Annotated in this window: 45 protein-coding genes and 2 pseudogenes (2 of these 47 cut by a window edge); 17 read left to right on the top strand and 30 right to left on the bottom strand. The window is 72.5% G+C overall.

What is annotated here, in order from left to right; translation table 11 throughout:
* The 3 genes from gltX to IE109_RS16960 all read right to left on the bottom strand — a co-directional run.
* Window positions 1-469: the start of a glutamate--tRNA ligase gene (gltX, locus tag IE109_RS16950; RefSeq protein ID WP_189551723.1), read on the bottom strand. The gene continues 1,004 nt to the left of window position 1, outside the view; only the first 469 of its 1,473 coding nucleotides appear in the window; the start codon lies at window positions 467-469; the stop codon falls past the left edge of the window.
* Complete coding sequence (locus IE109_RS16955) at window positions 462-1,250, bottom strand: fumarylacetoacetate hydrolase family protein (RefSeq protein WP_189551724.1); 789 nt, start codon at window positions 1,248-1,250, stop codon at window positions 462-464. The genes gltX and IE109_RS16955 overlap by 8 nt, the downstream gene beginning before the upstream one ends.
* Before the next feature lie 77 nt (window positions 1,251-1,327).
* Window positions 1,328-1,513 (bottom strand): hypothetical protein, encoded by a 186-nt coding sequence (locus tag IE109_RS16960; protein WP_189551725.1) that lies wholly within the window; start codon window positions 1,511-1,513, stop codon window positions 1,328-1,330.
* 588 nt (window positions 1,514-2,101) lie between these two features.
* Between IE109_RS16960 and IE109_RS16965 the strand changes: the two genes are divergently transcribed.
* The 8 genes from IE109_RS16965 to IE109_RS17000 all read left to right on the top strand — a co-directional run bounded on the left by IE109_RS16965 (window position 2,102) and on the right by IE109_RS17000 (window position 12,541).
* Window positions 2,102-5,815, top strand: coding sequence for a sensor histidine kinase (locus IE109_RS16965; protein WP_189551726.1), 3,714 nt, complete (start codon window positions 2,102-2,104; stop codon window positions 5,813-5,815).
* A gap of 9 nt (window positions 5,816-5,824) precedes the next feature.
* Entirely contained in the window at window positions 5,825-6,238 is a 414-nt protein-coding gene (locus IE109_RS16970; RefSeq protein ID WP_189551727.1) for a roadblock/LC7 domain-containing protein, read from the top strand.
* 121 nt (window positions 6,239-6,359) lie between these two features.
* Window positions 6,360-6,767: a DUF742 domain-containing protein gene (locus tag IE109_RS16975; RefSeq protein WP_189551728.1), complete on the top strand. Its 408-nt coding sequence runs from the start codon at window positions 6,360-6,362 to the stop codon at window positions 6,765-6,767.
* Window positions 6,748-7,335 carry a GTP-binding protein gene (locus IE109_RS16980; RefSeq protein WP_189551729.1) on the top strand — a complete coding sequence of 196 codons (588 nt, stop codon included), beginning with the start codon at window positions 6,748-6,750 and terminating at the stop codon, window positions 7,333-7,335. The genes IE109_RS16975 and IE109_RS16980 overlap by 20 nt, the downstream gene beginning before the upstream one ends.
* A gap of 341 nt (window positions 7,336-7,676) precedes the next feature.
* A complete protein-coding gene (locus tag IE109_RS16985; RefSeq protein WP_189551730.1) occupies window positions 7,677-10,880 on the top strand; it encodes a sensor histidine kinase in 3,204 nt (1,067 codons plus the stop codon).
* A gap of 10 nt (window positions 10,881-10,890) precedes the next feature.
* On the top strand, window positions 10,891-11,304 hold the full coding sequence (locus IE109_RS16990) for a roadblock/LC7 domain-containing protein (RefSeq protein ID WP_006127847.1): 414 nt from the start codon (window positions 10,891-10,893) through the stop codon (window positions 11,302-11,304).
* A gap of 96 nt (window positions 11,305-11,400) precedes the next feature.
* On the top strand, window positions 11,401-11,979 hold the full coding sequence (locus IE109_RS16995; RefSeq protein WP_189551731.1) for a DUF742 domain-containing protein: 579 nt from the start codon (window positions 11,401-11,403) through the stop codon (window positions 11,977-11,979).
* On the top strand, window positions 11,960-12,541 hold the full coding sequence (locus IE109_RS17000) for a GTP-binding protein (RefSeq protein ID WP_069978110.1): 582 nt from the start codon (window positions 11,960-11,962) through the stop codon (window positions 12,539-12,541). The genes IE109_RS16995 and IE109_RS17000 overlap by 20 nt, the downstream gene beginning before the upstream one ends.
* A 191-nt stretch (window positions 12,542-12,732) precedes the next feature.
* On the opposite strand, the gene IE109_RS17005 is transcribed toward IE109_RS17000, so the two are convergent.
* The 4 genes and pseudogenes from IE109_RS17005 to IE109_RS17020 form a co-directional block, all read right to left on the bottom strand.
* Window positions 12,733-12,930, bottom strand: coding sequence for an acyl-CoA carboxylase subunit epsilon (locus IE109_RS17005; RefSeq protein WP_189551732.1), 198 nt, complete (start codon window positions 12,928-12,930; stop codon window positions 12,733-12,735).
* A gap of 12 nt (window positions 12,931-12,942) precedes the next feature.
* Window positions 12,943-14,526, bottom strand: coding sequence for an acyl-CoA carboxylase subunit beta (locus IE109_RS17010; RefSeq protein WP_189551733.1), 1,584 nt, complete (start codon window positions 14,524-14,526; stop codon window positions 12,943-12,945).
* A 153-nt stretch (window positions 14,527-14,679) separates the two neighbouring features.
* A complete protein-coding gene (locus IE109_RS17015; RefSeq protein ID WP_189551734.1) occupies window positions 14,680-17,028 on the bottom strand; it encodes a polysaccharide lyase 8 family protein in 2,349 nt (782 codons plus the stop codon).
* A gap of 50 nt (window positions 17,029-17,078) precedes the next feature.
* Window positions 17,079-17,888 (bottom strand): annotated as a pseudogene (locus IE109_RS17020) (polysaccharide lyase family 8 super-sandwich domain-containing protein); the annotation flags it as partial.
* A 768-nt stretch (window positions 17,889-18,656) separates the two neighbouring features.
* On the opposite strand from IE109_RS17020, the gene IE109_RS17025 reads away from it, so the two are divergent.
* Window positions 18,657-19,913 carry a glycoside hydrolase family 64 protein gene (locus IE109_RS17025; protein ID WP_189551736.1) on the top strand — a complete coding sequence of 419 codons (1,257 nt, stop codon included), beginning with the start codon at window positions 18,657-18,659 and terminating at the stop codon, window positions 19,911-19,913.
* Window positions 19,914-20,170: 257 nt separating this feature from the next.
* Here IE109_RS17025 and IE109_RS17030 read toward each other — a convergent pair whose 3' ends face one another.
* The gene (locus IE109_RS17030) at window positions 20,171-20,680 is read right to left on the bottom strand and encodes a hypothetical protein (RefSeq protein ID WP_189551737.1); all 510 of its coding nucleotides are present in this window, start codon (window positions 20,678-20,680) and stop codon (window positions 20,171-20,173) included.
* A 192-nt stretch (window positions 20,681-20,872) separates the two neighbouring features.
* On the opposite strand from IE109_RS17030, the gene IE109_RS17035 reads away from it, so the two are divergent.
* Window positions 20,873-21,481, top strand: a complete 609-nt coding sequence (locus IE109_RS17035; RefSeq protein ID WP_189551738.1) for a YceI family protein — start codon at window positions 20,873-20,875, stop codon at window positions 21,479-21,481.
* Between the two features lie 354 nt (window positions 21,482-21,835).
* Here the strand turns inward: IE109_RS17035 and IE109_RS17040 are convergent, their stop codons facing one another.
* The 3 genes from IE109_RS17040 to IE109_RS17050 all read right to left on the bottom strand — a co-directional run bounded on the left by IE109_RS17040 (window position 21,836) and on the right by IE109_RS17050 (window position 25,617).
* Window positions 21,836-22,666: a D-alanyl-D-alanine carboxypeptidase family protein gene (locus tag IE109_RS17040; protein WP_189551899.1), complete on the bottom strand. Its 831-nt coding sequence runs from the start codon at window positions 22,664-22,666 to the stop codon at window positions 21,836-21,838.
* Between the two features lie 217 nt (window positions 22,667-22,883).
* Complete coding sequence (locus IE109_RS17045) at window positions 22,884-24,110, bottom strand: acyltransferase family protein (protein ID WP_229891145.1); 1,227 nt, start codon at window positions 24,108-24,110, stop codon at window positions 22,884-22,886.
* 157 nt (window positions 24,111-24,267) lie between these two features.
* Window positions 24,268-25,617, bottom strand: coding sequence for a hypothetical protein (locus IE109_RS17050; RefSeq protein ID WP_189551739.1), 1,350 nt, complete (start codon window positions 25,615-25,617; stop codon window positions 24,268-24,270).
* A gap of 83 nt (window positions 25,618-25,700) precedes the next feature.
* Here IE109_RS17050 and IE109_RS17055 point away from each other — a divergent pair, with 83 nt between their 5' ends.
* The 3 genes from IE109_RS17055 to IE109_RS17065 are packed head-to-tail and all read left to right on the top strand — an operon-like array spanning window position 25,701 to window position 28,122.
* On the top strand, window positions 25,701-26,507 hold the full coding sequence (locus IE109_RS17055; RefSeq protein WP_189551740.1) for an alpha/beta fold hydrolase: 807 nt from the start codon (window positions 25,701-25,703) through the stop codon (window positions 26,505-26,507).
* On the top strand, window positions 26,504-27,793 hold the full coding sequence (locus IE109_RS17060; protein ID WP_189551741.1) for a SpoIIE family protein phosphatase: 1,290 nt from the start codon (window positions 26,504-26,506) through the stop codon (window positions 27,791-27,793). Before IE109_RS17055 ends, IE109_RS17060 begins: the two co-directional genes overlap by 4 nt.
* Window positions 27,787-28,122, top strand: a complete 336-nt coding sequence (locus IE109_RS17065) for an STAS domain-containing protein (RefSeq protein WP_189551742.1) — start codon at window positions 27,787-27,789, stop codon at window positions 28,120-28,122. The genes IE109_RS17060 and IE109_RS17065 overlap by 7 nt, the downstream gene beginning before the upstream one ends.
* Window positions 28,123-28,264: 142 nt before the next feature.
* Here the strand turns inward: IE109_RS17065 and cimA are convergent, their stop codons facing one another.
* From cimA to ureA, 5 genes are all read right to left on the bottom strand, one after another.
* Window positions 28,265-29,908 (bottom strand): citramalate synthase, encoded by a 1,644-nt coding sequence (gene cimA / locus IE109_RS17070; protein ID WP_189551743.1) that lies wholly within the window; start codon window positions 29,906-29,908, stop codon window positions 28,265-28,267.
* Window positions 29,909-30,187: 279 nt separating this feature from the next.
* A complete protein-coding gene (locus IE109_RS17075; RefSeq protein ID WP_268251477.1) occupies window positions 30,188-30,772 on the bottom strand; it encodes a TetR/AcrR family transcriptional regulator in 585 nt (194 codons plus the stop codon).
* A gap of 130 nt (window positions 30,773-30,902) precedes the next feature.
* The gene (locus tag IE109_RS17080; protein WP_229891149.1) at window positions 30,903-31,916 is read right to left on the bottom strand and encodes an agmatine deiminase family protein; all 1,014 of its coding nucleotides are present in this window, start codon (window positions 31,914-31,916) and stop codon (window positions 30,903-30,905) included.
* Window positions 31,917-31,927: 11 nt separating this feature from the next.
* Window positions 31,928-33,649, bottom strand: coding sequence for an urease subunit alpha (locus tag IE109_RS17085; protein WP_189551744.1), 1,722 nt, complete (start codon window positions 33,647-33,649; stop codon window positions 31,928-31,930).
* On the bottom strand, window positions 33,646-34,350 hold the full coding sequence (ureA, locus tag IE109_RS17090) for an urease subunit gamma (RefSeq protein ID WP_189551745.1): 705 nt from the start codon (window positions 34,348-34,350) through the stop codon (window positions 33,646-33,648). Before ureA ends, IE109_RS17085 begins: the two co-directional genes overlap by 4 nt.
* Before the next feature lie 139 nt (window positions 34,351-34,489).
* Between ureA and IE109_RS17095 the strand changes: the two genes are divergently transcribed.
* A complete protein-coding gene (locus IE109_RS17095; RefSeq protein ID WP_189551746.1) occupies window positions 34,490-35,920 on the top strand; it encodes a cytosine permease in 1,431 nt (476 codons plus the stop codon).
* Between the two features lie 112 nt (window positions 35,921-36,032).
* Here IE109_RS17095 and IE109_RS17100 read toward each other — a convergent pair whose 3' ends face one another.
* The 7 genes from IE109_RS17100 to IE109_RS17130 form a co-directional block, all read right to left on the bottom strand.
* Window positions 36,033-37,124: a branched-chain amino acid aminotransferase gene (locus IE109_RS17100; RefSeq protein ID WP_189551747.1), complete on the bottom strand. Its 1,092-nt coding sequence runs from the start codon at window positions 37,122-37,124 to the stop codon at window positions 36,033-36,035.
* 239 nt (window positions 37,125-37,363) lie between these two features.
* Entirely contained in the window at window positions 37,364-38,419 is a 1,056-nt protein-coding gene (locus IE109_RS17105; protein ID WP_189551748.1) for a 3-isopropylmalate dehydrogenase, read from the bottom strand.
* Between the two features lie 72 nt (window positions 38,420-38,491).
* On the bottom strand, window positions 38,492-38,635 hold the full coding sequence (locus tag IE109_RS17110; protein WP_189551749.1) for a hypothetical protein: 144 nt from the start codon (window positions 38,633-38,635) through the stop codon (window positions 38,492-38,494).
* Between the two features lie 238 nt (window positions 38,636-38,873).
* Complete coding sequence (locus tag IE109_RS17115; RefSeq protein WP_189551750.1) at window positions 38,874-39,419, bottom strand: GNAT family N-acetyltransferase; 546 nt, start codon at window positions 39,417-39,419, stop codon at window positions 38,874-38,876.
* Window positions 39,420-39,556: 137 nt separating this feature from the next.
* Entirely contained in the window at window positions 39,557-39,949 is a 393-nt protein-coding gene (locus IE109_RS17120) for a hypothetical protein (protein WP_189551751.1), read from the bottom strand.
* A 127-nt stretch (window positions 39,950-40,076) separates the two neighbouring features.
* Window positions 40,077-41,708: an L-glutamate gamma-semialdehyde dehydrogenase gene (gene pruA, locus IE109_RS17125; protein WP_189551752.1), complete on the bottom strand. Its 1,632-nt coding sequence runs from the start codon at window positions 41,706-41,708 to the stop codon at window positions 40,077-40,079.
* Window positions 41,709-41,724: 16 nt separating this feature from the next.
* On the bottom strand, window positions 41,725-42,651 hold the full coding sequence (locus IE109_RS17130; protein WP_189551753.1) for a proline dehydrogenase family protein: 927 nt from the start codon (window positions 42,649-42,651) through the stop codon (window positions 41,725-41,727).
* 173 nt (window positions 42,652-42,824) lie between these two features.
* On the opposite strand from IE109_RS17130, the gene IE109_RS17135 reads away from it, so the two are divergent.
* The gene (locus tag IE109_RS17135; protein ID WP_189551754.1) at window positions 42,825-44,219 is read left to right on the top strand and encodes a PucR family transcriptional regulator; all 1,395 of its coding nucleotides are present in this window, start codon (window positions 42,825-42,827) and stop codon (window positions 44,217-44,219) included.
* Between the two features lie 197 nt (window positions 44,220-44,416).
* Here IE109_RS17135 and serA read toward each other — a convergent pair whose 3' ends face one another.
* The 6 genes and pseudogenes from serA to IE109_RS17165 all read right to left on the bottom strand — a co-directional run bounded on the left by serA (window position 44,417) and on the right by IE109_RS17165 (window position 54,987).
* Window positions 44,417-46,018 carry a phosphoglycerate dehydrogenase gene (gene serA / locus IE109_RS17140; protein WP_189551755.1) on the bottom strand — a complete coding sequence of 534 codons (1,602 nt, stop codon included), beginning with the start codon at window positions 46,016-46,018 and terminating at the stop codon, window positions 44,417-44,419.
* A 237-nt stretch (window positions 46,019-46,255) separates the two neighbouring features.
* Window positions 46,256-47,257, bottom strand: a complete 1,002-nt coding sequence (gene ilvC, locus IE109_RS17145) for a ketol-acid reductoisomerase (protein ID WP_189551756.1) — start codon at window positions 47,255-47,257, stop codon at window positions 46,256-46,258.
* Between the two features lie 75 nt (window positions 47,258-47,332).
* Window positions 47,333-47,857 (bottom strand): acetolactate synthase small subunit, encoded by a 525-nt coding sequence (gene ilvN / locus IE109_RS17150; protein WP_019889675.1) that lies wholly within the window; start codon window positions 47,855-47,857, stop codon window positions 47,333-47,335.
* Between the two features lie 20 nt (window positions 47,858-47,877).
* The gene (locus IE109_RS17155; RefSeq protein WP_189551757.1) at window positions 47,878-49,737 is read right to left on the bottom strand and encodes an acetolactate synthase large subunit; all 1,860 of its coding nucleotides are present in this window, start codon (window positions 49,735-49,737) and stop codon (window positions 47,878-47,880) included.
* Between the two features lie 1,002 nt (window positions 49,738-50,739).
* A pseudogene (locus IE109_RS17160) lies at window positions 50,740-53,553 on the bottom strand (putative bifunctional diguanylate cyclase/phosphodiesterase); the annotation flags it as partial.
* 483 nt (window positions 53,554-54,036) lie between these two features.
* A complete protein-coding gene (locus IE109_RS17165; protein ID WP_189551758.1) occupies window positions 54,037-54,987 on the bottom strand; it encodes a 2-hydroxyacid dehydrogenase in 951 nt (316 codons plus the stop codon).
* A 47-nt stretch (window positions 54,988-55,034) separates the two neighbouring features.
* Between IE109_RS17165 and IE109_RS17170 the strand changes: the two genes are divergently transcribed.
* Both IE109_RS17170 and IE109_RS17175 read left to right on the top strand, forming a co-directional pair.
* The gene (locus tag IE109_RS17170) at window positions 55,035-56,057 is read left to right on the top strand and encodes an aldo/keto reductase (protein ID WP_189551759.1); all 1,023 of its coding nucleotides are present in this window, start codon (window positions 55,035-55,037) and stop codon (window positions 56,055-56,057) included.
* A 59-nt stretch (window positions 56,058-56,116) separates the two neighbouring features.
* Window positions 56,117-57,292 carry a PQQ-dependent sugar dehydrogenase gene (locus tag IE109_RS17175; protein ID WP_189551760.1) on the top strand — a complete coding sequence of 392 codons (1,176 nt, stop codon included), beginning with the start codon at window positions 56,117-56,119 and terminating at the stop codon, window positions 57,290-57,292.
* Between the two features lie 94 nt (window positions 57,293-57,386).
* Here IE109_RS17175 and IE109_RS17180 read toward each other — a convergent pair whose 3' ends face one another.
* A protein-coding gene (locus tag IE109_RS17180) for a helix-turn-helix transcriptional regulator (protein ID WP_229891151.1) crosses the window boundary here: on the bottom strand, window positions 57,387-57,671 show its end. 2,808 nt of this gene lie beyond the right edge of the window; 285 of the gene's 3,093 nt are visible here — the last part of the coding sequence; the start codon falls outside the window, past its right edge; it ends in the stop codon at window positions 57,387-57,389.

The raw sequence follows: 57,671 nt of genomic DNA on the forward strand, positions 1-57,671 counted from the left end.
AGCGGACGATCGACTCGCGGCCCTCCGCCTCGTACGCCGCCCGCTGCTCGTCGGTCAGGTCGCGGCACGTGCCGTCGTAGCCGGACGGGCGGCCGGCGGCGCGGGCCGCCTCACGGCGCTCGTCGAGCTCGGTGGCGGTGCAGTAGCAGCGGTACGCGTAGCCACCGGCGAGCAGCCGGTCGGCGATGTCCTTGTAGATGTCCATGCGCTGCGACTGGCGGTACGGGGCGTGCGGGCCGCCGACCTCGGGGCCCTCGTCCCAGTCGAGGCCGAGCCAGCGCAGCGAGTCGAGGAGCTGCTGGTAGGACTCCTCCGAGTCGCGGGCCGCGTCGGTGTCCTCGATGCGGAAGACCATGGTGCCCTGGTTGTGCCGGGCGTAGGCCCAGTTGAACAGGGCGGTGCGGACCAGGCCCACGTGGGGGTTGCCGGTCGGCGAGGGACAGAAACGTACGCGGATCGCGTTAGCCACGCTTGATCACCTTGTTGGTGAGAGTGCCGATGCCTTCGATGGTGACGGCGACCTCGTCGCCGACGTTGAGCGGTCCGACTCCGGCCGGGGTGCCCGTGAGGATGACGTCGCCCGGGAGCAGCGTCATGGCCTCGGTGATGTGGACGACGAGGTCCTCCACGGAGCGGATCATGTCGCTCGTGCGGCCCAGCTGCCGCTGTTCCCCGTTGACGGTGCACTGGATCGTGACGTCGGCGGGGTCGAGGTCGGTCTCCACCCAGGGGCCCAGGGGGCAGGCGGTGTCGAAGCCCTTGGCCCGGGCCCACTGCTTCTCGCGCTTCTGGACGTCGCGGGCGGTGACGTCGTTGGCGCAGGTGTAGCCGAGGATGACGTCCTTGACGCGCTCGCGCGGGACCTCGCGGCACATGCGGCCGATCACGACGGCGAGCTCGGCCTCGTGGTGCAGCTCCTGGGAGAAGGAGGGGTACTCGATGGCGTCGCCGGAGCCGATCACCGAGGTGGTGGGCTTGAAGAACGCGACGGGGACGTCCGGGACCTCGTTGCCGAGCTCCGCGGCGTGCTCCGCGTAGTTGCGGCCGATGCCCACGACCTTGTTGGGCAGGACGGGCGGCAGCAGCCGGACCTTGCTCAGCGGGACCTTGGTCCCGCTGAGTTCGAAGTCGGCGTACGGAATACCCTTGATGATGTCGAGGACGAGAGCGCCCTCCTCGCCGGGGGCGCTGCCGCCCTCGACCGCGCCGAAGGCGACGTTGCCGTCGATGGAGAACCTGGCGATGCGCACGGGATGCCGTGCCCCTTACTTCCGCTGGCTGGAGTCTGACGCTCCAGGCTAACGCGGGAGGCGCACGCCGTCGGCCGTCACGACCGCGCGGCCGGGACGGGGGCGTCCATCAGGGTCGTGCGGCGCGGGTTGGCGGTGCTGGCGGGGAGGTCGGCCGAGTGCTCCGGGCGCGCTCCCTGGTCCAGCTCCCCGGCGTCAGCCAGGTGCATCAGGGTGGTGCGGCGCGGGTTGGCGATGCTGCGCATGGTCATCGTCGTCTTCATCGGTGCTGTCCGACCTCGGGGTGCGGGCGCCGCCGGGGCGCCTGGTTGACGGTTTTTCCTTCTTTGTAAAGCGTCAGGCTAAACATGGGATTCCCCGCGATTGACGGTAGAAGGCAACGATCTATATGTGAGTTTGCTCACGGAGCAGGGGGTGTTTCCGACATAACGGGCGGTCGGAACGGGCTCTGGAATCGGACATTGCGTACCTGAATGCAGCATTCCGCTGCTGATCATCGCGACTGGGACACCCCCCACCCCCGAGGGCCTCACCAGCGACTCGTACGCGAACGCCCCATTCCTCCCCGATCGGTTTCTACGGCCGGTGACCCGCCACTCACAAGCGGTGACCCCTTTCCGGGTGCGATCCGTCGGCCTTGTTGGAGATCCGGCACTGTGCTGGAATTCCACGCACCGCCGCGGATTCCAGACCGGCGCGCTGGGGCGCAACACAGCGCCGAGCGGCGGTGAGGAAGGGGGATCTGCGCCGGTCACTCACGACCACCACTGGAGCGCGCTCGCGCTCCACGACGCCGACACCGTCCTGTCCGTTCGCGCGGGGGGACGCCTGGTCCAGAGGTTGCGACGCTAGTGCAGGGACGTTTCAAGAGGGATGGCAACGGGTCTCCCCAGGCCCGCCAGGGCCGAGGGGAAGCTGCGGCGGAGCAGGAGCCGCGCGGCGGGACCGACCGCGGCTCCTCGCCCCAGCACACCCAGACGCCGGGACCGGCCGCGGCCGGCGACGGTGGTGACCGTGCGGGACAGCCGGGGGCCGGACAGGGCGGCGACGCCACGTCGACGGCGGCCGGCCGGTCCAGGACGGGCAAGGGCGCCAAGGGCACGAAGGCCGCCAGGACCGCGAAGGGCGCGAAGACCGTCCCGTCGGACAGGAGCCCCGTCGACGCCGGCCCGCGAATAGCCCTGCGCAACTGGCGCATCAGCACGCGACTGGTCTCGCTGCTCGCCCTCCCCGTGGTCGCCGCGACCACCCTGGGCGGCATCCGTATCAACGAGTCCATGAACGACATGGAGCAGCTGGATCACATGCAGCTGCTCACCAAGCTGACGCAGGAGGCGACCAACCTCGCCCAGGCGCTCCAGGAGGAGCGCGACCTGACGGCGGGCCCGCTGTCCAACGGCGTACCGGCCACCGACCTCAAGGTCACCGAGCCGCAGAAGAAGGCGGACCGGGCGCGTGACGCGTTCCTCCACGCCACCAACGACATCGGCGACACCCAGGGCGACGAGGCCCTGCAGAGCATCCACGCGAACGTCACGCAGATCGCCGGCGAGGTCGTGCGGCTCGGCAACATCCGCAGCGGCGCGTTCCGGGACGGCTCGCAGGACTTCCAGACGGTCGAGCGCTACAACCGTCTGATCAACTCGCTGCTCAGCCTCTCCCAGGACATGGCCCAGGCGACCAGCAACCCCGAGATGATCAAGCGGACCCGCGCGCTCGCCGCGTTCTCGGCCGCCAAGGAGTACGCCTCCATCCAGCGTGCGATCATCGCCGCCGCTCTCCCCAAGACCAGCCAGGAAAAGCGGGAGATGGACCCCAACGACCGCGAGTACGGCGCGGCCGCGCGGGAGAACGAGCGGGCGGCGAGGGACTCCTTCGAGCTGATCTACAGCTCCCTGGGCGGTGACCCGACGGAGCTGCTGGCGCCGCTCGGCCCGAACAACCCCGCCATCGCCCAGGCCGACGCGTACGCGGACCTCGTGCTCCGCAACGACGACGGGCTCAAGCAGCAGGACCCGCGCGGCTACCTGGACTGGACCGACGCCTACGCGCCCAAGATGCAGGTCATGGACACCATCGAGGCGTCCCTGCTGGGCGACATGGACAGCACCGCCCGTGAGCTGCGCCAGGAGGAGCAGCGCGACGCGATCATCAACGGTGCGCTGATCCTGCTGGTGCTCGGTGTCTCCCTGGTCGGCGCCTTCGTGGTGGCCCGCTCCATGATCCGGTCGCTGCGGCGGCTCCAGGACACGGCGACCAAGGTCGCCCAGGAGCGGCTGCCCGAGCTGGTCAAGCAGCTGTCCGAGGCCGACCCGCAGGACGTCGACACGTCCGTGGAGTCGGTGGGTGTGCACTCCCGGGACGAGATCGGCCAGGTGGCCGCGGCCTTCGACGACGTGCACCGCGAGGCGGTCCGCCTCGCCGCCGAGCAGGCGCTGCTGCGGGGCAACGTCAACGCGATGTTCACCAACCTCTCGCGCCGCTCCCAGGGCCTCATCCAGCGCCAGCTGTCGCTGATCTCCGAGCTCGAGTCCCGCGAGGCCGACCCGGACCAGCTGTCCTCCCTGTTCAAGCTGGACCACCTCGCCACGCGTATGCGCCGTAACGGTGAGAACCTGCTCGTCCTCGCCGGTGAGGAGCCGGGGCGCCGGTGGACCCGGCCCGTCCCGCTGGTCGACGTGCTCCGTGCCGCCGCCTCCGAGGTGGAGCAGTACGAGCGCATCGAGCTGGCCTCCGTGCCGGCGACCGAGGTCGCGGGCCGTGTCGTCAACGACCTCGTGCACCTGCTGGCCGAGCTGCTGGAGAACGCCACGTCGTTCTCCTCGCCGCAGACCAAGGTGCGCGTCACCGGTCACGCGCTGCCCGACGGGCGGGTGCTCGTCGAGGTCCACGACACCGGTATCGGTCTGTCGCCCGAGGACCTCGCCGCGATCAACGAGCGGCTCGCCTCGCCGCCCACCGTGGACGTGTCGGTCTCCCGGCGCATGGGTCTGTTCGTGGTCGGCCGCCTGTCCCTGCGGCACGGCATCCGCATCCAGCTGCGCCCCTCCGACTCGGGCGGTACGACCGCGCTGGTCATGCTCCCGGTGGACGTCGCCCAGGGCGGCAAGAAGCTGCCCGGCAAGCCCGGTCAGGGCGGTCCGGGCGCCATGCCGCAGGGCCCGTCCGGCTCCGGTGGCCGGCTGACCGGCGGCCCCGGCGCGGCCGGTGGCGGCCGTCCCGGTCTCGGCGGCGGTCCCGGTCTCGGCGGCGGTCCCGGCGCGGGCGGCCCGGGCGGTGCGCCCGCGGGCCGCGCCGGTCTCGGGGCGGGCGTCGGTGCCGGTTCCGCGGGTGCGCGTGGCCAGGTCGGCTCGGGAGCCGGTCAGCGGCCCGCGCTGCCCGGCCGGGACGACGCGGCCGCACGGCAGGCCGGCCTCCAGGGCGGTCCGCAGGGCGGTCAGCCGGGTCGCCAGGGCCGGCCGGGTCAGGGCGCTCCGGGCGGACAGCCCCAGGCGCCCCAGGACCCGCAGCGCCAGGGCTCCGGTGCCGCGGGCGCCTTCGGCGGTGCCGCCGGCGGTCGCGGTACGCGGGACAGCGGCATCCCGACGCGCTCGGACGTCTGGCAGAACGGCCCCTCCGAGCAGGGGCCCCGGGCGGGCGCGCAGCAGCCGTCCCCCGGCGGACAGCACGCCGAGCTGCCGGGCGCCGCGCAGCAGCAGCACCAGCAGCAGCCCCCGCGCCGTCAGCAGCAGGTCCAGCAGCCGGTCCCGCCGCAGCAGGTCCAGCAGCCGCCGGTCCAGCAGCAGCCCGCGCCGCAGCAGCGCCCGCAGCGCCCGCAGACCACCAGTTGGGGCGCCGACGTGCCGCGCGGTCACGAGGAGCCGGAGGCCACCGGGCAGCACGCCCGCCCCTCGGCCGACCGCCAGGACCCCGCGTCCACGGCGCAGTTCGCCCGCCCCGACTACCAGGCCGGCCGGCCGCAGCAGCCGGAGGCCCTGCCGCCCGCGCCCGACGCGGGGGACGGCCGTACGCCGCTGTACGACACGCTGGAGACCAACTGGTTCCACCAGAACGGTCAGGCCCAGCAGCCGCACCAGCAGCAGGACCGGCCGCAGCGCGGCGAGGCCGCCGCGTACCCGGCCCACGACCGGACCATGCCGACCCCGGCCGTACCGCAGCAGCCCGCGCCGCAGGCGGCCCGGCCCGCGCAGGGACGGCCCGCGCCGTCGCTGCCGTCCCGCCGGGACGGCCAGGGCACCGGCCAGGGCGCCGACCCGGCCTCCACGACCGGGGCGTGGCGTACCACCCCCAACGACGAGTTGGTGCGCCAGGCCGAGCGGGTCCGCAAGCCCGCCGCCGGCGGCATCACCACCTCCGGCCTTCCCCGCCGGGTCCCGCGCGCCAATCTGGTGCCGGGAACCGCGCAGGAGTCGGCCCACCAGTCCGGTCCGCAGGTCTCGCGTGCGCCTGATGACGTACGCGGCCGCCTGACCAACCTCCGCCGCGGCATCCAGCAGGGGCGTCAGGCAGGCAGCTCCACCACGGGCAGTTTCCACACCGGCCCCACACACCAGCAGGAGCGTTAGTTGCGACCGATGAGCCAAGCGGCCCAGAACCTGAATTGGCTGATCACCAACTTCGTGGACAACACCCCAGGGGTGTCCCACACAGTGGTGGTCTCCGCCGACGGACTCCTGCTCGCCATGTCCGAAGGGTTCCCCCGCGACCGCGCGGATCAGCTCGCGGCCGTGGCGTCCGGGCTGACCTCGCTCACCGCGGGGGCTTCCCGGATCTTCGAGGGCGGCGCCGTCGCCCAGACCGTGGTGGAGATGGAGCGCGGCTTCCTCTTCCTGATGTCCATCTCGGACGGCTCCTCCCTGGCCGTACTCGCGCACCCCGACGCGGACATCGGCCTCGTCGGGTACGAGATGGCCCTGCTCGTCGACCGCGCGGGCAACGTCCTCACCCCTGACCTGCGCGCGGAACTGCAGGGCAGCCTGCTCCACTGAGGCGGTACGCCCCAATCCGTACCGTCCCCCCTCTTGCCTCGTTCACCGTCGGCCGCCCCCTCCGGCCCCCCACCGGCCCAGTCAGACGACAGGCAGACCACCTGCTGTCACTGGAGGATCAATGACCCCGCCCCCCGCCTCTCACGATCCGTACGGCGTCCCCACGGACGCCGGTTACGGCGTCGAAGGCGACCAGCCGCTGGTCCGGCCGTACGCCATGACCGGCGGCCGGACGAGGCCGCGCTACCAGCTCGCCATCGAGGCGCTGGTCAGTACCACGGCCGACCCGGCCCACCTGGGAACCCTGCTTCCCGAGCACCAGCGGATCTGCCACCTGTGCCGTGAGGTGAAGTCGGTGGCAGAGGTATCGGCGCTGTTGTCGATGCCGCTGGGCGTAGCCCGGATCCTCGTCGCCGACCTGGCGGAGGCGGGCATGGTGGCGATCCACCAGCCGGGCAATGGAGAGGCCGGCGGAACGCCGGATGTGACACTGCTCGAAAGGGTGCTCAGTGGACTTCGCAAGCTCTAGCGGCGGTTCGGGAGGCGGTCGCTCGACCACCTCCGCCAAGATCGTGGTGGCGGGCGGATTCGGCGTGGGCAAGACCACGTTCGTCGGCGCCGTCTCGGAGATCGACCCGCTGCGTACCGAGGCCGTCATGACCTCCGCCTCGGCGGGCATCGACGACCTCACCCACACCGGGGACAAGAAGACCACCACGGTCGCCATGGACTTCGGCCGCATCACGCTGGACCAGGACCTGATCCTGTACCTCTTCGGTACGCCCGGTCAGGACCGCTTCTGGTTCATGTGGGACGACCTGGTCCGCGGCGCCATCGGCGCGGTGGTGCTCGTCGACACCCGCCGTCTCGCCGACTGCTTCCCGGCGGTCGACTACTTCGAGAACAGCGGCCTGCCCTTCGTGATCGCGCTGAACGGTTTCGAGGGACATCAGCCGTACACGCCGGACGAGGTGCGCGAGGCGCTCCAGATCGGACCCGACACCCCGATCATCACCACCGACGCCCGCCACCGCGCCGACGCCAAGAGCGCTTTGATCACGCTCGTGGAGCACGCCCTGATGGCCCGCCTCAAGTAGTCGTGGCCGTACGGAAGTTGTCGTAGCGGCGATCCGGGGCCGGGTGTGTCCTTTGACACGGTCGGCCCCGGGGTTCATAACGTTTCGACAGAGAATTGCGGAGCGCCCAACACGAGACGCATCCGTATGGTGCCGCTGCGCTCACATGAGCCCCGCCTTTTGGCGGGGCTCGTTCTTTATGCCCGTTTTATCTGAGGTCTGAACCACTGGTAACGACCCGAACGGGGGGTTTGGAACGCGGCCGCTTTACGTGCTGCAATGCGACGAACTCCCGAGTAGTACGGCCCTGAAACAGAAAAACGGCACGACGTAGGTGCCGGCGCCGAGAGGTTGTTGGTCGAGTGAGGCGAAGCACGAAAAGCGCCGCAGAGCAGCAGGCGCGGGGCAACTTCACCCCGCCCGCACGCACAGCGGTGCCGCCTGCCGATACCCCCGGAACGTCGTCGGCCTCCTCCGGCGACAAGGGCGGTACGGGGAGCTCCAGCAAGCTCTCCCCGCGCAACTGGCGGGTGGCCACCCGCCTGAACGCCATCCTCCTCATACCCGTGCTCATCGGTCTCGTCATGGGCGGCTTCCAGGTGAAGGCGGCCATCGACACCTGGCAGGAGGCGCAGGACGCCGAGAAGACGGCGCTCATCGTGCGCGCCGCCTCGGAGTACGGCCAGGCGCTGCTCAACGAGCGTGACCTCACCGCCGTACCACTGCTCACGGGCAAGGACCGCGACAGCGACCCGGACGTCGCCAAGGCGCGCGACGCGACCGAAGCCGCGAAGAAGAAGTTCGACGAGGCCGTCCGGGACATGCCGTCGGGGCAGGGTCTGGAGCGCCGGCTGGAACTCTTCCGGGACCAGGAGCCCCTGCTCGAAGAGCTCCGGCAGAACGCCTACACCAAGGCCCAGGACCCGGTGTCGACCGAAGAGTCCTACACCGGCGTCCAGCACTACCTGATGGAGTTCGCCAACGAGCTCGGCCTCGGCACCGGGAACGTCACCTCCTACGGCCGCATGGTGTACGCCATTCAGCTGGCCCAGGCCGCCCAGTCGCTCCAGCGCTCGATCGGCACGCACCTCCTGGTCCGGCCGAGCAAGGACGACGCCACGTTCGCCGCCCAGAGCCGCGCGTTCAACTCGTACAACTACCTGGAGCAGATCGCCCTCGGCGAGTACAACTCCGGTGGCACCGAGGAGGACGTCAAGAAGCTCGAGGCGGTCATGCGGGGCCGGGCCATCGAGGGTGACAAGCGCCTCCAGGCCGAGGGCATCACGCTGCCCAAGGACAAGAACGGCTCGGTCCTCGCGCCCATGGCCGAGAAGATCGGCAACGCCGAGGACGCCGACGCGATCGAGGAGCTCCGGGCCAAGGGCGTCGTCAAGGAGACCTGGCTGGCCGCCTCCACCTCCAAGTTCGACGGCTACGGCGAGGTCAGCACCGAGCTGGTGAACAAGGCGGTGGACGAGGCCGCCGAGATCTCCTCCGACGCCAAGACCGACGCCATCGTCATCGGCGCCATCGTCGTGGTCGCCCTGCTCACCGCGTTCATCCTGGCCGGAATGATGGCCCGCCAGATGAGCACCTCGATGAGCCGGCTGCGCACCGCCGCCTTCGGCATCGCCGAGCAGCGCCTGCCGATGCTGGTCGACCAGCTCTCCCGGACCGACCCGGGCCGCGTCGACACCCGCGTGCAGCCGATCCCGATCGACTCCCAGGACGAGATCGGCGAGGTCGCCCGCGCCTTCGACCAGGTGCACCGCGAGGCCGTCCGGCTCGCCGCCGAGCAGGCCCTGCTGCGGGGCAACGTCAACGCGATCTTCACCAACCTCTCCCAGCGCAACCAGTCGCTGATCGAGGGCCAGCTGACCCTGATCACCGAGCTGGAGAACAACGAGGCCGACCCGGACCAGCTGGAGAACCTCTTCCGCCTGGACCACCTGGCCACCCGCATGCGCCGCAACGGCGAGAACCTCCTCATCCTCGCCGGCGAGGAGCCCGGCCGCCGCTGGAACCAGCCCGTCCCGCTGGTGGACGTGCTGCGTGCCGCCTCCTCCGAGGTGGAGCAGTACGAGCGCATCGAGCTGACCGGCGTACCGGAGTCGGAGATCCACGGCCAGGCCGTGACCGACCTCGTGCACCTGCTGGCGGAGCTGCTGGAGAACGCCACCACGTTCTCCTCCCCGCAGACCAAGGTCCGGGTCACCGCGACCCGTCTGCCCGACGGCCGCGTGATGATCGAGATCCACGACAAGGGCATCGGCCTCACCGCCGAGGACTTCGCCGACATCAACCACAAGCTGGCCAACCCGCCCACCGTGGACGCCGCGATCTCGCAGCGCATGGGCCTGTTCGTGGTCGGCCGCCTCTCCGACCGGCACGGCATCCGCGTCCAGCTGCGCCCCTCGGGCGAGCAGGCCGGTACGACGTCGCTGGTCATGCTCCCGGACGCGATCACCCACGGTGGTGGTGGCGACCCGGCCCTGAACGACGACTTCACCGTCTCGCAGATCATCCCGGAGCAGCAGGCGTTCGAGGCGGCTCCGCTGCGCACGGCCGCGGAACTGGGCTTCGACGACTCCCGGTACGAGCAGCCGCAGGGCGACGGCAACGCCCTGGACCCGGTCGGCCGCACCCGGATGCGCGAGGAGCGCCGTGCCGCGCTGGGCGCGCAGCTCAACGGCGCATCCCAGAACGAGCGCGCGATGTTCCGCGACGAGGTGGCCCAGGAGCAGCAGGGCGCCGCGTACGAGGAGCAGGGCGGCCAGGAGCGGTACGGCTACGAGCAGCAGCAGTACGAGCAGCGGAACGGCTACGCCCAGGACCAGTACGACGGCTACCAGCAGCAGTACGGCGGGGACTATGCCACGGGCGAGTACCCGGCGGGCGAGTACGCCGAAGCGTCCTATGCGGAATCCGGTTTTCCGGCTCAGGAGCCGCAGCAGCCGCAGTACGACAACCAGTTCGAGCCCCAGTCCCACCAGGGCGAGTGGCCGGAACAGGGCTCCTACGAGGGCGGTTACGACTCCGGGTACGGGACGGAATCGGAATCTGCCCAGGGCGCTCCCACGAACGGCCCCGAGCGCGTAGGCTTCTCCTCGGGCCCCACCCCGAGCACCGGTCACGCGCTGACCGACGCCGGTCTGCCGCGCCGCGGCAGCCAGCAGCAGGCTCCGGCCCCGCAGCAGCAGCAGGTTCCTCAAGCGGAGCAGACGCAGCCGGTCCAGCGGGTCTCGCAGAGCAGCAGCGAGGACAACGGTTCCGAGGGCTGGCGCTCGACCAACGACGAGCGCTGGCAGCGGGCCGAGAAGCTTCGCGAGCCGAAGGCCGGCGGAGTCACCCCGTCCGGACTCCCGCGGCGCGTTCCCAAGGCCAACCTGGTCGAGGGCACGGCGGAGCAGACCCCGCAGGGCGGCCCACAGGTCTCCCGCGCTCCGGAGGACGTGCGTGGCAGGTTGAGCAACCTGCGGCGCGGTGTCCAGCAGGGGCGCAACGCGGGAACGGACACGAACGGATCGGGCCTCGGCCCGGGTAGTACCTACAACCAGGAGCGTTAGTGTGAGCCCGATGAGCCAGGCGGCGCAGAATCTGAACTGGTTGATCACCAACTTCGTGGACAACACCCCCGGGGTGTCGCACACGGTGGTGGTCTCCGCCGACGGACTCCTGCTGGCGATGTCCGAGGGTTTCCCCCGTGACCGGGCCGACCAGCTCGCGGCGGTGGCGTCGGGTCTGACGTCGCTGACGGCCGGGGCGTCCCGGATCTTCGAGGGCGGCGCGGTCAACCAGACGGTGGTGGAGATGGAGCGCGGCTTCCTCTTCATCATGTCGATCTCGGACGGCTCGTCGCTGGCCGTCCTCGCCCACCCCGACGCCGACATCGGTCTGGTCGGTTACGAGATGGCCCTGCTGGTGGACCGTGCGGGCAGTGTCCTTACCCCGGATCTGCGCGCCGAACTCCAGGGAAGTCTTCTCAACTAGCAAACAGACCGTGCGTTTCTCGCCACCGCACCATAGGGTGCGGTGGCGCGGCTCCACAGGGACATGGAACCGGTGAACGGCAGTCGAGGAGGAAAAGTGGCAACACCCCCAGGCGGACACCACCCATACGACGGTGCGCACCAGTCGCAGGGTGAGAACGCCCAGAACCGCTTCAACTTCCCCTCCGCTCCGAGCGGTCAGGGCGGCATGCAGCAGCCGCAGCAGCCCTACCAGCAGCCGCAGTCCGGTCACTCGTACGTCCAGCCGCAGGCACCGCGCAGCCAGCCGGCGCAGCAGCGGCGGCGCCCGGAGCCGGCGCCCACGTCGAACGCCCACAATCCGCTGGTCCGTCCGTACGCCATGACCGGCGGCCGGACGAGGCCGCGTTACCAGCTCGCCATCGAGGCGCTGGTGTCCACCACGGCCGATCCGGCCCGGCTGCAAGGGCAGTTGCCCGAGCACCAGCGGATCTGCCGGCTGTGCTTCGAGATCAAGTCGGTCGCCGAGATCTCGGCACTCCTCTCCATCCCCCTCGGCGTTGCCCGGATCCTCGTCGCCGACCTGGCGGAGGCCGGACTTGTCGCCATCCACCAGCCCGGCGGCGACGAGTCCGCCGGCGGCCAGCCAGACGTGACACTGCTCGAAAGGGTGCTCAGTGGACTTCGCAAGCTCTAGCGGCGGTGCAGCCCGCTCAACCACCAGCGCGAAGATCGTGGTGGCGGGCGGATTCGGCGTGGGCAAGACCACGTTCGTCGGCGCCGTCTCGGAGATCAACCCGCTGCGTACCGAGGCCGTCATGACGTCTGCGTCCGCGGGCATCGACGACCTCACCCACACCGGGGACAAGACGACCACCACGGTCGCCATGGACTTCGGCCGTATCACCCTGGACCAGGACCTGATCCTGTACCTGTTCGGCACGCCCGGTCAGGACCGCTTCTGGTTCATGTGGGACGACCTGGTCCGCGGCGCCATCGGCGCGGTGGTGCTCGTCGACACCCGCCGTCTCGCCGACTGCTTCCCGGCGGTCGACTACTTCGAGAACAGCGGCCTGCCCTTCGTGATCGCGCTGAACGGCTTCGACGGCCACCAGCCGTACACGCCGGACGAGGTGCGCGAGGCGCTCCAGATCGGACCCGACACCCCGATCATCACCACCGACGCCCGCCACCGCGCCGACGCCAAGAGCGCTTTGATCACGCTCGTGGAGCACGCCCTGATGGCCCGCCTGCGGTAGGTCCGTGACGCGACGGAGGCCCGCACACCCGACGGTGTGCGGGCCTTCTCGCGTCCGGGCCTCTCCGTACGGGCGCCCTCGCGCCCGGACCTCGCGTACCCGGAGCCGGAGGGCGCGGGACCCGGGGGACGGCGAAGGGCCCCGCACCGGGTGTGGTGCGGGGCCCTTCGCCGTGTTCGCCGTGGCGGGTGTCAGCCCTGCCAGCTGTGCGGGGCGCTGAAGCCGGGACGGCGTTCGAGGCGGCGCCAGCCGGCGGTGGAGCGGGTGCGGCGGGCGGGGGTGGCGGCGGGGCGGGCGGCGGCGCGGGCGAGGAGGACGGCGGTGATGGCCGCCAGTTCCTCCGGGTCGGCCTGGCCCTTCTCCACGCGGAGCAGGTGGGAGTCGGTCACGTGGGGCTCCTGTTACTGAGGCGGGTTGCCGTGCTTGCGGGACGGCAGGTCGGCGTGCTTCGTGCGGAGCATCGCCAGGGAGGCGATGAGCACGGAGCGGGTCTCGGACGGGTCGATGACGTCGTCGACCAGGCCGCGCTCCGCGGCGTAGTACGGGTGCATCAGCTCGGCCTTGTACTCCTTGACCATGCGGGCGCGCATGGCCTCGGGGTCCTCGGCGTCGGCGATCTGGCGGCGGAAGATGACGTTGGCGGCGCCCTCGGCGCCCATCACGGCGATCTCGTTCGTCGGCCAGGCGTAGGTGAGGTCGGCGCCGATGGACTGGGAGTCCATGACGATGTACGCGCCGCCGTACGCCTTGCGCAGGATCAGCGAGATGCGCGGCACGGTGGCGTTGCAGTACGCGTACAGCAGCTTCGCGCCGTGGCGGATGATGCCGCCGTGCTCCTGGTCGACGCCCGGCAGGAAGCCGGGCACGTCCAGCAGCGTGACGATCGGGATATTGAAAGCATCGCACATCTGCACGAAGCGGGCGGCCTTCTCGCTCGCCTCGATGTCCAGCACACCGGCCAGCGTCTGGGGCTGGTTGGCGACGATGCCGACGACCTGGCCGTCCAGGCGGGCCAGGGCGCAGATGATGTTGCGGGCCCAGCGCTCGTGGATCTCCAGGTAGTCGCCGTCGTCGACGAGCTCCTCGATGACCTTGGCCATGTCGTAGGGGCGGTTGCCGTCCGCCGGGACCAGGTCCAGCAGGACGTCCGAGCGCCGGTCGGCCGGGTCGTCGCTCGGGTGGGCGGGCGGGTTCTCGCGGTTGTTGGAGGGCAGCATCGACAGGAGGTAGCGGACCTCCGCGATGCAGGTCTCCTCGTCGTCGTACGCGAAGTGGGCCACGCCCGAGGTCTCGGCGTGCACGTCCGCGCCGCCCAGGCCGTTCTGGGTGATCTCCTCGCCGGTGACCGCCTTGACGACGTCCGGTCCGGTGATGAACATCTGCGAGGTCTCGCGGACCATGAAGACGAAGTCGGTCAGGGCCGGGCTGTAGGCGGCGCCGCCCGCGCACGGGCCGAGCATCACGCTGATCTGCGGGATGACACCCGAGGCACGCGTGTTGCGCTGGAAGATGCCGCCGTAGCCGGCGAGCGCGGAGACGCCCTCCTGGATACGGGCGCCGGCGCCGTCGTTCAGGGACACCAGAGGCGCGCCGGCCGCGATGGCCATGTCCATGATCTTGTGGATCTTGGTGGCGTGGGCCTCGCCCAGCGCGCCGCCGAAGATCCGGAAGTCGTGCGCGTAGACGAAGACCGTCCGGCCCTCGACCGTCCCCCAGCCGGTGATCACACCGTCGGTGTACGGCCGCTTGCCCTCCAGGCCGAATCCGGTCGCGCGGTGCCGCCGCAGCTGCTCGACCTCCTGGAACGAGCCCGGGTCGAGCAGCAGCTCGATGCGCTCACGGGCGGTCAGCTTGCCCTTGGCGTGCTGGGCTTCGGTCGCCCGGTCGCTGGGGCCGCGCAGGGCCTCCTCGCGCAGGGCGTGCAGCTCTGCCACACGCCCACGGGCATCGGTCGGCTCGCCCTGGGTTTCGTCCACAACGGTCATGCATCGACCCTACGAAGCCGACCGAGGAAAACCGCCGTCGACTCTGTACAGTCTCCCGCCCCATCTCCTGTGCGCCCTGGACAGAACCGCCCGCCTGTGCAGCCGAAGTGCCAGCGTGGGACCCCCGCGCGTTATGGAGATCCCACAATAGGCTCAGACACGGACCGTGCAGCGGTGTCCGGCGCCCGCCGTCCCCGGAGTGATCCGCAGCCGGAGGGTCCGCCCCGTCCCGAGGACCTCGACGGAGGGGTCGTGGGCGAGGACGTGCCGCACGGGGTGGTGCCAGACGACGTCCACGGGCCGTCCGGTGCGCGGCGGCTCACTGACGTGGAACGTCACCGTCCGGCCCCGCGCGCGGACGAGGACGCAGGCCGGCGCGCCGGCGGTGAGGCGCCCCACCGTACCGGGCTGCCAGAAGTTGGCGGCCGTCAGGCCCAGCGAGGGTACGGCGACGGCCTGGCGGCCGGCGGTGTTGTCGAGGATCTCCAGCCAGCGGGGGTCGTGGGCGCGGGCCGCGACGGTCCGGCGCGAGGCGCCCGGCATCAGGAGGTAGGCGTACGAGGCGTCCGCCGGATCGGTGCCGTGGTCCAGCCAGAGGGTCTGGTACCGGCGGGTGCGGCGTTCGGTGGTGGACGTGGTGTTGATGTCCCGCCAGGCTCCGGTGCGGTCCTCGCGGAGGGTGCGCAACTCGCCCGCGCCACCGGGGAACACCCACCCCCCGTGCCCCTCCAGGTGGGCCCAGCGCGCACCCGGGCCGGTCGTGAACCGCCCGCCGCCCGCCTCCCCCAGGTTCCGGTTGTCGACGACCGTCTCGACCGGGACGCCGTCCGCGCAGCCGATCCCCGCACCGAGGCAGATGACCGTGTCGGCGACGCAGAACCAGGACTTGCGGGCCTCCAGGGTGGAGCCGAGGCCCTTCAGGTGCTGCCCCACCGCGGCGAACTCGCCGTCCGTCACTCCCCCGACCCACCGCGCGGCCGGCTTCGGCGCGCCCCACTCGCCGCCCGCGCGGTCGGGCAGCCGCTTGGTGGACACCGTGGTCCCGGGCAGCCGGTAGGGGTCGACGGTCGGCCAGAACCAGTCGGTGTACTGGGCGTCGGCGCCCGGGCCGGGGCCCCACCAGTAGAGCATTCCGGCGCCGGTGTGCCAGCCGCGCGGGTTCTCGCCGTTGCCGCACTCGTAGTGGGCGATCCGCTCCGACGCCATGGCGATGTTGGCCGCCCAGCCGGGGCGGCGGTGCACGGCCCGGTCCATGGCGGCGAAGAGGGTGTGGCCGGCCGGTTCGGGCGCGGCGGGCACGGGTGATGCTGCGGCGGCGTGCAGCCGCGCGAGGTCGGCGACGCCGAACTGGGGGGCGCTGAGGACCGGGCTGACGGTGTCGCGCTCGATCCAGCCCTTCACGCGCGCGTGCCACCGGTCGCGCTCGGCGGCCGGGGCGCTCCCGGCGAGCAGGGCGATGGCCGCGATGACGCCCTGGCCGTGGAAGTGGTCGCCGCGCAGGGTGCCGTGCGGGTCGTTGCGCAGGATCCCCCGGCTGACGGCCCGGCCGCTGACGCTGTCCATCATCAGGCCGTTGTACACAAGGGGCGCGTAGGCGCGTTCGACGCTGTCGAGGACGATCCTCCGGTTCGGGTCGGTGACCTCCCAGGGCGACCCGGCGAGCAGGGCGAACAGCCGGCCCAGCCCGTCGAGCATCACCTGGCCGTAGGTACCGGAGTAGGGAACCCAGGTGTGCTGGACGAACGACCCGTCGGCGTAGAGCCCGTCGCCGGAGGTGACGTACGGGAAGACGGGTGAGAGCGCGTCGCGGGCGAGCGCCAGCTTGGCCGGCGACCTGCCGAGGACCCCGCGCAGGGCGACGGACCGGCACAGGTCCACGCGGTTGGCGCCGGTGGACGTGCCGCTGTGGTCGCCCAGCACCGTGTCGGGGACGAAGTGGTCGACGGCGGCGCAGGCGGCCTCGACCCGGTCGGGACCGGCCGCCTCGTACAGGGTGGCGACGATGTCCATGAGGAGGCGGGGGCTGCCGATCTGCCACTCCCACCAGTTGCCGTAGCGGGTGGTGCCGGGGCGGTAGACCCGCTCGGAGAGGTGGTCGAGGCCGCGCAGGACGTCGGCGAGGAGGCCGGGGTCGGCGGTGCGGCCGGTGCCGGGCTGCGCGTACGCCTGGGTCATGGTCCACAGGCGGTGGTAGCTCTGGGTGATCCCGGAGGGCGGGTCGAAGGCGTGACCGGGCCACAGGGAGGTGGCGGAGGGGGCCATGGAGGCGCGGTGGCGGTCGGCCAGGTCGCCAATCCCGGCGAGGCGGGAGGCGTACGGCTCGGCGGCCGGATCGAAGCCGGTGCCGAGCTGGAGGCCGAGCCAGCGCAGCCGCAGCGCCTCGAAGTCGCCGGGGGCGGCCGGGCGCGGTGATGCCTGGGCGGGGGCGGCGAGTCCGAGGGCCGCGGTGGAGCCGGCGGCGAGGAAGAGGCGGCGGGACCAGGCGGGCGTCGTCGGTGGCACGGGAACCTCCCGGTGAGGGGATCGCGGTGAGCGGGACGCGCACAAGGGCTCTACCCCGGCCGGACCACCGCCCTGTGGACCGCCCCCAGGGTGCCGGGCGTGACGCGCAGCGTCAGTGAGGACCCGGTCGCCATCACCTGGACGGAGGGGTCCCTGGAGGTCACGGACGCCACCGGGCGGTTCCACGTCAGGTCGATGACCGCTCCGTCCCGCAGCGGCCCGGAGACGCTGACGGTGGCCGTTCCGGTGCCGCTCTCCGTCGCCCCGCCCGGGAAGACGTACCCGGCGTGGCCCGCCAGGTGCGCCCAGCGCGCGCCGGTCAGCGTGGCGCTCCAGCCGGGCGCGGTGGGCCGCGCCGTACCGTCGACCGTGAAGGCGTGCGTGCCCGACGCGCCGAGGTTGCGGTTGTCGACGACCGACTCGACCCCGGTGCCGTCCCGGCCGTGGATGCCGGCGCCGAGGCACACCACGGCGTCGTCCAGGAAGAACCAGGACTTCTTGGCCAGCAGCGTGGAGGACAGCCCCTTGAGGTACTGACCGACCGCCGCGTACGTCCCGTCCGTCGCCCCGCCCACCCAGCGGACGTCCGGTCTGGCCGCGCCCCACACCCCGCCCTCGCCGTCCGCGAGCGCCTTGCGGGAGGCGGTGGTGCCGGGCAGCCGGCGGGGGTCGACCGTCGGCCAGAAGCCGTCGCTGTACTGGCCGTTGGCGAGGTCGCCGCCCCACCAGTAGAGCATTCCTGAGCCGCTGTGCCAGGCACGGAGCTTCTCGCCGTTGCCGTTCTCGTAGTACGTGATCCGGCGGGACGCCATGGACAGGGACGCCGCCCAGCCGGGGCGGCGGTGGACGGCCCGGTCCATGCCGGCCTCGGCCATCGTGCGCAGCCGGTTGAAGCTGGTGCCCAGGTTGCCCGAGTAGGTGTACGACTCGGCGTCCGTGTCGGGTTCGGGGTCGGCGTACGGGAGGTCCGGCCAGAGGGAGCCGGACGCCGGGGCCATGGCGGAGCGCAGGCTCCGGGCGGCGGCGCCGAGGTCGGCGAGCTTGGTGGCGTACGGCTCGGCGGTGGGGGTGAAGCCGGTGCCGAGGAGGAGGTCGCGCCAGGTGAGGCGAAGGGTGTCGTAGATGTCGGCTGCGGCGCGGACGGCGGGGACCCCAGGGGCGGCTGGGGCGGCTGGGGCGGCTTGGACGGGGGGCGCGGACAGGGTGACCGGCGCGGCGGCGGCGAGGAGGAGGGTGCGGCGGGAGGGGGAGGGAGGCATGGCGGAGGGACCTCCGAGGCGAAGCGAGCGCACGGGTGAGCGGTTTTTCTCACACGAACGCACAAACAGTCAATGAATCGCACACATCCCGGATGAATCGATCGTTCGATCGCGCGTGGGTGCGGGAGCGGACGACCGCCGGGCCGCGGACACCCGGCCCGTCGGCGTACCCCCCTCCCCGATCCGCGGCCCCGTGCCACCCCGTCCCGGGACGCCGCCCGATCGGGCCAAGTCCCGCTCGACAGCGTCATGTTGTGAAGGAGAATAAAAACTGAGAGCGCTCTCAGTCACATCTCTTGACGCCCCTTCCGTGCGGCGCGACAGTGAGCGGCACCCGGACCCCCACCCCCACCCCCACAGGGAGACCCGATGGCGTCCCACGCGTTCCGCCGCCCCCTGTCCCACCGCTCCCTCTCCCGCCGCGCCCTGCTCACCGGGACGGCCGCCGCCGCGGCGGCCACGGCCCTCGGCGTGCGCGGCGGCGCGACCGCCTCCGCCGCCCCCGCGACCTGCGAACTTGCCCTGGAGAACCGCTCGCTGCCCGGCACCGTCCGCGCCTACGTCACCGGCCACGAGCAGGGCACCGGCCGCTGGGTCCTGCTGCGCCCGGGCGGCGGCGTCTACCGTCCCGAGTCCCCCGCCGCCCCGCTGACGCCGGTGCCCGTCGACTGCGCGATACCCCTGCGACCGGCGGGCGCCGGGCCGGTGGTGCTGACGCTGCCGCAGATGTACGGCGCCCGCGTCTACTTCGTCCGCGACAACAAGCTCGACTTCTTCCTCAACCCCGGCCCCGCCCTGGTCGAGCCGGCCTTCGCCACGCCGTCCGACCCCAACTACGGCCGGGTCTGGTCCTTCGCCGAATTCACGTTCAACCCCCAGCAGTTGTACGCCAACATCAGTTACGTCGACCTGGTGACCGCCCTGCCCATCGGCCTCACGCTCACCGGCGACACCACCCACACCGTCGCCCCGCTGCCGTCCGGCGCCCTCCAGCGGATCGCCGACGGGCTCGTCGCCCAGGCCGCGCGGGACGGCCAGCCCTGGGACAAGCTGGTCATCCGCGCCTCGAACGGCTCGGTCCTGCGGGTGATCTCGCCGCAGAACCTCATGGCGCCGTACTTCGACCGCCCGGACCAGATGCCGTTCCGCGGCGCCTTCACCGGCTACATCGACCGCGTGTGGCAGAAGTACCGCACCACCGACCTGCGCATCGACCTGCAAGGCGGGCGCGGGGTGCGGGTGGGCCGGGTGAACGGGGACGTCCTCACCTTCACAGGCGGCCACAGCTTCACCCGCCCCACCTCCAAGGACGTCTTCACCTGCAACCACGGCCCGTTCGCCAACAACCCCGCCGACTCCGACGACCGCAAGGCGCTGCTCGCCCGCCTCGCGGCCGGCTTCAACCGCACGACCCTGCTCACCCACCCCGACCAGCCGAACGGCCCGGCCCCCTCGGACTACTACCGCGACCCGTCGACCAACCACTTCTCGCGGGTGGTCCACGCCAACACGCCGATCGGGTACGCCTTCCCGTACGACGACGTGCGGCCGGACGGCCGGCCCGACGTCTCGGGCGCCGCGCACGACGGCAACCCGCGCCGTTTCACGGTGTCGGTCGGTTCGTAGCCCCCGGGGCGGGCGGTCCGGCGACACCCCGGCGCGGGCGGGAGCCGGGACGGGGCGGGTCGCGTGCCGGCCGGCGCAGGTCCGCGCGGAGGCGGGTGGCGAGTTCGGTGCCGTGGCGCGCGGCGCGCGGATCGAGGTCGACGTCGAGCCGGGCGGCGGCGCGGACCCCCGCCCGGTCACCGACCGCACGCCGCGCGGTCGCGGTCCCGATCGGCCAGGCCGGTGACGTGTCGTCGGTGGCGTCTGCGCCCGGTGGGTCAGCAGCCGCCGCAGTTGTAGTAGGTCACGTCCCAGTGGTTGCCCTCGTCGGCGTAGACGTTGCCGGAGCCGGACCTCCACTGGGGGGCACCGTCGCCGCGGAGGCCGATGTAGGTGAAGGTGTTCTTGATGTAGCTCCCGATGCACGTGTACTTGCTGTAGTCGAGCTTGTAGCCGTTCCAGTGCGAGTACGTTCCGCCGGCGTGGCCGGTCTCGGTGCCGCCGGTGATGTTGAGGGCGCAGCCGCTGGCGCTCCTGAGGGTCTGGGCGCCCTGGGCGCTGGCGAGGTTGAGCTGCTCGAAGGACGTGCAGGTGGGGTTGTTGCGGTCCGAGCAGCCGCCGGAGGACGACCAGGTGATCCCGGACGAGCGGAACATCGAGGTCGCGGTGGCGTGGCTGATCTTGGTGACCGCGTGGGCGTCGGTCGCGCCGCCGAGGACGCCGAAGCCCGGGGCGAAGAGCGCTCCCAGGAGCAGGGCCAGTGTGGTGAGGACGGGGCGGAGCTTCATCGTTTCCTCCTGCGGATACCGGGGCGGGCGGTGCGCGTGCAGGTGGAGCAGACAGATGGTGCCGGACCTCTCCGCGCGTCCGCCAGAGGGCGTCGGAACTCCGCTCATCCAAGTGGTTGAAACTTAAACGGGATGGGGTTATGGTCGATGTCGTTGAAGGTTCAACCAACCGCTTCGAGGGAGTTCGTCATCATGGGTCTCTTCAGCCGCAGCACCACCGCCACCGCCACCGTCCCGGCTGCCGCCGTGGACCCGGCCCTGGCCGCCCTGACCGGCACGTACACGATCGACCCGTCGCACAGCGGCATCGGCTTCACCGCCCGCCACGCCATGGTCACCAACGTGCGGGGCGCCTTCACCGAGTACGAGGGCACCCTGGAGCTGGACGGGGTGAACCCGGCGGCCTCCAGCGCCTCCATCGATGTGAAGATCGCCTCCATCGACACCGGCAGCGCCGACCGCGACAACCACCTGCGCAGCGCCGACTTCTTCGACGCCGAGCGGTCCCCGCTGATGACCTTCCGCTCCACGAGCGCCGAGGCACTGGGCGGCACGGACTACCGCATCACCGGTGACCTGACCATCAAGGGCGTCACCAAGCCGATCACCATCGACCTGGAGTTCAACGGCGCCGCCAAGGACCCCTTCGGCAACGAGCGCGTCGGCTTCGAGGGCAAGGCGGAGCTGCTCCGCTCCGAGTGGGGCCTGACGTGGAACGCCGCGCTGGAGACCGGCGGTGTCCTGGTCAGCGACAAGATCAAGCTGACGTTCGAGATCTCCGCGATCAAGACCGCCGAGTGAGCGGCTTGCGGGCCTCGACGAGCGTCCGGCACGAGTGAGCGGCAAAGGGACCTTCGGCCTCGATGAGGCCATGCGGGTCCCTCGGTCGTTCCCGGTACGAGGTGTCGGCCGCCGCCGTCACCAGCACCGCCGCCCTCTCCGCCGCCTCCACCCGGCGCACCTCCCCGGCCCGTTCCCACGCCCCCCACCAGCACAGCCACCCCTCCCCCCACAGCGGCCGGGGACGACGGAACACCCCGGACGGCGCGGACAAGGAAGACGACCGGGCGAGGCAGGGCGCGCGAGGTCTCCGGCGCGCGCACCCGGTCGGGCTCCGGGCGTGGCTCGACCCGGGGCCCGGCGCGTCCCGGGGGCCTACTTCTTGAAGCCGTGGTTCATGAGCTTGGTCGCGTCCGCGTTGCGGTTGGCCTCCGAGGAGGACGCGAGGACCGTACCGATGACCGTCCGGCCTTCGCGGGTGGCGGCGAAGACCAGGCAGTACTTGGCCTCCGGCCCGGAGCCGGTCTTGACCCCGAGGGCCCCCTGGTACGTGCCCAGCAGCTTGTTGGTGTTGGCCCACGTCATGTCGCGGTAGCCGCCGGTCTTCGTCGTGACCCGCTGCTTGGTCGACCTCGTCTTCACGACCGTCCGGAAGGTCGGGTTCTTCATCGCCTGCGCCGCGAGCCGGGTCAGGTCGCGCGGGGTCGAGTAGTTCTTGCCGTTGCCGATGCCGTCGAACGAGTCGAAGTGGGTGTTCTTCAGGCCCATGGCGCCGGCCGCCGTGTTCATCCTGCCCACGAACGACTTGACGCGTGCCGCCCGGGTGGAACCCGTGCCGTAGGTGTCGGCCAGGGCGTACGCGGCGTCGCACCCCGAGGGGAGCATGAGGCCGTAGAGCAGCTGGCGGACGGTCACCTTGTCGCCCACGATCAGCCGTGCCGACGAGGCGGTCTTGGCGACGATGTAGTCGCTGTAGGCCATCTGGACGGTGACCTTGCGGTTCAGGTCCAGGTTCTTCTGCGAGAGGACCACGTGGGCCGTCATGATCTTGGCCGTCGACCCGGTGGGCAGACGGCTGTCGGCGGCCTTCGCGAACAGGGCCGCGCCCGTGCCGGCGTCCATCGTGAAGCCGCCCTTGGCGGTGACCGCCGGTGGGCGCACCGGGGCCGCCTGGGCCGGGGCGAGACCCGCCCCGGCCGCCGACATGGCGCAGACGGTCGCGCATACCGCTCCGACGCGGCTGATGTTCCTGCTGTTCAAAGTCGACACTCCCGTACGTGCAGCCGCGGCACCGCTGCCCGGAGAAAACCGCTACCGAGCAAGACACGGGGCCGGGCCCGGAGGATGCACGACAGCGGCGGGAAGCAACCGAAAGAGTGAACACCGGGTTTGTTGAGCGCCGGGCCGTTGAGCGCGGGGGCCTTCAGCGCCGGGGCGGCACCGACGGCTCGGCAGCGGGGCCCGTCCCCGGCCCACGTGCCCCCGGCCCCCGCGCCGCCGGCCCCCGGGCCCGCAGCCACCGCTCCAGCGGGTGCTCGACCGCGTGGTAGGCGCCCGCCGCCAGGGCCAGGCTCACGAGCAGGACGAGCGACCAGACCACCGCCGTGCCGCTCGGGCCGGCGGGTGCGCCGGCGTACCCCAGCCAGAGGCGGATCACGATCTCGTGGATCAGGTACCAGGCGTACGACCACTGCCCGAGCCGGGTCGCCCACCGGCCGCCGAGGCCGGTCGGCCGTCCGTCGAGGTCCGCCCGCGCCACGGTGGCCACCAGCAGGGCGAACAGCGGTGCGGCCAGCAGCTGCGAGGCGGTGTACGGGCTGTACCAGAGGGCGTCCGGCACGGCGCGCGACCAGGGCACCAGCGCCAAGTGCCAGCCGGCCACCAGCGCCACCGCGGCCCACGGCCCCACCGGAGGCCGTCGGCCGCGCGCCACCGCCAGGCCGGTCACCACACCGAGCAGGAACTGCGCCGTCCGCGTCAGCGGCAGGTAGTCCAGCGCCCACGCGCGCGTGCCGGCGTCGTGGATCAGCGCGCCGGTCAGCCACACCGGCACCACGGCCACGCACACCCCGCCCGCGATCCACCGCCGGCCGCGCGCGGAGCGTACGGCGGGCAGGGCCATCAGCAGCGGGAAGAGCAGGTAGAACCATGCCTCGTCACTGAGCGACCAGGCCGCCGGGTTGCCGCCCCGCAGGATTACGGGGTCGGGCGTCCAGGCGTGGACCAGGAGCAGCGACGCGGTGACCGCCTTCGCGGACACGTCCCTTCCGAGAGCCAGCCACGCGCCCACCGACAGCGCGGTGGTGGCGGCGAGGAGCGGCCAGATCCGGGCGAACCGGCGCCACAGGAAGAGCGGTGCCGGCACACGTCTCCCGTCGTACGTCCAGGCCAGCACGAACCCGGACAGCACGAAGAAGAAGGTGACGCCGCTGCGCCCGTACCGGACCGCCTCGCTGAGGCCGGGCAGCTCACCCGCCTGCCGGGACAGGTGGTACAGGACCACCAGGAGGGCCGCCCAGAAGCGCAGCCCGGTGAGGGACGGCAGCCGGTCCCGGCCGGCCCGGTCCCCGGAGGGCATGGAGGCGGCCGAGCCGGCATGAGGGCCGGGAGCGGGCGGACGCGCGGAGGGTACGGAGGCGGGCGGACGCATCCGGCGATTATGCGGCCGGTCCGTCGCGCCGCGCCGAGGGCCCCCGGCGCCGGCTCAGTTCCGAAACCGCCGTACCGGCCCACCGGCCCACCGGCTCGCCGCCGGGCACCCGCGCGACCTCACGCCGCCCGCCCGGGGGGCCCGGGCCGCGGCGGGCTCAGAACCCGCCGCCGCCGAAGTCGCCGCCGCCGCCGCCGAAGTCGCCACCCCCGAAGCCGCCGCCGTCACCGCCGGAACCGCCGCCGAAGTCCGAGGCGTTGAAGTCGCCGCCCGAGAAGTCGCCGCCCTCGTACCCGGCGCCGCCGTACTCCGACGCGTACGCCGGGGTGGAGAGCATCGAGCCCAGCATGGTGCCCATCAGCAGGCCGGGCAGGATGCCGCCGCCGAAGTACCCGCCGACCCACGGGCCGTACGCCGGTCCGGCCTCCCAGTAGGGGCGGCGGCCGTATTCGGTCTCCACCGTCCGGGTCATGGGGTCCTCGCCCCGCGCCAGCCGTGCGGCGTCCGCCGCGCAGACCGGTACCTCGCGCACCGCGCCGCCGGACGGGGACCACTCCACCTCGGTGGTGGCGGGGCCGTGGCGCGGGTCGAAGAAGCAGGGCGCCCGCCGCTCGGGAAGCGGGCGGCCCTCGCGGCGGGCGGACAGGACGGCCAGCGCGTAGCGGCCGTCCTCGATGGCCTCGGTCACCCCCCGTACGTCATGGGGGTGCCGGGCCTGGCCCATCAGGGACTTGGCCCTGTCGTAGGAGTCGAGGGCGCGTTCGTAGTCGGCGCGCATCGCGTCGTCGGCGCCCCTCTCGGCGGGGTGGAAGTCGAGCCGGTCGAGTTCCTCGCCGTACGCGGTGATGTCCTCGTCGACGACGACCCGCAGCCGGTCCAGGGCTTCCTGCTCCTGCCGCTCACGCCGCTGCCGCCGGCGGCGGGTGACGGTGAGGGCGGTCGCGCCGCCCGCGGCGGCCAGGGCGCCGACGGCGATCAGCCCGGCGACGGGGGCGCGCTCGCCGGGGGTGCCGGGCCATGAGCCGGGGGCGTCGCCGCGTACCTGCGGCAGGGCCTGGTCGACGAAGTCGTTCAGCTCGGTGGTGGCGTCCACGCCGGGCTGCCGCACGGACTGCACGACGTTGCGTACGGCCTGGTTGGACATCACGGCCCGGTCGGCCCCGGCGGCGAACGCGTCACCGAGGCGGATGCCGTACAGGCCGGTGATGCCGGTCTGGGTGCGCAGGTTCTGCAGCAGTCCCTGTTGCGGGAACTCCGCCGTGGCGGGCAGGACGGCGACGAAGACGGGCTTGCCGGCGTCCTCGATCTTGTCGGCCAGGGCGTCCGCCGCGGCCTTCGGCAGCTGGTCGGCGGCGTCGGGGTGGACGTACACCGGGCCCTGCTTCAGCGCCTCGGCCGCGTCCTGGAGCCCCGTGGCCCTGGCCCCCGCGCCGGGGGCCAGGGCCAGGAGCAGCAGCAAGGTCAGCCCCGCCAAGGCCGACAGAAGGGTGAACGGCCTGGTCCTCATACCATCGACGCTACCCCAAAAGAGTGCAAAGCGGGCATAACCGTACTGGAGAATGGAACCGAACCCAATGGGAGGATGTTCGGGTGGACATTCGTCGGAGGAACAACGTCTCGGTGATCGGCCCCGAGGACGGCCCGGTCGTCGTACTCGCCCACGGGTTCGGCTGCGACCAGAACCTGTGGCGTCTGGTGGCGCCCGCGCTGGCCGTGGATTACCGCGTGGTGCTGTTCGACTACGTGGGCGCGGGCCGGTCGGACCTGACGGCGTGGAGCGCCGAGCGGTACTCCTCCCTCGACGGGTACGCCGAGGACGTCCTCGACGTGTGCCGGGAGCTCGACCTGCGCGACGCGGTGTTCGTCGGCCACTCCGTGAGCGCCATGGCCGGGGTGATGGCGGTGGCGAAGGAGCCCGGGCGGTTCGGCAGGCTCGTGCTGCTGACCCCGTCCCCCTGCTACATCGACGACGGGGGGTACCGGGGAGGGTTCAGCAGGGAGGACATCGACGAACTGCTGGAGTCCCTGGACGCGAACTACCTCGGCTGGTCCGGCGCGATGGCCCCGCTGATCATGGGCAACCCCGACCGCCCGGAGCTGGGCGAGGAACTCACCGACGCCTTCTGCCGCACCGACCCGGACATCGCCCGGGTCTTCGCCCGCACCACGTTCCTGAGCGACAGCAGGGACGACCTGGCCAAGGTGTCCGTGCCGACGCTGGTCGTGGAGTGCGCCCAGGACGTGATCGCGCCGCGCGAGGTGGGCGCCTACGTCCACGCCGCCATCCCCGGCAGCCGCCTGGTGACCCTGGACGCCACGGGGCACTGCCCGCAGCTCAGCGCGCCGGAGGCCACGGTGGAGGCGATCACCGCCTTCCTGCGGGACGGCGAGCGATGAGCCCGGAGAGAGCGCACCCGCCCCCGGCGACCACCCCCGACGCCCTGGAGCAGCAGGCGGCGGCGGTCGCCCCGCTGCTGGAGGACTCCCCCGAGGACCTGTACGAGAACGCGCCGTGCGGCTACCTGTCCACCCTGATGAACGGCACTCTCGCCAAGGTCAACGGCACCCTGCTGTCCTGGCTCGGCTACCACCGGGAGGAACTGGTCGGCCGCAGGCGCTTCGCCGACCTGCTGACGATCGGCGGCAAGCTCTACCACGAGACCCACTTCGCCCCGCTGCTGCAGATGCAGGGCGAGGTGCACGGGATCGCCATGGAGCTGAAGGCCAAGGACGGGGCCCGGCTGCCCGTCCTGGTCACCTCGGTCGTCAAGACCGACGCCGCCGGCGAGCCGAAGCTGATCCGCACCACCGTGACGGACGCCCGCGGCCGCCGCGCCTACGAGCAGGAGCTCCTCCGGGCCCGCCGCGCCGCGGAGGAGGCGCACCGCGAGGCGGAGCGCAGCCGGGAGCACCTGCACGAGGTGGTCGCCGTCCTCCAGCGCAGCCTGCTGCCCCCGTCGCTGCCCCCCGTCCCCGGCCTGGAGACCGCCGCCCACTACCACACGGCCTCCCCCGACCACCTCGGCGGCGACTTCTACGACCTGTTCTCGCTGGGCGGCGGGCGCTGGGCCTTCTGCCTCGGCGACGTGTGCGGCAAGGGACCCGAGGCCGCCGCCGTCACCTCGCTGGCCCGCTACACCCTGCGCGCCGCGGCGATGAACGACGCCGACCCCGAGGCCGTGCTGCAGACGCTCAACTCGGTCCTGTACGAGCGGTACGCCGGGGACGACCCGCGCTACTGCACGGTCGTCTTCGGGCTCCTGGAGGCACCCGGCCCGGACGACGCCGGGTTCGACATCACCCTCGCCGGCGGCGGGCACCCGCCGGCCCTGCTGCTACGGGACGACGGCACCGCCGACTTCGTCCACACGCCCGGCGGCGTGCTCATCGGGATCCTGCCCAGACCACCCCTCGCGGTCATCCACACCCGCCTGGAGCCCGGGGACACGCTGGTGCTGTACACCGACGGCCTGACCGAGGCCCGCACCCCCACGGGGCGGTACGGTGACGAGCGGCTCCTCGCTCATGCCGCGGACCTGGCGCCCTCGGGCGCGGAACCCACCGTCAAGGCACTCACCGACCTGCTGGAGAGCTTCGGCGCCGGCCTCGACGACGACACCGCCATACTCGCCCTGGGCGTCCCCGCCCGCGCTCACGAGAACCCGACATCCTCACCATGCTGAAGACTTCGACACGGCACACCCCGGCCGGCCCCGTGCTGGACGTCCGGGGAGACCTGGACTTCCACACGGTCCCCGAGTTCCGCAAGACCCTGGAGGGGCTCTCCCTGCTGCCCGGGCAGCGGCTGGTCCTCCACCTGGCCGGTCTGCAATTCTGCGACTCCAGCGGCATCACCGCCTTCCTGGTCGCGCGCAACCTGGCTGCGACGGCAGGGGCGGACGTCGCCCTGGCGGAGGTGCCGGATACCACGTTGCGCGTGCTGCGCATCGTCGGACTCGACCAGGTCTTCGCCATCGAGCCGGCGGAGCGGGCCGGGGCCGACAGCGCCTGACCCGGCCCCGCCGCCCCGGCCGCCCGCGCGCGCGAAGGCCCGCCCCGGCGTACCGCCCGGGGACGGACCGGCACGCTCCCGGGCCGGGGCCCGGCGTACCGCCTGGACCGGCACGCTCCCGGGCCGGGGCCCGGCGTACCGCCTACTCGGCCGGGTCGACGCCCGCGCGCAGGAGGCCGTAGGTGTACGCGTCCTCCAGGGCCTGCCAGGACGCGGCGATGACGTTCTCCCCCACGCCGACCGTCGCCCACTCGCCCTCGCCGTCGGTCGTGGTGATCAGGACCCGGGTCGTGGACTGGGTGCCGTGCTTGCCCTCCAGGATGCGGACCTTGTAGTCCACCAGCTCCAGCTTCGCGAGCTGCGGGTGGATCCGCTCCAGGCCGGCGCGCATGGCGAGGTCGAGGGCGTTGACGGGGCCGTTGCCCTCGGCGGTCGCGACGATCCGCTCCCCCTTGGCCCACAGCTTGACGGTGGCCTCGTTGGCGTGGGTGCCGTCGGGACGGTCCTCGACGATCGCCCGCCACGACTCGGTGCGGAAGTAGCGGCGGGCCCGGCCCTCGACCTCGGCGCGCAGCAGCAGCTCGAAGGAGGCGTCGGCGGCCTCGTACGTGTAGCCCTTGAGCTCCCGCTCCTTGACGCGCTCGACGACCCGGGAGATCAGGGCGCGGTCGCCGCCCAGGTCGACACCGAGCTCCTTGCCCTTCAGCTCGATGGAGGCGCGGCCGGCCATGTCGGAGACGAGCATCCGCATGGTGTTGCCGACCCGCTCGGGGTCGATGTGCTGGTACAGGTCGGGGTCGACCTTGATGGCGGAGGCGTGCAGGCCGGCCTTGTGGGCGAAGGCGGAGACACCGACGTACGGCTGGTGGGTGGAGGGGGTCAGGTTGACCACCTCGGCGATGGCGTGCGAGATGCGCGTCATCTCCTTCAGGGCCCCGTCGGGGAGCACCCTCTTGCCGTACTTCAGCTCCAGGGCGGCGACGACCGGGAAGAGGTTGGCGTTGCCGACGCGCTCGCCGTAGCCGTTGGCGGTGCACTGGACGTGGGTGGCGCCCGCGTCGACGGCGGCGAGGGTGTTGGCGACGGCGCAGCCGGTGTCGTCCTGGGCGTGGATGCCGAGCCGGGCCCCGGTGTCGGCGAGGACGGTGGAGACGACGGCCTGGATCTGGGCGGGGAGCATCCCCCCGTTGGTGTCGCACAGGATGACGACGTCGGCGCCCGCCTCGGCGGCGGCGCGGACGACGGCCTTCGCGTACTCCGGGTTGGCCCGGTAGCCGTCGAAGAAGTGCTCGCAGTCGACGAAGACCCGCCGGCCCTGCTCGCGCAGGTGGGCCACGGTGTCGCGGACCATGGCGATGTTCTCGTCGAGCGTGGTGCGCAGGGCCAGCTCGACGTGGCGGTCGTGCGACTTGGCGACCAGCGTGATGACCGGGGCTCCGGAGTCGAGGAGCGCCTTGACCTGCGGGTCCTCGGCGGCGGTGGCGCCGGCCCGGCGGGTGGAGCCGAAGGCGACGAGCTGGGCGTTGCGGAAGCGGATCTCCTGCTTGGCGCGGGCGAAGAACTCGGTGTCGCGGGGGTTAGCCCCGGGCCAGCCGCCCTCGATGAAGCCGACGCCGAAGTCGTCCAGGTGCCGGGCGATGGTGAGCTTGTCGGCGACGGTCAGGTTGATGCCCTCGCGCTGGGCCCCGTCGCGCAGCGTCGTGTCGAAGACGTGGAAGCTGTCGTCGACGGCGGTGGCGTCGCTCGCGCCGGCGACGGTATGAAGACTGTCGGTCTCCGTGGTCATGACTGTGTTGGCTCCTGTCGGACGGTGCTCCGGAAGGCTGGCTCCACCTGCCCCCATTCTCGCGCGCCGCCGTCGCCGGCCGTGGTGGGCCGGAAAACGAAAAGACCCCTCGCGGGTGCGAGAGGTCTGCGCGCGGGTCTGAGACACGGTGTCCACCGCCGCGGGGGTTGTGCCGCGATTCAGTGGTCACTGCGGACCGGCGCGCTGCTGCCCATAATCATCGTGGTAGCAAGCACCCCCGAAGTCTGCCACAGGCGCGGACGCCGGTGGACCCCGGTCTCACGATGCGGGCGGCCCCGCGCCGGGGCCTCCGGGCACCAGGGTGTCGTCGATGAACTCCCGTACGTGGGTGAGCACCGCCGCGCGGCCCGTGCCCGGTATGCCGACCGCCACGTGGACGCTGAAGCCGTCGAGCAGGGCGCGCAGGCGGGCGGCGAAGCGGTCGGGGTCCACCCGGCGCAGTTCGCCCCGCGAGATGCCCTCGGCGAGGAGGGCGACGAGGTCGCGGTGCCAGGCGCCCTCGATGGCGGCCTGGCGGGCGCGGGCGTCGTCGGCGGCGTTCTGCGAGCGGTTCCACACCTCCAGCCAGAGCGTCCAGTGCGGGTCGCGCGGCCCGTCGGGCACGTAGAGGTCGACGTACGCCTCCAGCCGATCCCGTACCGGCGCGGGGCGGGACAGCAGCGCGCCGCGCTCGGCGCCGAGACGGCCCTCGCTCCACTCCAGGGTCTGCAGCAGCAGTTCGTCCTTGGTGCGGAAGTAGTAGAGGAGGTGCCCGCTGCTCATCCCGACCTCGCGGCCGAGCCCCGCCATCGTGAGCCCGTCGAGCCCGCGCTCGGCGATGGTCGCCATGGCGGCGGCGAGCAGCTCTTCCCTCGGCGGCGCGCTGTTGCGCCGCCGTGCGGCCGGTGTCGTACGGGGTTCGTTCACTCGTACGTTGTACCCGATCCTTCCCGGTCCCCGGTGGGCGTCCGGCCGCCCCTCCGCCGCCGGCCGGTCACCCAGCCTTAGGCTGCTGCTGGGTGATGCAGTGGATGCCGCCGCCGCCCGCGAAGATCGCGCGGGCGTCGACCAGCGTGACCGTGCGGTCCGGGAAGAGGCGGCGGAAGATGCCCGCGGCGATCTCGTCGCGCGGGTCGTCGAAGGCGCAGAGCACCACCCCTCCGTTGCAGAGGTAGTGGTTGATGTAGGAGTAGTCGACCCACTCGCCGTCCTCCTGGAGGACGGTGGGCGCCGGGACCTCGACGACCTCCAGGCGGCGGCCCCTGGCGTCGGTCTGCCGGCGCAGCAGCTCGACGTTGGCCTTGCACAGCTCGTGGTCCGGGTGGGACGGGTCGGGCTGGGTGTGGGCGACCACGACGCCGGGGCGCGCGAAGGCGGCGACGATGTCGACGTGGCCGCGTGTGCCGTACATGCCGTAGTCGCCGGTCAGGCCGCGGGGCAGCCAGATCGCCTTGGTGGTGCCGAGCCTGGCGTGGATCTCGGCCTCCACCTGCTCGCGCGTCCACCCCGGGTTGCGATCGGGGCCGAGCTGGACGGTGTCGGTGAGCAGGACCGTCCCCTCGCCGTCGACGTGGATGGCGCCGCCCTCGTTGACCAGGGGGCTGGTGTGCACGGGGACGCCCGCGAGGTCCGCGACATGGCGGGCGATCTTGGAGTCGTGTTCCCAGCGCGCCCAGTCGGCGGCGCCCCAGCCGTTGAACACCCAGTCGACGGCCGCCAGTTCCCTGCCGTTCGTGACGAAGGTGGGGCCGATGTCGCGCATCCAGGCGTCGTCCAGGTCGCGTTCGGCCAGGTCGATGTCCGGGCCGAGCAGCGCGCGGGCGGACGCCCCGTCGCCCGGGGCGTGGACCATGGTCACCGGCTCGAAGCGGCGTACGGCGCGGGCGACCGACGCCCACGCCTCGCGGGCCTCGCGCAGCTCGTCGTCGTCGGTGAAGGTCGGGTTGGGGCCCGGCCAGGCCATCCAGGTGCGCTCGTGGGGGGCCCACTCGGCGGGCATGCGGAACATCGCGGAGTCCTTCACAGGAAGTAGAGGCGGTTGAGGGAGACGGAGTCGGCCGGGTCGGAGCGGACCGGGTCGCCGTCGAGGGTGACCAGGCCGGTGCGGCCGTCGACCGCGACCTCGCCGATACGGGAGTTGAGGAGCAGGTTCCCGGGGCCGATGCCGCGCGTGCCGCGCACGGCGACCCGGCGGCGGCGGGTGGGCATCAGGTCGTCGCCGGCCCGGGCGGCGGCGCCGGAGACGAACGCCACGGAGATGTCGGCGGCCGTCGCGCCGAACGCCCCGAACTGCGGGCCGAGGACGAGGGGTTCGCAGGTGTCGGTGGCGGCGTTCGGGTCGCCCACGACCCCGTACGCGGGGAAGCCCGACTTGAGGACGAGCTGCGGCTTGGCGCCGAAGAACTCGGGCCGCCACAGCACGATGTCGGCGAGCTTGCCGGCCTCGATCGAGCCGACCTCGTGCGCGAGGCCGTGGGCGATCGCCGGGTTGATGGTGAGCTTGGCCATGTAGCGCAGGACGCGGGCGTTGTCGTCGCCGTCCCCGTCGCCCTCCAGCGGGCCCAGCTCGGCCTTCATCTTCCCGGCCATGGCGAAGGTCCGGCGTACGGTCTCGCCGGCCCTTCCCATGCCCTGCGCGTCCGACGACGTGATGCCGATCGCGCCGAGGTCGTGCAGGACGTCCTCCGCGCCCATCGTCCCGGCCCTGATCCGGTCCCGGGCCATGGCCGCGTCGCCGGGCAGGTCGGTCTTCAGATCGTGGACGGACACGATCATCCCGTAGTGCTCGGCGACCGCGTCCCGGCCGAAGGGGAGGGTGGGGTTGGTGGAGGAGCCGATGACGTTGGGGACACCCGCCATCTTCAGCACGTTGGGGACGTGGCCACCGCCGCAGCCCTCGATGTGGAAGGCGTGGATGGTGCGGCCCTCCAGCACCTTGAGGGTGTCCTCCACCGACAGGCACTCGTTCAGGCCGTCGCTGTGGAGGGCGACCTGGACGTCGTACTCCTCGGCGACACGCAGCGCGGTGTCCAGGGCGCGGGTGTGGGCGCCCATGTCCTCGTGGACCTTGAACCCGCAGGCCCCGCCCTCGGCGAGCGCCTCGATCAGCGGCGCGTCGTGGGAGGAGGAGCCGCGGCCGAGGAAGCCGATGTTGACCGGCCAGGCGTCGAAGGCGTTGAAGGCGTGGCGCAGCGCCCAGGGCGAGTTGACGCCGACGCCCCACACGGGGCCGAACTCCTGGCCGATGATCGTGGTGACGCCGGAGGCGAGGGACGCCTCCATGATGCGCGGCGACAGCAGGTGGACGTGGGTGTCGACCGCTCCGGCGGTGGCGATGAGGCCCTCGCCGGAGACGATGCTCGTCCCGGTGCCGACGACGACGTCGACCCCGTCGAGGGTGTCGGGGTTGCCGGCCCGGCCGATGGCGTGGATGCGGCCCTCGCGGATGCCGATGGACACCTTGCGGATGCCCTGGACGGCGTCGATGACGAGGACGTTGCTGATGACGACGTCGCAGGTCTCGCGGACGGCTGCGGCCTTGAGGTGCAGCCCGTCGCGGGCGGTCTTGCCGAAGCCGGCGAGGAACTCGTCGCCGGGTTTCTGGGCGTCGGACTCGACGCGGACCGTGAGGCCCGAGTCGCCGAGGCGGACGCGGTCGCCCGCGCGGGGGCCGTGGGTGGCGGCGTACTCGTACGGGGTGAGACGGCGCGCTTCGGCGGGGTGGCCTCCGGGGCGGCTCATCGCTCGTCCTCCCGCTCGGTGGTTTCCGGTACGCCGAGGTATCCGCAGGCGGCGGCGCGGCGCAGCGCCTCCTCGCGGGCGCCCGGCGCGTCCAGCGGCCCGTCGACCAGCCCGGCGAACCCGATGGCGATCCGGTCGCCGCCGATCGGCACCAGGCCGACCTCCCCGCTCTCGCCGGGACCGAAGCGCACGGACGATCCGGCGGGGACGGCGAGCCGCATGCCGTAGGCCCGGGCGCGGTCGAAGTCGAGCCGGGGGTTGGCCTCGAAGAAGTGGAAGTGCGAGGTCACCGAGACCGGCACGCCCGCGGTGTTGGTGACCCGCAGTCGCGCCACGGGCTCCGGTTCGGTGTGCTCCGGTCCCGGCAGGAGCGCGCCCGGGCCATGCTCGCCCAGACCTCCGCCGATGGGGTCGCTGACCACGGCGAGCCGGGAGCCGTCGTCGAAGACGGCCTCCACGTGGACCTCGGTCACGACGTCCGCGACACCCGGCAGGACGTCGTCGGGGCCGAGCACCGAACGGGCCTGTTCGATCGCCTCGGCGAGCCTGCGCCCGTCGCGTGCCGCCTCGCAGACGGTGTCCGCGATGAGGGCGGTCGCTTCGGGGACGTTGAGCCGCAGACCGCGGGCCCGGCGGGCCCGGGCGAGCTCGGCGGCACCGAAGATCAGCAGCCGGTCGCGTTCCGTGGGGGTCAGTCGCACGTCACCACACCTCCTGTTTGAGCAACACTCTAACCATAAGATTCGGGGTAGGAAACCATTGACGGCGGTGCAGGGCGTCCGTCACATTGAGCGTCACTCTAAAAACCTCTTGGTCACCGAGCGGAGCGGGAGAGCGCCCATGCCGATTGAACAGCGCGGAGTCGACACGATCCCGGAGGCGGAGCGCACCAGCGGGCCGCGGGACCTCGTCTCGATCCTGCTGGGCTCCAACCTGTGCCTCGGCGTGATCGTCTTCGGCTGGCTGCCGGTGTCCTTCGGGCTCGGCCTGTGGCCGGCGCTCACCTCGGTGGTCGCCGGGACGGTCGCCGGCGTCGCCGTCACGGCCCCGCTCGCGCTGGTCTCGCTGCGCACGGCGACGAACCTGTCGACGTCCAGCGGCGCCTTCTTCGGCGTGCGCGGCCGGCTCGTCGGCTCGGTCGTGGGCCTGCTGCTGTCCCTCGGCTACACGGCGCTGACGCTGTGGATCGGCGGCGACGTGATGCTCGGCACGCTGGCCCGGCTCTTCGACGTGCCGACCGGGCCCGTCGCCCACACCCTGGTGTACGTCCTGCTCGCCGGCTGCACCGTGGTCGCCGCCGTGTTCGGCTACCGGCTGCTGCTGCGGATCAGCCGGTACCTGGCGGTCGGCATGACGCTGCTGCTCCTGCTCGGCGTCATCGCGTACGCCGGCGACTTCACCGCGGCGCCGCCGCCGGACACCCCCTACCTGCTGGGCTCCTTCTGGCCCACCTGGCTGCTGTCCGCCGTGGCGGCGGGCCTGAGCGGGCCGGTCGCCTTCATCACGCTGCTCGGCGACTACACGCGGTACGTCTCACCGGAGCGGCACACCGGCCGGTCGGTGCTGCGGGCCACCTGGGTGGGCCTGCTCCTCGGCCTGCTGGTGCCGCAGCTGTTCGGTACGTTCACGGCGCTGGCCGCGCGGGCGGGCGCGGACTACGCGGGGCCGCTGGTCGCGGCGGCGGCGCCCTGGTACCTGCTGCCGCTGCTGGTCGCGGCCGGCGCCGGGTCGGTCGGCAACGCCGGGCTGATGCTCTACTCGATGGGCCTCGACCTGGACGCGATCGTGCCGCGCGCCGACCGGGCCGCGGCCACGCTGGTGGTGGCCGCGGTGGCGACGGCGTTCGTGTTCGCCGGCCACTTCGCATGGGACGCGCAGTCGGCGATGACGTCGTTCGTGCTGCTGCTCACCGCGATCGGTACGCCCTGGGCCGTCATCACGCTGATGGGCCACCACCGGTGCGGCGGCCGGTACGACCCGGAGGCGCTCCAGGTGTTCAACCGGCGGGCCAGGGGCGGCGCGTACTGGTTCCGCGCCGGCTGGCACCCGCGCGCCACGGCCTCCTGGGCGGCGGGGGCGGCCGTGGGCCTGGCGGCGGTCTCGACGCCGCTGTACGAGGGTCCCCTGCTGGCGCTGACCGGCGGGGTGGATATGAGCTTCGTGCTGTCCGGCCTGGTGGGCGGCGCGGTGTACGCGGCGCTGACCCCCGGAGCGAAGACTCCGGCGCCGGACGCCCTGACGGCGCCCGGTCCCGGGACCGCCGCGGGGTGACGCGCGGCGGAACGCGGGACGCCCGCGCCCCCGAGCGGGGGGCGCGGGCGTTTCCGTACGCGCCGGGCGGTGCCGTGCGGGCCGGCCGGCCCTGTGGGTCCGGTCGTACGGGTCAGCCGACCTTGTGGGTCCAGCCGTGCGGGTCGTCCGCCGCGCCGGTCTGGATGTCCAGCAGCGCCTTGCGGAGCCGCAGCGTCACCTCGCCCGGCTCACCGCCCGACTGGGTCCACTCGCCGCTCGCCGACTTGACCCGGCCGACCGGGGTGATCACCGCGGCCGTACCGCAGGCGAAGACCTCCTTGAGCGTGCCGTTATCGGTGTCGGCGCGCCACTGGTCGATCGAGACGCGGCCCTCCACGGCCTCGTACCCGAGGTCGGCGGCGAGGCGGAGGAGCGAGTCACGGGTGATGCCGGCCAGCAGGGAGCCGGTGAGCTCGGGGGTGACGATCCGGTCCTCGTACACGAAGTACAGGTTCATGCCGCCGAGCTCCTCGACCCACTTGTGCTCGACCGCGTCGAGGTAGGCGACCTGGTCGCAGCCCTTGGCGGCGGCCTCCGCCTGGGCGAGCAGCGACGCCGCGTAGTTGCCGCCGGTCTTGGCGAAGCCGATGCCGCCGGGGACGGCCCGGACGCGGTCCTCGGACAGCCAGATCGAGACGGGCTTCACGCCGCCCGGGAAGTACGCGCCGGCCGGCGAGGCGATGACGATGAACAGGTACTCGTTGGCCGGTCGGACACCCAGCCCGACCTCGTTGGCGATCATGAAGGGACGCAGGTAGAGCGACTCCTCACCGCCGTGCGGGGGCACCCACGCCTGGTCCTGCTGGACCAGCGCGTCGCACGCGGCGACGAAGGTCTCGACCGGCAGCTCCGGCATGGCCAGGCGCTTGGCGGAGATCTGGAACCGCTCGGCGTTGGCCTCGGGCCGGAACATCGAGACCGAGCCGTCGGGACGGCGGTACGCCTTCAGGCCCTCGAAGATCTCCTGCGCGTAGTGCAGGGTCATGTTCGCCGGGTCGATCGAGAGCGGCGCGTACGGCGTGAGCTGGGCGTCGTGCCAGCCCCGCCCCTCCGTCCACTTGATCGTCACCATGTGATCGGTGAAGTGGCGGCCGAAACCGGGGTTGGCCAGGATCGCCTCGCGCTCCGCGTCGGACAGCGGGTTCGAGGAGGGCTTGAGCTCGATCGTGGGCGTCGTCGTCATGAGTGCTGTGTCCTTCACCGTTGTGTGTGACGGACCGCGCTCACGCCGCTACATCTGCTAGGACGTCCGAGCTTTCCCGCATGCCGCGGCCCCACGTTCGATTATCGCGCGCGTGGCCGGTGCAATGAAACGGCTGGAGTGCGGTCCAGGGTTGATGGTGGCACCCGGGGCCGCACAGGAGAAGCCGCCGGGTGCGTGTGCGACCCGGCGGCTGTGTCTGGTGATCCTCAGTCGGCGGGTCAGCTCGCTACGCGTACCGCGAGCGCGTCGCCGATCTCGTCCGTCGTACGCGGCACCGAGGCGTCGCGTTCCGCCAGATCGGCGGCGACGGCCTCCTCGATGCGGACGGCCTCGGTCTCGTGGCCGAGGTGCCGCAGGAGCAGCGCGACCGAGAGGACGGTCGCGGTGGGGTCGGCCTTGCCCTGACCCGCGATGTCGGGCGCGGAGCCGTGGACGGGCTCGAACATCGACGGGAACTCGCCCGTCGGGTTGATGTTGCCGGAGGCCGCCAGGCCGATGCCGCCGGTCACGGCGGCGGCGAGGTCGGTCAGGATGTCACCGAAGAGGTTGTCGGTGACGATGACGTCGAAACGCTCGGGCTGGGTGACGAAGAAGATCGTCGCGGCGTCGACGTGCAGGTAGTCGGTGGTGACGTCGGGGTACTCCTGGCCGACCTTGTCGAAGATGTTCTTCCACATGTGGCCGGCGTAGACCAGGACGTTGTTCTTGTGCACCAGCGTCAGCTTCTTGCGGGGACGGGCGTTGGCCCGCTCGTACGCGTCACGCACGACCCGCTCGACGCCGTAGGCCGTGTTGACGCTGACCTCGGTGGCCACCTCGGCCGGGGTGCCGGTGCGCAGCGAGCCGCCGTTGCCCGTGTACGGGCCCTCGGTGCCCTCGCGGACGACGACGAAGTCGATGGCCCCCCGCTGCTCGTCACCGACGGCCAGCGGGGTGGCGGTGTTGGGGAAGAGCTTCGACGGACGCAGGTTGACGTAGTGGTCGAAGGCGAAGCGCAGCTTGAGCAGCAGCCCGCGCTCCAGGACGCCGGAGGGGACGGAGGGGTCGCCGATCGCGCCGAGCAGGATGGCGTCGTGGCCCTTGAGGGACTCCAGCTCCGCGTCGGGGAGGGTCTCCCCGGTGCGGTGCCAGCGCTGGGCGCCGAGGTCGTACTCCTTGGTCTCCAGCTTCACATCCTGCGGGAGGACGGAGCGAAGGACCTTCAGGCCCTGGGCCACGACCTCCTGGCCGATGCCGTCACCGGGAACCACTGCGAGATTGATGCTGCGAGACATGACGGCACCCTACTCCTCCGTCCCAGAGCCTGACATGAGCGTTCCAGGATGTGGACCATGCGGACGACTTCGTCAGTTGGCGCGGTGCCCCGTCACCCCGCCGTTGTCCCGCCGGTCCAGGGCCCTCTGTAGGGCGGCGGCGGCGTTGCGGCGCTCGGTGTCGGAGGGGCGGGGGGCGGCGTGGCGGACGCGGCGAACGGCGGTCTCAGCGGCCATGACGATCGACTCCTTGAGATCAGAATGATTCGAGGCGCCGGAAGGGGCGGGGAGCGCGGCCGCAGGGGTTGCCTGCCGGGGGCACGGCGCTCTCGTCCGCCGTTCGCTTGATGGAGCGAGACGTTCGGCTCCTACAAAGCTAAGCCGTCATGGGGCGTCTGTCTCCACAATTACTCGGACTTCCTACTATCTGAGACGGGCGGCGGTGGAGCCGGGGTCGAGCCGCGCGCCCAGGCGCCTACAGCACGTCGCCGTCGCGCCAGTCGAAGAGCAGCGGCCCGGCGTCGGCGGCGGGCAGCGGCCGGCCGGCCGACGGGCGCAGGTACGTCGAGTCCTCCTCGTCCGGCAGGTGCGCCACCCCGCCGGGGCCGTACGCCTCGACACGGCCGTTCCACAGTTGCCAGCCGCGCGCCCGGTACAGCTCGGCCCCCTCGTCGGACGCCGACAGGGCGCCGAACGCGTAGGCCCCGTCGACGACCTCCTCCAGCGCCGCCATCACCCGGCCGCCCAGTCCCTGGCGGCGGCGGTCGGCGCGGACGGCGACCGCCTCCACGTAACCGATCCGGTACGAGCGCCCCGCGTGCGCGACCCGCCGCATGACCACGCTGCCGTGCGCGGCGACGCCGTGCTCGTCCCGCACGTACGCGTGGACGCCGCCGAGGCCGTGGTCCCAGTCCTCGTCGCCGAAGTCCCCGTCGAACGCGGCGTCCAGCATCGCCCGTATCCCGAAGAGCTCGGCCGGGGACAGCTCATAGGTGTGAGCCGTGTGGAAGGAGTCGGTCATACGCCCCACTCTGGCAGCGACGGCGGGGCGCGGGGTGCCTAATCGGCCACCGTCCGCGCCCCGCCGTCACACCCGCCGAAAGCCCGCCACCGTCCGCCGGCGCGCTCAACCGTGGTGCGCGCCGGCGGCCGGAGCCGTCAGAGGCGCCCGCCGGTCAGCCGGGAGAGCGGGCCGCGCCGGCGCAGCCCGGCCCGGCGGCCGAGGGCGTACGAGGACGCCACCACGGTCACCACACCGGCGCTCGCGCCGGCGGCGATGGCCTTCCTGGCCTTCACCAGCGTCCAGGCCACGCCCGCCTTCCCGACGGTCTGCCCGGCCGCCGTGCTGACGGCCGACTGGACCGTCCGGGCGGCCGACCTGGCCTTCTGCGTGGTGGCCCCACCGAGTCCGGCGAGCGCCTCCTTGCCGCCGCGCGCCGACTGCGACGCGTCGCGCGAGGCATCCTTGGCGCCCTGCGCCGTGCTGTTGGCCGCGCTCCGCGCACGGTCCTTCGTTGCCGTCGTCGTCTTGTTCGTCGTCGTCTCAGCCATGGAGAGCGTGTAACCGCGCCCGCGCCCCTCAAACTGACGACGGTTCACCTGGCGTACGACCGGGGTACCGGAACCGCCCCCGCCCGGCGTGGGGGCCGGACGGGGGCGGTGCTCGGTGGGGCCGGGGTCAGCCCATGTGGGGGTACGTGTAGTCGGTCGGCGGGACCAGCGTCTCCTTGATGGCGCGGGTCAGCGTCCAGCGCATCAGGTTCTGCGGGGCGCCCGCCTTGTCGTTCGTGCCGGAGGCACGGCCGCCGCCGAAGGGCTGCTGGCCGACGACGGCGCCGGTCGACTTGTCGTTGATGTAGAAGTTGCCCGCGGCGTACCGCAGCTTCTCCATCGTGTACGCGGCGGCGGCACGGTCGCCCGCGATGACCGAACCGGTGAGCGCGTACGCCGAGACCGACTCCATCTGCTCCAGCATCGCGTCGTAGTCGTCGTCCTGGTAGACGTACACCGCGAGGATCGGGCCGAAGTACTCGGTGGTGAAGACCTCGTTGGCCGGGTCCGTGCACTCGATGACGGTCGGGCGGACGAACCAGCCGACCGAGTCGTCGTAGGTGCCGCCGGCGACGATCGTGCACGCCGGGTCGGCCTTGGCACGGTCGATGGCGGCCTTGTTCTTGGCGAAGGACCGCTCGTCGATGACGGCGCCGATGAAGTTCGTCAGATCGGTGACGTCACCCATCCGGATGCCGTCGACCTCGGCCGCGAACTCCTCCTTGAAGCCGGAGTTCCAGATGGAGGCCGGGATGTACGCGCGCGAGGACGCCGAGCACTTCTGGCCCTGGTACTCGAAGGAGCCGCGGGTCAGCGCGGTCTTCAGCACGGCGCGGTCGGCGCTCGGGTGCGCGACGACGAAGTCCTTGCCTCCGGTCTCGCCGACGATGCGCGGGTAGCCCCGGTACTTCTCGATGTTGGTGCCGACCGTCTTCCACAGGTGCTGGAAGGTCTTGGTCGAGCCGGTGAAGTGGATGCCCGCGAGCTCCGGGTGGTTCAGCGCCACGTCGGAGACGGCGATGCCGTCGCCCGTCACCAGGTTGATGACGCCCTTGGGCAGGCCGGCCTCCTCCAGCAGCTGCATGAGCAGCACGGCGGCGTGGGTCTGCGTCGGGGACGGCTTCCAGACCACCACGTTGCCCATCAGGGCGGGCGCGGTGGGGAGGTTGCCCGCGATGGCGGTGAAGTTGAAGGGCGTGATCGCGTAGACGAAGCCCTCCAGCGGGCGGTGGTCGAGGCGGTTCCACACACCCGGGGCGTTGGCCGGCGGCTGCTCGGCGAGCAGGTCGCGGGCGTACTTGACGTTGAACCGCCAGAAGTCGACGAGCTCGCACGGGGTGTCGATCTCGGCCTGCTGGACGGTCTTGGACTGGCCGAGCATGGTCGAGGCGGCCATGGTCTCGCGCCAGGGGCCGGCCAGCAGCTCGGCGGCGCGCAGGATGATCGCCGCGCGGTCGTCGAAGGACATCGCGCGCCAGGCCGGGGCGGCGGCGAGGGCCGCGTCGATGGCGTCCTGGGCGTCCTGCCGCGTGGCGCCCGCGAAGGTGCCGAGGACCTTGGCGTGGTTGTGCGGCTGGACGACGTCCACGCGCTCACCGCCGCCCATGCGCTTGACGCCGCCGATGGTCATCGGGAGCTCGATGGGGTTCTCGGCCAGCTCCTTGAGCTTGGCCTCGAGGCGGGCGCGCTCGGCGGAGCCGGGGGCGTAGGTGTGGACCGGCTCGTTGACGGGAGCGGGGACCTGGGTCACAGCGTCCATGAGTTCCGTAACTCCTTCAGTTCTTGGTGATCATCGAGCGGACGAAGAACAGCAGGTTGGCCGGCTTCTCCGCGAGGCGGCGCATGAAGTACCCGTACCAGTCGGTTCCGTACGCGGTGTAGACGCGCATCCGGTGTCCCTCGGCGGCGAGCCGCACGTGCTCGTCGCCGCGGATCCCGTACAGCATCTGGAACTCGTACTCGTCCAGTTTGCGCCCGGCGCGGCGGGCGAGCTCCTGGGTGACGGCGATGAGGCGCGGATCGTGGGACCCGATCATCGGGTAGCCGTCGCCCTCCATCAGGATCTTGAGGATCCGGACGTACGCCTTGTCGATCTCCGCCTTGTCCTGGTACGCGACGGAGGCCGGCTCCTTGTAGGCGCCCTTCACGATGCGGACGCGGCTGCCGCTCGCGGCGAGGCGCCGGGCGTCCTCCTCGGTACGGAAGAGGTACGCCTGGATGACGCAGCCGGTCTGCGGGAAGTCCTTCCGCAGCTCCTCGTGGATGGCGAACATCGAGTCGAGGGTGGTGTGGTCCTCCGCGTCGAGCGTGACCGTGGTGCCGATCGCCGCGGCGGCCTCCACGACCGGGCGGACGTTGGCGAGGGCCAGCTCGTGGCCCCCGTCCAGCGCCTGGCCGAACATCGAGAGCTTGACGGACATCTCGGCCCGGGTGCCGAGGTCCAGCCCCTTGAGGTGCTCGATGAGCTCCAGGTAGGCGTCGCGCGCGGCGGAAGCCTGCTCGCGGGTGGTGATGTCCTCGCCCACCACGTCCAGGGTGACCTCCAGGCCCCTGGCCGTCGTCTCCCGGACGACGGGGATCACCTGCTCGACCGTCTCACCGGCGATGAACCGGCCGACGACCTGCTTGGTGCCCGGCGCGGCAGAGACGAAACGGCGCATCTTGTCGCTGCGCGACGCGGCGAGGATCACGGGACCCAGCACGGGGCACCTCCACGGAACACGGATCGGAAGGGGGCCGAAGCGGAACAGTCCGTATCGGCACGGAGAACCACCGTGAAACCTAAGGATCGCTCCGATGCCCGGCCATCGACAGCTGTCACGCATCCGTGCCCCGCGTCTCATACAGATGTCTGAACGAGTGGCAGAATGTCCGGGTGAAGGCCGATTACCAGGACCTGGTCGACGAGATCTCGGCGCTGCTGGGCGCCCCCGCGACGCTGGAGAACCGTGACTTCGGGCTGATCGCGTTCGGCGCCCACGACAGCGACGACGACACCGCCATGGACCCGGTGCGCACGCGCTCGATCCTGACCAGGAAGTCCACCCCCGCCGTGCGGGCCTGGTTCGAGGGCTTCGGCATCACGCGGGCGACCGGGCCGGTCCGTATCCCCGCCGCCCCCGACGCGGGCGTCCTGCGCGGCCGCGTCTGCCTGCCGGTACGCCACCGGGGCATCGTGCTCGGGTACGTCTGGCTCCTCGACGCGGACCCGGGCCCCTCGCCCGACCGGCTGGCCGCGGCCATGGAGGTGGCCGCGCGGATCGGCGGGCTGCTGGCGGACGAGGAGCGGGCCGACGCGGACCTCTCGCGCGAGCTGCGGGCGGTGCTCACGGCCGAACGGGGCTGGCAGTACGACATGGCCCTCGCCGCCCTGCGCACCGCGCTCGGCCGGGACGCCGAGGGACTGCACGCCCTGCTGTGCGTCGCGCCGTGGCCGGGCCCCGACACGCCCTCGGTCCGTACGGCGCCCGGCGTGGCGGCCCTGTGCACGGTGCCGTGGCCGGAGCGCGAGGCAGGGGCCGACGGGCCGGGCGGTGCACCGGCGACGGGCGGGGCGGGCGGGGCCACCGCCGAGGCGGCGGGCGGCCGCGGGTCGGGTGTACAGGGCACGGGCGGCCCCCCGGCGGGCGGCGCGCGAGCCTCGGGCGGCCGGGGCTCCCTCGCCCACGGTGGCACCGCGCACGGGCTCCCCGCGGACGAGGTCGCCACGCACGGGCTCGCCGCCCTGGTGCGGCTCCGCTCGGCCGACTCCCCCGCCCCGGCGCTCACGGCGGCCACCCGGCTGCGGGACGCGGCGGGCGGCGCCCCCTCCGGCGCCACGCCCACGGCCACGTGGGCGGCGCGCGGGGGCTCCCCCGCCGGCGCCGTCGTGGGGGTGGCCGATCCGCGGCGGGGGGTGGCCGACCTCGCGGAGGCGTGGCGGGAGGCGACGTCCGCGGCGCGGACGGCCCTGGCGCAGCCACGGCTCGGACCCCTGGCCCGGTGGGCGGCGATCGGCCCCTACCGCCTGCTGACCGCGCTGCCCCCGGCCCCGCCGCACGACCCGGCGGTACGCGCCCTGCTGGCGCCCGCGCACACGGAACTGGCCCGCACCGCCGAGGCGTTCCTCGACAACGCGGGCCAGGCGGGCCGCACGGCGGCGGCCCTCGGCATCCACCGCCAGACCCTCTACTACCGCCTTTCGCGCGTCGAAAACCTCACCGGCCTGGATCTCGACGAGGGCGAGGACCGCCTCCTGCTGCACATGGCCCTCAAGGCGGCCCGCCTGTGAAGCGCCCCGCCTCCGCCCGGGGGAATCACCCTCCCGAGTGATCGCGATGAGCCGTTCGCCCGCGGCGGCGGCCGGCTCGGCGAGTGGCCAAGGCGCCGCGCCGGGGGCCCGGACCTCACCCGGGTCGACGAGACCGGCCCGGTGCGCTGAGCGCACCGGGCCGGTCTCGGATGGTTCGGGCCGTTCGGGGGGAACGGTCAGGTGAGGTTCACCGAGCGGGCGGACGTCGCGCCGATCTCCTCGGCGACCTCGGCCAGCACGGGCTGCGGGACCGTGTCGTCGACGGTGAGGACCGCGAGCGCCTCGCCGCCCTCCGCGGCACGGGCGACCTGCATGCCCGCGATGTTCAGGCCGGCCTCGCCGAGGACACGTCCGACGGTGCCGACGACACCGGGACGGTCCTCGTACCGCAGGACGACCATGTGGTCGGCGAGCGCCAGGTCCACGTCGTAGTCACCGACGGCGACGATCTTCTGGAGGTGCTTGGGGCCGGCCAGCGTGCCGGACACCGCCACCTCCTCGCCGCCCGAGAGCGTGCCGCGCACGGTGACCACGTTGCGGTGGTCGGGGGACTCGCTCGACGTCGTCAGCCGGACCTCGACACCGCGCTCCTGCGCGAACAGCGGCGCGTTGACGTAGCTCACCGTCTCGTCGACGACGTCCTCGAACACACCCTTGAGCGCGGACAGTTCCAGCACCTTGACGTCGTGCTGGGTGATCTCGCCGTACACCTCGACGTCGAGCCGGACCGCCACCTCGCCCGCCAGCGCGGTGAAGATCCGGCCGAGGCGCTCGGCGAGCGGCAGTCCCGGCTTGACGTCCTCGGCGATGACACCGCCCTGGACGTTGACCGCGTCCGGGACCAGCTCACCGGCGAGGGCGAGGCGCACCGAACGGGCGACCGCGATACCGGCCTTCTCCTGCGCCTCGTCCGTGGACGCGCCCAGGTGCGGGGTGCAGACGACCTGGTCGAGCTCGAACAGCGGTGAGTCCGTGCAGGGCTCCTTCGCGTACACGTCGAGGCCCGCGCCGGCGACCCGGCCCTCCTTGAGCGCCGAGTACAGCGCCTCCTCGTCGACGATCCCGCCGCGCGCCGCGTTGACGACGCGGACGGTCGGCTTGACCTTGTGCAGCGCTTCGTCGCCGATCAGGCCGAGCGTCTCGGGGGTCTTCGGCAGGTGGACGGTGATGAAGTCGGAGACCTCCAGCAGCTCGTCCAGGGTCAGCAGCTTGACGCCCATCTGGGCGGCGCGGGCCGGCTGCACGTAGGGGTCGTACGCGACGATCTTCATGCCGAAGGCCGACATGCGCTGGGCGACCAGGACGCCGATGCGGCCGAGGCCGACGACGCCGAGGGTCTTCTCGCTCAGCTCGACGCCCGTGTACTTGCTCCGCTTCCACTCGCCGTTCTTGAGGGCGGTGTTGGCCTGGGGGATGTTGCGCGCGGTGGCGACCAGCAGGCCGCAGGCCAGCTCGGCGGCCGTGACGATGTTGGACGTCGGGGCGTTGACGACCATCACGCCGGCCTTGGTGGCGGCGGAGACGTCGACGTTGTCCAGGCCCACGCCCGCGCGGGCGACGACCCTGAGCCTGGTGGCGGCGGCGATGGCCTCGGCGTCGACCTTGGTGGCGGAGCGCACCAGGATGGCGTCCACGTCGGCGATCGCCGGCAGCAGTTCGGCTCGGTCGGCGCCGTTGCAGTGCCGGATCTCGAAGTCGGGGCCGAGCGCGTCCACCGTGGCGGGCGACAGCTCTTCGGCGATCAGTACTACCGGCTTCTTGGGGGGATGCGAGCTCACGTGGGTCCTCACAAGTCCAGTGCGGACGGCCGTCCCGACGGCCGCAGGCGGTGGAGGGGGCTTGCCGCGTGGAAGACGCACGACGCTGTGGGCCTGACGCGTATGTGTGGAGAAGTGTAGTGGTGGCGGGTGACATCTTTTCCGCCGTGGCGGAAGGATCACCCGTCCGTGGTTGGACAGTGGGTCCAAAGCGGACGGGCGGGTCCGGACTGTCTGTCCGGACCCGCCCCGCGGGGCTTACGCCTCCTCGTTGTCCACCCAGCTCATGAGCTTGCGCAGCTCCTTGCCGGTGGTCTCCAACAGGTGCTCGGAGTCCTGCGTCTTGTACTCGTCGTACTTCTTCAGGCCGCCGTGGTACTCGTCCATCCAGTTCTTGGCGAACGTGCCGTCCTGGATCTCGGCGAGGACCTTCTTCATCTCGGCCTTGGTGGCGTCGGTGATGATCCGCGGGCCGGTGACGTAGTCGCCCCACTCGGCGGTCTCGGAGACCGACCAGCGCATCTTCTCCAGGCCGCCCTCGTACATGAGGTCGACGATCAGCTTCAGCTCGTGCAGGCACTCGAAGTACGCGATCTCCGGCTGGTAGCCGGCCTCGACCAGGGTCTCGAAGCCCGCCTTGACCAGGGCGGAGGTGCCGCCGCACAGCACGGCCTGCTCACCGAACAGGTCGGTCTCGGTCTCCTCGGTGAAGGTCGTCTTGATGACGCCCGCGCGGGTGCCGCCGATGGCCTTCGCGTACGAGAGCGCCAGCTGGAACGCGTTGCCGGTGGCGTCCTGCTCGACGGCGGCGATCGCGGGGACGCCGCGGCCCTCCTCGTACTGACGGCGGACCAGGTGACCGGGGCCCTTGGGGGCGACCAGGGCGACGTCGACGCCGGCCGGGGGCTTGATGAAGCCGAAGCGGACGTTGAAGCCGTGGGCGAAGAACAGCGCGTCGCCGTCCTTCAGGTTGCCCTTGATGGACTCCTCGTAGACCTGGGACTGGATCGGGTCCGGGATCAGGATCATGATGACGTCGGCCTCGGCGGCGGCCTCGGCGGGCGTGACCACGCGCAGGCCCTGCTCCTCGGCCTTCGCCTTGGACTTGGAGCCCTCGTGCAGACCGACGCGGACGTCGACACCCGAGTCGCGGAGCGACAGCGCGTGGGCGTGGCCCTGGCTGCCGTAGCCGATCACCGCGACCTTGCGGCCCTGGATGATGGACAGGTCGGCGTCGTCGTCGTAGAACAGCTCGGCCACTGGGTCTTCTCCTTGGTGTGCTGATGTTGCGTCCCACCGTACGGCGGGGAGGGATGGGAAGGTCGAGGGGTCTCGCTACGCGGAACGGTCCAGCGCCCGGAGCGAGCGGTCCGTGATGGACCGGGCACCACGCCCTATGGCGATCGTGCCGGACTGGACGAGTTCCTTGATGCCGAACTGCTCCAGCATCTTCAGCATGGCGTCGAGCTTGTCACTCGAACCTGTGGCCTCGATGGTGACCGCCTCGGGTGAGACGTCCACGGTCTTGGCGCGGAACAGCTGGACGATCTCGACGATCTGGGACCGGGTCTCGTTGTCGGCGCGGACCTTCACCAGGACGAGTTCGCGCTGGATCGCCGCGCTGGGTTCGAGCTCGACGATCTTCAGGACGTTGACCAGCTTGTTGAGCTGCTTGGTCACCTGCTCCAGCGGCAGGTCCTCGACATTGACCACGATGGTGATGCGGGAGATGTCGGGGTGCTCGGTGACACCGACGGCGAGCGAGTCGATGTTGAAGCCGCGGCGGGAGAACAGGGCGGCGATCCGGGCGAGGATGCCGGGAGTGTTCTCCACCAGGACGGAGAGCGTGTGCTTGGACATGTTTCTGACTCAGCTCTCTCTCAGTCGTCTTCGTTGTCGCCGAAGTCGGGGCGGACGCCGCGGGCGGCCATGACCTCGTCGTTGGAGGTGCCGGCGGCGACCATGGGCCACACCTGGGCGTCCTCGTGGACGATGAAGTCGATGACGACCGGGCGGTCGTTGATGGCGTTCGCCTCCTGGATGACCTTGTCCAGGTCCTCCGGGCGCTCGCAGCGGATCGCCACGCAGCCCATGGCCTCGGACAGCTTGACGAAGTCCGGGACGCGGGTGCCGGCGCTGGGCTGCTTGCCGTCCGCGCCGGGGCCGGAGTGCAGCACGGTGTTGGAGTAGCGCTGGTTGTAGAAGAGGGTCTGCCACTGGCGGACCATCCCGAGTGCGCCGTTGTTGATGATCGCGACCTTGATCGGGATGTTGTTCAGCGCGCAGGTGACCAGTTCCTGGTTGGTCATCTGGAAGCAGCCGTCGCCGTCGATGGCCCAGACCGTCCGGTCCGGCATGCCGGCCTTGGCGCCCATGGCGGCCGGCACGGCGTAGCCCATGGTTCCCGCGCCGCCGGAGTTGAGCCAGGTGGCGGGCTGCTCGTAGTCGATGAAGTGGGCGGCCCACATCTGGTGCTGGCCGACGCCGGCCGCGTAGATGGTGCCCTCCGGGGCGAGCTGCCCGATGCGCTGGATGACCTGCTGCGGCGACAGGCTGCCGTCCTCGGGCTGGTCGTAGCCGAGGGGGTAGGTGTCGCGCCAGCGGCTGAGGTCCTTCCACCAGGCGCTGTAGTCACCGGTGTTGCCCTCGGTGTGCTCCGCCTGGACGGCCTGGACCAGGTCGGCGATGACCTCGCGGGCGTCACCGACGATCGGCACGTCGGCGGCGCGGTTCTTGCCGATCTCCGCCGGGTCGATGTCGGCATGGACGATCTTGGCGAACGGCGCGAAGCTGTCGAGCTTGCCGGTGACGCGGTCGTCGAAGCGGGCGCCGAGGGCGACGATCAGGTCGGCCTTCTGCAGCGCCGTGACGGCGGTGACCGCGCCGTGCATTCCGGGCATGCCCACGTGCAGCGGGTGGCTGTCGGGGAAGGCACCCAGCGCCATCAGCGTGGTGGTGACCGGGGCCTGTGTCAGCTCGGCCAGGACCTTCAGCTCGGCGGTGGCGCCGGCCTTGAGGACGCCGCCGCCCACGTACAGGACGGGGCGCTTGGCCTGGGTGATCAGCTTGGCGGCCTCGCGGATCTGCTTGGCGTGCGGCTTGGTCACCGGGCGGTAGCCGGGCAGGTCGAGCTGCGGCGGCCAGCTGAACGTGGTCCTGGCCTGGAGGGCGTCCTTGGCGATGTCGACCAGGACCGGGCCGGGGCGGCCGGTGGAGGCGATGTGGAACGCCTCGGCGATCGTCCTGGGGATGTCCTCGGCCTTGGTGACCAGGAAGTTGTGCTTGGTGATCGGCATGGTGATGCCGCAGATGTCCGCCTCCTGGAAGGCGTCCGTGCCGATGGCCTTGGAGGCGACCTGACCGGTGATCGCGACCAGCGGGACGGAGTCCATGTGCGCGTCGGCGATCGGGGTGACCAGGTTGGTGGCACCGGGGCCGGAGGTGGCCATGCAGACGCCGACCTTGCCGGTCGCCTGGGCGTACCCGGTCGCCGCGTGACCGGCGCCCTGCTCGTGGCGGACGAGGACGTGCCGGACCCGGGTGGAGTCCATCATCGGGTCGTACGCGGGGAGGATGGCGCCGCCGGGGATGCCGAAGACCGTCTCGGCGCCCACTTCCTCGAGAGAACGGATGAGGGACTGCGCACCCGTGACGTGCTCAACGGTGGCGGAGGACTGTCCGCCGGTACGGGCCCGCGGCTGCGGATGGTGGGCCCCGGTGGCCTGCTCGGTCATCGGCATTCTCTTCTCGAAGCTGAGGGTTTTCGCGAGGTTTAGCTGGTTTGGCAGGGAGCCAGTGCAACAAAAAACCCCTCGTGCCGTGAGGCAAGCGAGGGGAGCGCGCCGGTGTGGGTCCGCAGGGCCGTCATCGGGCCGTGCTCAGCCGACGCGCTTTCCAAGTACGAGAATTCGGGTGCGCATGGCAATGACCCTCCCTCCGGCGCACCGTCAGTGTCAAGTGGGTGGGACGCGCGTCTCACTATGTGAGCGCATCGGGTAGGGCGAACGCATGCCCGGAAGGGCACTCGGCAGGGCGGCGGGAACGCCGTTGGGCACGGTGCCGGCGAGCCCGCCGGGCAGCGTCCCGCGCTCGCTCCCGGACACCCGGTGGCCTCCGGACGCCCCGGGGGCCCCATAGCCGCTCTCCGGCCGGCCGGGCGGAGCCCCCGGACCCCCGGGGGGCGTCCCGGCGGGGCGGCGGGCCCCCTCGGGCGCCGGGTAGGGGAGGGCGGCCGGGCCGCCCGGTGGCGCGCTGTCCGGCGGGGCGCCGGCGGGCACGGTCGGAACGGGTGCGACCCGTGGGGCCGCTGAGGCTGCTGAGGAGCCTGAGGTGACCGGGACGCCGCCCGCTCGGGCGCCGTGGGAGCCGGGCGGGCCGGGCGTGCCGTGGGCTGCCGTACCGGGCGCGGGTACGGGCCCGGGCGCGGTGGCCGGCGGGCCGTCGGGCGCGCCGTCGGCGGCACCTGGTCCGGCGCCGGAGGGCACGCACGGCCGGGGGCCGTCGGGGAGGGCACCGGAGCCGTCACGGCGGCCCCGGCCGGGTGGGGCGCCCGGGACGCGTTCGGGCACGGCGGGGTCCGCGCCGGCGCCCGCGGCGCCACCCGGACCGGGCAGGTGGACGGGTACCGGGCCGGGGGCGGCGTGCGACGCGGTGCTCGGGAGGGCGCTCGGCGCGCCGCTCGGGAGGGCGATGCCGGAACGGGCGCCCGGCACGGCCCCGGTGAAGGTGGCCGGAAGAAGGCCCGGCCGGGTGCCCGGGGTGAACGCGGGCAGGACGGAGCCGCCGGGCACCGGGTACACGCCCCGCGCCAGGGCGCGGCGGAGCCGGTGCTCGTCGAGGGGGCCCGAGAAGGCCGCTCCCTGTCCATGGGTGCACCCCATCGCACGTAGGGCCAGGACCTGCTCCGGTACGTCCACCCCGTCGGCCACGGACTGCATGCCGAGGTCGCAGGCGATGCGGAGCAGCCCACTGGTGATCTTGTGCAGCCGGGCCGATTCGACGACGCCCTCGACCAGGCCCCTGTCCAGTTTCAGTATGTCGACCGGGAGTCGCCTGAGGGCGTTGATCGCGGCATATCCGCTGCCGAATCCGTCGAGCGCGACGCGCACGCCGAGCCTGCGCAGCGAGGCCAGGCGCTGCTCCAGCTCGTCGAACGAGATGCGCGGGTCGCTGTCCGACAGCTCGATGATCAGGGATCCGGAGGGGAGCCGGTGCTTGGTCAGCAGCGCCTCGATCGTGCCGAGCGGCATGGACCTGTCGACCAGCTTGCGCGCCGGGAAGCGGACCGAGACGGGCACGTGGTGGCCGAGCCTGCCGCGCTCGGCCGCCTGCTCGACGGCCTCTTCGAGGAGCCTGCCGTCGAACTCGGCCGCGCGCTCGGGCTCCTCCGCCACCCGGAGGTACTCGGCCGCGGTGTGGAGCACGCCCCTGGCGGAGCGCCAGCGGGGCTGGGCCGCGACGGCGGTGATCCGGCCGGTCGCCAGGTCCACCACCGGCTGGTGCAGGAGCACGAACTCGCCCTCGCGGGAGGCGGTGCGCTTGCGGGAGGCCAGTTCCGTACGGCGTACGACGTCGGCCTGCATCTGGGGCGCGTACAGCTCGACGCGGTTCTTGCCGCCCGCCTTGGCGCGGTACATGGCGAGGTCCGCGTTGCGCAGGAGGTCACCGGCGTTGATGCCGGCCTCGGCGAACGCGACGCCGATGGACGCGGCGACCCGCACCTCGCGGCCCTCGATCCGGTACGGCTGCGAGAGCGTCAGCCGCAGCCGGTCGGCGATCTCCAGGACCTGCGGTTCGCGGGCGGACGGGTCACGGCTGCCGTCGCCGAGGATCAGGGCGGCGAACTCGTCGCCACCGAGGCGGGCGGCGGTGTCCCCGGCCCGCACCGACTCCTGGAGCCGCCGGGCGGCCTGGACCAGCAGCTCGTCCCCCGCCTGGTGGCCGAGCCGGTCGTTGACGCCCTTGAAGCCGTCCAGGTCGATGAAGAGCACGGCGGTGCCGGCGTCGCCCGCGCGTCGCCCGCTGAGCGCCTGGCGGACGCGGTGGGTGAACAGGGCGCGGTTGGGCAGGTCGGTGAGCGGGTCGTGCTCCGCGTTGTACTGGAGCTGCGCCTGGAGACGGACCCGTTCGGTGACGTCCCGGCTGTTGAAGATCAGGCCGCCCTGGTGGCGGTTGACGGTGGACTCGACGTTCAGCCAGTCGCCGGTGCCGGACCGGAAGCGGCATTCGATCCGGGTCGTGGGCTCCTCCGAAGGAGGTGTGGCCAGGAACCGCCGCACCTCGTGGACGACTGCTCCCAGGTCCTCGGGGTGGATGAGGGAGGCCAGCTCGGAGCCGATGAGCTCGTCCGCCTCCCGCCCGTACACGCCGGAGGCGGCCGGGCTGACGTAGCGCAGCACCCCGTCGGGGGCGGCGATCATGATCACGTCGCTCGAGCCCTGCACCAGGGACCGGAAGTGGTTCTCCTTCTGCGCCAGTTCATGCGTGAGCGCGATGTTGTCGAGGAGCATGATCCCCTGGCGTACGACCAGGGCGAGCACGACCGTGCACCCGGTGAAGACGACGACGCGGTCCACCGTGCGGTCCTCGATGACGTTGTAGAGGATGCCGAGCGTGCAGACGGCGGCCGCCAGGTAGGGCGTGAGGGCGGCCAGCGACCCGGCGACGGGACGGCTGTGCGGGCGGGGCCCGCGCGGCGGGGCGGGGCTCTCGGGCGCGCGGTCGGCGCCCCAGGGGGCGTACGCCAGCAGCAGCGAGCCGGCGAACCACCCCGCGTCGAGGAGCTGGCCGGACCGGTAGTGGTCGCGCAGCAGGGGCGAGGTGAACAGCGCGTCGCACAGGACGGTCAGGGCGAGCGCGGCGATGGCCGTGCGGACGGCCGAGCGGTTGGCCTGGGAGCGCCGGAAGTGCAGCGCGAGGACCATGCTGACCAGCACGATGTCCAGCAGCGGGTACGCCAGCGAGAGCGCCGCCCGTGCGACGCTCTCGCCCTCGAAGCGGGCCGTGTGCGCGAGGGCCAGGCTCCAGGACAGGGTGAGCAGCGAACCGCCGATCAGCCAGGAGTCCAGCCCGAGGCAGATCCATCCGGCCCTGGTGACCGGCCGCTTGGCGAGGACGAGCAGCCCGACGATGGCGGGCGGCGCGAACAGCAGGAAGAACAGGTCGGCGACGGAGGGCTGCGGCACGGCGCGGTCCAGCACGACCTCGTACCACCCCCAGACGGTGTTGCCGCCGGCCGCCATCGCGGAGGAGAACGCGAACAGCAGCCAGGCGGGCCGGAAGCGGCTGCCACGCGTGCGTGCGTACACGAAGCACGAGACCGCGGCGACCAGGGCCGCGGCGCTGAGGCCGAAGTCCCCCATGATCAATGCCACTTCCTCGGAACCCCAGCCGACGGCCGCCCCGGCGGCATAACCTGCGCACAGCACGGCCAGGAGCAACTGGCAGAGCCGGCCGCCGGAGCCGGCCGCGCCGCTCGGGCTGCCGCCGCCCCGCGCGTCCCCGGTGCCGCCGGTGACCGGCGGACGCCGCTCGATGAGCACGCCCGGGGCGCTCACGGGGACACCCCCGTGAGCGGCTCGGGACGGTAGGGGCGCCGGGTCGGTGCCGCCGGGTGCCGCGCCGGGTGCGGATCGGCCACCGGCCGCGGGCCGGGGACGGGCCGCGGCCTCCGCTCCGGGTGCGGATCGGCCACCGGCCGCGGGCCGGGGACGGGCCGCGGCCTCCGCTCCGGGTGCCGCTCCGCCTTCCGCTGCGGCTCCCGCTCCGGCTCCGGCCTCGCCGGCCGGGACGCGGTCGGGGGTCGCAGTCGGCTGCCCCGTCGCGTCGGTTCGTACGCCCATCGACCGTGCATCGCCCGTCGCCCCCCTCGGATTCTGATCGGCCATCACGTCGCTCCCCAGCGCCGGTTGGTGCTCGACGCGGCCCCCAGATCGGGACGATACACCAGGATCGTCACTCAGGGACAGGGGTGCTCTACGCTCCGTGACGATCATCAGTGTTATGGGAACACAGGGCGCCCAAATCGCTTCGGAGCGTGGTCAGGAGGTGGTGAGGACCATGTTCCGCATCGTCGCGCGCTCGGCGAAACGGGTGACCTGGCCGGCGATGAGGCGCTTCGCGCGGGGCATGAACGCCGACGTGGAACCGCCCACGTGCGGGCTGATCAGGACGCCCGGCGCGTGCCACAGGGGGTGCCCCTGGGGCAGCGGTTCGGGGTCGGTGACGTCCAGGGCGGCGGTGATCCGGCCGCTGCCCAGTTCGGCCAGGAGCGCCTTGGTGTCGACGACGGGGCCGCGGGCGACGTTCACCAGCAGGGCGCCGTCCTTCATCCGCGCCAGGAAGCCGGCGTCCGCCAGGTGGTGGGTGTCGGGGGTCAGGGGCGTGGACAGGATGACGACGTCCGCCTCGGGGAGGAGAGCGGGCAGGTCGGCGAGCGCCCGCACGGGACCGCGCTCGGTGGTGCGCGCGGAGCGCGCGACGCGCGCCACCCGCGCGCACTCGAAGGGCGCGAGCCGGTCCTCGATGGCCGCGCCGATCGATCCGTACCCGACGATCAGGACGGACTTGTCGGCGAGCGCCGGGTAGAAACCGGCCCGCCACTCCTCCCGGTCCTGGCCGCGCACGAAGCCGGGCAGGCCGCGCAGCGAGGCGAGGATCAGCGCCAGGGTCAGTTCGGCGGTACTGGCCTCGTGGACGCCCCTGGCGTTGCACAGCGCCACGCCGGGGGGCAGCAGGCCGAGGCCCGGGGTCACGTGGTCCGTGCCCGCCGAGAGCGTCTGGACGACCCGCAGCGAGGTCATGGCGGCCATCGGGCGCACCGCTATCTCGCTGCCCTTCATGTAGGGCACCACGTAGAACACGCAGTCGGCCGGGTCGGCCGGGAAGTCCGGGCCGCCGTCCCAGAAGCGGTAGGTCAGGCCGGAGCCGGACGGGGCGGGGAGCCCGTCGATCTCGTCGGCCGGAATGGGGAGCCACACGTCAGCAGTCATGGTCAGGAGGTTAGTTTGGTGGGCGGCACGAGGAGGGGTACGGGGAGTTGGAGCGCAGGACGATCGGGGCGACGGCGCTCGAAGTGGGGGCGATCGGCCTCGGCTGCATGCCGATGAGCTGGGCCTACAGTGCCTCGCGACAGCGCGGTGACCGCTCCGTCCGCGCCGTGCACGCCGCGCTCGACGCCGGGGTGACGCTGCTGGACACCGCCGACATGTACGGGCCGTTCACCAACGAGCTGCTGCTGGGGCGGGTGCTCAAGGAGCGCCGGGCGGATGCCTTCGTGTCGACGAAGTGCGGGCTGCTGGTCGGCGACCAGCACATCGTGGCCAACGGCCGGCCGGGGTACGTGCGGCGGGCGTGCGACGCCTCGCTGCGGCGGCTCCAGACCGACGTCATCGACCTGTACCAGCTGCACCGCGCCGACCCCGAGGTGCCCGTCGAGGAGACCTGGGGCGCGATGGCGGAGCTGGTGACGGCCGGGAAGGTACGGGCGCTCGGGCTGTGCGCGATGGCCGTGCGCTCCCCGCGCCGGGGCGCGGCGGGGGCGCCCCGGGCGGACCTGTACGACGGAACGATTCAGCAGCTGGAGCGGGTGCAGCAGGTCTTCCCGGTGAGCGCGGTGCAGGCCGAGCTGTCGGTGTGGTCGCCCGAGGCGCTGCGGCGGCTGCTGCCGTGGTGCGCCTCGCGTGGCGTGGGGTTCCTGGCGGCCATGCCGCTCGGCAACGGCTTCCTGACCGGGACCCTGACGCCGGGCGGCGGTTTCGAGCCGGAGGACCTGCGGGCCCGGCACCCCCGGTTCACGGCCGAGATGATGGCCGCCAACCAGCCGATCGTGGTGGGGCTGCGGCGGGTGGCGGAACGGCACGGCGGTGAGGCGGCCGGGGTCACCCCGGCACAGGTGGCGCTGGCGTGGGTACTGGCGCGGGGCCGGCACGTGGTGCCGGTGCCGGGGACGAAGCACGAGCGGTGGGCGGTGGAGAACGCGGGGGCGGCCGGACTGTCGCTGACGGCGAGGGACCTGGCGGAGATCGCGGCTCTTCCGCCCGCGAAGGGGTCGTGGGACTGAATCCCCGGGGCCGGCGGTGTATCAAGGGTGGACACGCGGCTCACATCGCCGCTGAAGGGATGTCGACTGTGCAACGTCCAGCTGTGACGGCCGTGTTGGCCGCCGCCCTGCTCCTCGCGGCCGGGTGCTCGTCCGGCTCCGGTGGCCACCCCGCGGCCGGCCGGAGCGCCGGATCGCCGCCCGCCGCCTCCGCCGAGCCGTCGGGCTCGCCGTCCTCCCCGGGACCGTCGGCCCCGCCCGCGAAGGGCGCGGTGGCCGTCGTGTCCACGCTCACGGAGGGGCTGAAGTCGCCGTGGGGCCTGGCCGCCCTGCCGGACGGCGACCTGCTGGTCTCCTCGCGCGACGAGGGGACGATCACCCGGGTCGACGGGGAGAGCGGCGCCAAGACCGTGATCGGCTCGGTACCGGGGGTCGCTCCGGCGGGCGAGGGCGGCCTGCTGGGGCTGGCGGTCTCACCGGCGTACGCCTCGGACCACCTGGTGTACGCCTACTTCACCACCGAGTCGGACAACCGCATCGCCCGCATGCTGTACGACGAGCGGAGACCGGCCGGCCAGCAGCTGGGCGCGCCGGACACGGTGCTGCGGGGCATCCCCAAGGGCACCGTCCACAACGGCGGGCGGATCGCGTTCGGCCCGGACAAGATGCTCTACGCGGGCACCGGCGAGACCGGTGACACCGGCCTGGCGCAGGACGAGGACTCGCTGGGCGGGAAGATCCTGCGCATGACGCCCGACGGGCAGCCGGTGCACGGCAACCCCTCCGCGGACTCGGTCGTCTACTCGTACGGGCACCGCAATGTGCAGGGGCTGGCCTGGGACGCGGACAAGCGGCTGTGGGCGGCGGAGTTCGGGCAGAACACCTGGGACGAGCTGAACCTGATCGAACCGGGCAAGAACTACGGCTGGCCGAACACCGAGGGCAAGGGCGGCCGGACCGGGTTCGTCGACCCGGTCGCCCAGTGGAGGACCTCCGACGCCTCCCCGAGCGGCATCGCCGTCGCGGAGGGCTCGGTGTGGGTGGCGGGGCTGCGCGGCGAACGGCTGTGGCGGGTCCCGCTGGCCGGCGCGGCGCCCTCGGCGGCCCCCCGGCCGTTCCTGGAGGGCCGGTACGGCCGGCTGCGCACCGTGCTGGCCGCGGGCGGCGACAAGGTCTGGCTGGTGACCAGCGAGACGGACGGACGGGGCACGCCGGAGGCGGGTGACGACAGGATCCTCCGGCTGGAGGTGAAGTGAGGCGGGGGAACCGGTGGCCGCCCGGCGCGGGCACGCTTCGCGCGGGCGCCGGGCGCCGTCGCGGGGCGGCCCGCCGGCCCCCGGCCGCGCGGGGTCAGGCGGGGACTTCGCGGAGCAGGCGCAGGCGGTGGGCCAGGGCGGCGGCCTCGCCGCGGCCCGAGACGCCGAGCTTGGCCAGGATGTTGGAGACGTGCACGCTCGCCGTCTTCGGGGAGATGTACAGCTCCTCGGCTATCTGGCGGTTGGTGCGGCCCGCCGCGACCAGGCGCAGGACGTCCTGCTCCCGGGGCGTGAGCCCGAACCCCTCGTTCTCCGGCTCCGGGGCGGTGTCCCGCGGTGCCCCGAGGGGCAGGCGGGCACGGGCGGCGAGCAGCTCCAG

This window comes from Streptomyces lavendofoliae (assembly GCF_014649735.1).
Taxonomy (GTDB): Bacteria; Actinomycetota; Actinomycetes; order Streptomycetales; family Streptomycetaceae; genus Streptomyces; species Streptomyces lavendofoliae.

What these genes read in the sequence shown, in the direction of transcription:
- IE109_RS17045 (WP_229891145.1), bottom strand. Translation starts at nt 24,110, where the DNA reads ATGCGTCCGCCCGCCTCCGTACCCTCCGCGCGTCCGCCCGCTCCCGGC.
- IE109_RS17155 (WP_189551757.1), bottom strand. Translation starts at nt 49,737, where the DNA reads ATGCCGATGACCGAGCAGGCCACCGGGGCCCACCATCCGCAGCCGCGG.
- IE109_RS17050 (WP_189551739.1), bottom strand. Translation starts at nt 25,617, where the DNA reads ATGAGGACCAGGCCGTTCACCCTTCTGTCGGCCTTGGCGGGGCTGACC.
- IE109_RS17120 (WP_189551751.1), bottom strand. Translation starts at nt 39,949, where the DNA reads ATGGCTGAGACGACGACGAACAAGACGACGACGGCAACGAAGGACCGT.
- cimA (WP_189551743.1), bottom strand. Translation starts at nt 29,908, where the DNA reads ATGACCACGGAGACCGACAGTCTTCATACCGTCGCCGGCGCGAGCGAC.
- IE109_RS17175 (WP_189551760.1), top strand. Translation starts at nt 56,117, where the DNA reads ATGTCGACTGTGCAACGTCCAGCTGTGACGGCCGTGTTGGCCGCCGCC.
- IE109_RS17030 (WP_189551737.1), bottom strand. Translation starts at nt 20,680, where the DNA reads ATGAAGCTCCGCCCCGTCCTCACCACACTGGCCCTGCTCCTGGGAGCG.
- IE109_RS16975 (WP_189551728.1), top strand. Translation starts at nt 6,360, where the DNA reads ATGACCCCGCCCCCCGCCTCTCACGATCCGTACGGCGTCCCCACGGAC.
- IE109_RS17040 (WP_189551899.1), bottom strand. Translation starts at nt 22,666, where the DNA reads ATGTCGGCGGCCGGGGCGGGTCTCGCCCCGGCCCAGGCGGCCCCGGTG.
- IE109_RS17095 (WP_189551746.1), top strand. Translation starts at nt 34,490, where the DNA reads ATGCCGATTGAACAGCGCGGAGTCGACACGATCCCGGAGGCGGAGCGC.
- IE109_RS17115 (WP_189551750.1), bottom strand. Translation starts at nt 39,419, where the DNA reads ATGACCGACTCCTTCCACACGGCTCACACCTATGAGCTGTCCCCGGCC.
- IE109_RS17100 (WP_189551747.1), bottom strand. Translation starts at nt 37,124, where the DNA reads ATGACGACGACGCCCACGATCGAGCTCAAGCCCTCCTCGAACCCGCTG.
- IE109_RS17025 (WP_189551736.1), top strand. Translation starts at nt 18,657, where the DNA reads ATGGCGTCCCACGCGTTCCGCCGCCCCCTGTCCCACCGCTCCCTCTCC.
- ilvN (WP_019889675.1), bottom strand. Translation starts at nt 47,857, where the DNA reads ATGTCCAAGCACACGCTCTCCGTCCTGGTGGAGAACACTCCCGGCATC.
- IE109_RS16960 (WP_189551725.1), bottom strand. Translation starts at nt 1,513, where the DNA reads ATGAAGACGACGATGACCATGCGCAGCATCGCCAACCCGCGCCGCACC.
- IE109_RS16990 (WP_006127847.1), top strand. Translation starts at nt 10,891, where the DNA reads ATGAGCCAGGCGGCGCAGAATCTGAACTGGTTGATCACCAACTTCGTG.
- IE109_RS17165 (WP_189551758.1), bottom strand. Translation starts at nt 54,987, where the DNA reads ATGACTGCTGACGTGTGGCTCCCCATTCCGGCCGACGAGATCGACGGG.
- IE109_RS17105 (WP_189551748.1), bottom strand. Translation starts at nt 38,419, where the DNA reads ATGTCTCGCAGCATCAATCTCGCAGTGGTTCCCGGTGACGGCATCGGC.
- IE109_RS17065 (WP_189551742.1), top strand. Translation starts at nt 27,787, where the DNA reads ATGCTGAAGACTTCGACACGGCACACCCCGGCCGGCCCCGTGCTGGAC.
- IE109_RS17060 (WP_189551741.1), top strand. Translation starts at nt 26,504, where the DNA reads ATGAGCCCGGAGAGAGCGCACCCGCCCCCGGCGACCACCCCCGACGCC.
- IE109_RS17080 (WP_229891149.1), bottom strand. Translation starts at nt 31,916, where the DNA reads ATGTTCCGCATGCCCGCCGAGTGGGCCCCCCACGAGCGCACCTGGATG.
- IE109_RS17035 (WP_189551738.1), top strand. Translation starts at nt 20,873, where the DNA reads ATGGGTCTCTTCAGCCGCAGCACCACCGCCACCGCCACCGTCCCGGCT.
- IE109_RS17085 (WP_189551744.1), bottom strand. Translation starts at nt 33,649, where the DNA reads ATGAGCCGCCCCGGAGGCCACCCCGCCGAAGCGCGCCGTCTCACCCCG.
- IE109_RS16970 (WP_189551727.1), top strand. Translation starts at nt 5,825, where the DNA reads ATGAGCCAAGCGGCCCAGAACCTGAATTGGCTGATCACCAACTTCGTG.
- IE109_RS17110 (WP_189551749.1), bottom strand. Translation starts at nt 38,635, where the DNA reads ATGGCCGCTGAGACCGCCGTTCGCCGCGTCCGCCACGCCGCCCCCCGC.
- pruA (WP_189551752.1), bottom strand. Translation starts at nt 41,708, where the DNA reads ATGGACGCTGTGACCCAGGTCCCCGCTCCCGTCAACGAGCCGGTCCAC.
- IE109_RS17010 (WP_189551733.1), bottom strand. Translation starts at nt 14,526, where the DNA reads ATGACCGTTGTGGACGAAACCCAGGGCGAGCCGACCGATGCCCGTGGG.